General features: G+C 72.4%; 44 protein-coding genes. 22 read left to right on the top strand and 22 right to left on the bottom strand.

Translation table 11 applies throughout. From position 1 onward, the window contains the following. Positions 1-1,555 (top strand): dipeptide ABC transporter ATP-binding protein (locus D458_RS0127940; RefSeq protein ID WP_017590023.1); only part of this gene is annotated, 1,555 nt, incomplete at its 5' end. 286 nt (positions 1,556-1,841) lie between these two features. On the opposite strand, the gene D458_RS0127945 is transcribed toward D458_RS0127940, so the two are convergent. After that, the gene (locus D458_RS0127945) at positions 1,842-2,573 is read right to left on the bottom strand and encodes a class I SAM-dependent methyltransferase (protein WP_017590024.1); all 732 of its coding nucleotides are present in this window, start codon (positions 2,571-2,573) and stop codon (positions 1,842-1,844) included. Between the two features lie 158 nt (positions 2,574-2,731). Between D458_RS0127945 and D458_RS0127950 the strand changes: the two genes are divergently transcribed. Beyond that, entirely contained in the window at positions 2,732-3,316 is a 585-nt protein-coding gene (locus D458_RS0127950) for a histidine phosphatase family protein (protein ID WP_017590025.1), read from the top strand. A gap of 300 nt (positions 3,317-3,616) precedes the next feature. Here the strand turns inward: D458_RS0127950 and D458_RS0127955 are convergent, their stop codons facing one another. Then, the gene (locus tag D458_RS0127955) at positions 3,617-4,138 is read right to left on the bottom strand and encodes an NUDIX hydrolase (protein ID WP_017590026.1); all 522 of its coding nucleotides are present in this window, start codon (positions 4,136-4,138) and stop codon (positions 3,617-3,619) included. 347 nt (positions 4,139-4,485) lie between these two features. On the opposite strand from D458_RS0127955, the gene D458_RS0127965 reads away from it, so the two are divergent. Next, complete coding sequence (locus D458_RS0127965; RefSeq protein ID WP_017590028.1) at positions 4,486-4,902, top strand: YchJ family protein; 417 nt, start codon at positions 4,486-4,488, stop codon at positions 4,900-4,902. A gap of 38 nt (positions 4,903-4,940) precedes the next feature. On the opposite strand, the gene D458_RS0127970 is transcribed toward D458_RS0127965, so the two are convergent. The 3 genes from D458_RS0127970 to D458_RS0127980 form a co-directional block, all read right to left on the bottom strand. Next, positions 4,941-6,035: an XRE family transcriptional regulator gene (locus D458_RS0127970; RefSeq protein ID WP_017590029.1), complete on the bottom strand. Its 1,095-nt coding sequence runs from the start codon at positions 6,033-6,035 to the stop codon at positions 4,941-4,943. A 42-nt stretch (positions 6,036-6,077) separates the two neighbouring features. Continuing rightward, complete coding sequence (locus D458_RS0127975; protein ID WP_017590030.1) at positions 6,078-6,752, bottom strand: hypothetical protein; 675 nt, start codon at positions 6,750-6,752, stop codon at positions 6,078-6,080. 396 nt (positions 6,753-7,148) lie between these two features. After that, the gene (locus D458_RS0127980; protein WP_017590031.1) at positions 7,149-8,483 is read right to left on the bottom strand and encodes a hypothetical protein; all 1,335 of its coding nucleotides are present in this window, start codon (positions 8,481-8,483) and stop codon (positions 7,149-7,151) included. A gap of 333 nt (positions 8,484-8,816) precedes the next feature. Here D458_RS0127980 and D458_RS0127985 point away from each other — a divergent pair, with 333 nt between their 5' ends. After that, a complete protein-coding gene (locus D458_RS0127985; RefSeq protein WP_239648085.1) occupies positions 8,817-10,637 on the top strand; it encodes a hypothetical protein in 1,821 nt (606 codons plus the stop codon). 431 nt (positions 10,638-11,068) lie between these two features. Further along, positions 11,069-12,547, top strand: coding sequence for a sodium/glutamate symporter (locus tag D458_RS0127995; RefSeq protein ID WP_017590033.1), 1,479 nt, complete (start codon positions 11,069-11,071; stop codon positions 12,545-12,547). A gap of 74 nt (positions 12,548-12,621) precedes the next feature. Here D458_RS0127995 and D458_RS0128000 read toward each other — a convergent pair whose 3' ends face one another. Further along, positions 12,622-14,007 (bottom strand): hypothetical protein, encoded by a 1,386-nt coding sequence (locus D458_RS0128000; protein ID WP_040702897.1) that lies wholly within the window; start codon positions 14,005-14,007, stop codon positions 12,622-12,624. Between the two features lie 280 nt (positions 14,008-14,287). Next, positions 14,288-15,025 (bottom strand): SDR family NAD(P)-dependent oxidoreductase, encoded by a 738-nt coding sequence (locus D458_RS0128005; RefSeq protein ID WP_026119749.1) that lies wholly within the window; start codon positions 15,023-15,025, stop codon positions 14,288-14,290. Positions 15,026-15,275: 250 nt separating this feature from the next. Here D458_RS0128005 and D458_RS34450 point away from each other — a divergent pair, with 250 nt between their 5' ends. Beyond that, a complete protein-coding gene (locus D458_RS34450) occupies positions 15,276-16,502 on the top strand; it encodes a hypothetical protein (protein WP_017590036.1) in 1,227 nt (408 codons plus the stop codon). Here the strand turns inward: D458_RS34450 and D458_RS0128015 are convergent. Further along, positions 16,477-18,165: a hypothetical protein gene (locus D458_RS0128015; RefSeq protein ID WP_017590037.1), complete on the bottom strand. Its 1,689-nt coding sequence runs from the start codon at positions 18,163-18,165 to the stop codon at positions 16,477-16,479. The two genes, D458_RS34450 and D458_RS0128015, sit on opposite strands and share 26 nt — an antisense overlap. Before the next feature lie 374 nt (positions 18,166-18,539). Between D458_RS0128015 and D458_RS0128020 the strand changes: the two genes are divergently transcribed. Together D458_RS0128020 and D458_RS0128025 are read left to right on the top strand one after the other, a co-directional pair. Then, on the top strand, positions 18,540-19,088 hold the full coding sequence (locus D458_RS0128020) for a GNAT family N-acetyltransferase (RefSeq protein ID WP_017590038.1): 549 nt from the start codon (positions 18,540-18,542) through the stop codon (positions 19,086-19,088). Then, entirely contained in the window at positions 19,085-20,497 is a 1,413-nt protein-coding gene (locus tag D458_RS0128025; protein WP_017590039.1) for an amidase, read from the top strand. Before D458_RS0128020 ends, D458_RS0128025 begins: the two co-directional genes overlap by 4 nt. Positions 20,498-20,555: 58 nt before the next feature. Here D458_RS0128025 and D458_RS0128030 read toward each other — a convergent pair whose 3' ends face one another. The 3 genes from D458_RS0128030 to fxsT all read right to left on the bottom strand — a co-directional run bounded on the left by D458_RS0128030 (position 20,556) and on the right by fxsT (position 26,346). Then, positions 20,556-21,854, bottom strand: coding sequence for a hypothetical protein (locus tag D458_RS0128030; RefSeq protein ID WP_017590040.1), 1,299 nt, complete (start codon positions 21,852-21,854; stop codon positions 20,556-20,558). 197 nt (positions 21,855-22,051) lie between these two features. Continuing rightward, positions 22,052-23,170, bottom strand: a complete 1,119-nt coding sequence (locus D458_RS34455) for a CapA family protein (RefSeq protein ID WP_017590041.1) — start codon at positions 23,168-23,170, stop codon at positions 22,052-22,054. Between the two features lie 614 nt (positions 23,171-23,784). Further along, positions 23,785-26,346: an FxSxx-COOH system tetratricopeptide repeat protein gene (gene fxsT, locus D458_RS0128040; RefSeq protein WP_026119750.1), complete on the bottom strand. Its 2,562-nt coding sequence runs from the start codon at positions 26,344-26,346 to the stop codon at positions 23,785-23,787. Between the two features lie 303 nt (positions 26,347-26,649). Here fxsT and D458_RS0128045 point away from each other — a divergent pair, with 303 nt between their 5' ends. The 3 genes from D458_RS0128045 to D458_RS0128055 all read left to right on the top strand — a co-directional run bounded on the left by D458_RS0128045 (position 26,650) and on the right by D458_RS0128055 (position 29,477). Continuing rightward, the gene (locus D458_RS0128045) at positions 26,650-28,386 is read left to right on the top strand and encodes an nSTAND1 domain-containing NTPase (RefSeq protein ID WP_017590043.1); all 1,737 of its coding nucleotides are present in this window, start codon (positions 26,650-26,652) and stop codon (positions 28,384-28,386) included. 2 nt (positions 28,387-28,388) lie between these two features. Continuing rightward, a complete protein-coding gene (locus D458_RS37185; protein ID WP_017590044.1) occupies positions 28,389-28,934 on the top strand; it encodes a hypothetical protein in 546 nt (181 codons plus the stop codon). A gap of 78 nt (positions 28,935-29,012) precedes the next feature. Next, positions 29,013-29,477: a pyridoxamine 5'-phosphate oxidase family protein gene (locus D458_RS0128055; RefSeq protein WP_017590045.1), complete on the top strand. Its 465-nt coding sequence runs from the start codon at positions 29,013-29,015 to the stop codon at positions 29,475-29,477. A 49-nt stretch (positions 29,478-29,526) separates the two neighbouring features. On the opposite strand, the gene D458_RS0128060 is transcribed toward D458_RS0128055, so the two are convergent. The 4 genes from D458_RS0128060 to D458_RS0128075 all read right to left on the bottom strand — a co-directional run bounded on the left by D458_RS0128060 (position 29,527) and on the right by D458_RS0128075 (position 33,792). Then, positions 29,527-30,651, bottom strand: a complete 1,125-nt coding sequence (locus D458_RS0128060; RefSeq protein ID WP_017590046.1) for an AAA family ATPase — start codon at positions 30,649-30,651, stop codon at positions 29,527-29,529. Next, positions 30,635-31,423, bottom strand: a complete 789-nt coding sequence (locus D458_RS0128065; RefSeq protein ID WP_017590047.1) for an RNA ligase family protein — start codon at positions 31,421-31,423, stop codon at positions 30,635-30,637. Before D458_RS0128065 ends, D458_RS0128060 begins: the two co-directional genes overlap by 17 nt. 115 nt (positions 31,424-31,538) lie before the next feature. Next, a complete protein-coding gene (locus D458_RS0128070) occupies positions 31,539-32,816 on the bottom strand; it encodes a DUF2786 domain-containing protein (RefSeq protein WP_026119751.1) in 1,278 nt (425 codons plus the stop codon). Between the two features lie 178 nt (positions 32,817-32,994). After that, positions 32,995-33,792, bottom strand: a complete 798-nt coding sequence (locus D458_RS0128075) for an SAM-dependent methyltransferase (protein WP_017590049.1) — start codon at positions 33,790-33,792, stop codon at positions 32,995-32,997. A gap of 333 nt (positions 33,793-34,125) precedes the next feature. On the opposite strand from D458_RS0128075, the gene D458_RS0128080 reads away from it, so the two are divergent. Further along, complete coding sequence (locus tag D458_RS0128080) at positions 34,126-35,712, top strand: cytochrome P450 family protein (protein WP_026119752.1); 1,587 nt, start codon at positions 34,126-34,128, stop codon at positions 35,710-35,712. 109 nt (positions 35,713-35,821) lie between these two features. Here D458_RS0128080 and D458_RS34460 read toward each other — a convergent pair whose 3' ends face one another. The 4 genes from D458_RS34460 to D458_RS0128100 form a co-directional block, all read right to left on the bottom strand. Further along, on the bottom strand, positions 35,822-37,057 hold the full coding sequence (locus D458_RS34460) for an alpha/beta hydrolase family protein (RefSeq protein WP_017590050.1): 1,236 nt from the start codon (positions 37,055-37,057) through the stop codon (positions 35,822-35,824). Positions 37,058-37,233: 176 nt separating this feature from the next. After that, the gene (locus D458_RS0128090) at positions 37,234-37,890 is read right to left on the bottom strand and encodes a LutC/YkgG family protein (protein WP_017590051.1); all 657 of its coding nucleotides are present in this window, start codon (positions 37,888-37,890) and stop codon (positions 37,234-37,236) included. A gap of 41 nt (positions 37,891-37,931) precedes the next feature. After that, positions 37,932-39,362, bottom strand: a complete 1,431-nt coding sequence (locus D458_RS0128095) for a lactate utilization protein B (RefSeq protein WP_017590052.1) — start codon at positions 39,360-39,362, stop codon at positions 37,932-37,934. After that, a complete protein-coding gene (locus tag D458_RS0128100; RefSeq protein WP_017590053.1) occupies positions 39,359-40,099 on the bottom strand; it encodes a (Fe-S)-binding protein in 741 nt (246 codons plus the stop codon). The genes D458_RS0128095 and D458_RS0128100 overlap by 4 nt, the downstream gene beginning before the upstream one ends. A gap of 200 nt (positions 40,100-40,299) precedes the next feature. On the opposite strand from D458_RS0128100, the gene D458_RS0128105 reads away from it, so the two are divergent. Next, positions 40,300-41,007, top strand: a complete 708-nt coding sequence (locus D458_RS0128105; RefSeq protein WP_017590054.1) for a FadR/GntR family transcriptional regulator — start codon at positions 40,300-40,302, stop codon at positions 41,005-41,007. A 60-nt stretch (positions 41,008-41,067) separates the two neighbouring features. Here the strand turns inward: D458_RS0128105 and D458_RS0128110 are convergent, their stop codons facing one another. Further along, the gene (locus D458_RS0128110) at positions 41,068-41,379 is read right to left on the bottom strand and encodes a hypothetical protein (protein ID WP_017590055.1); all 312 of its coding nucleotides are present in this window, start codon (positions 41,377-41,379) and stop codon (positions 41,068-41,070) included. A 164-nt stretch (positions 41,380-41,543) separates the two neighbouring features. On the opposite strand from D458_RS0128110, the gene D458_RS0128115 reads away from it, so the two are divergent. Both D458_RS0128115 and pgi read left to right on the top strand, forming a co-directional pair. After that, on the top strand, positions 41,544-42,392 hold the full coding sequence (locus D458_RS0128115) for an ion transporter (RefSeq protein WP_017590056.1): 849 nt from the start codon (positions 41,544-41,546) through the stop codon (positions 42,390-42,392). A 158-nt stretch (positions 42,393-42,550) separates the two neighbouring features. Continuing rightward, positions 42,551-44,251: a glucose-6-phosphate isomerase gene (gene pgi, locus D458_RS0128120; RefSeq protein WP_017590057.1), complete on the top strand. Its 1,701-nt coding sequence runs from the start codon at positions 42,551-42,553 to the stop codon at positions 44,249-44,251. A 96-nt stretch (positions 44,252-44,347) separates the two neighbouring features. Here the strand turns inward: pgi and D458_RS0128125 are convergent, their stop codons facing one another. Both D458_RS0128125 and D458_RS0128130 read right to left on the bottom strand, forming a co-directional pair. Then, entirely contained in the window at positions 44,348-45,049 is a 702-nt protein-coding gene (locus tag D458_RS0128125) for a GntR family transcriptional regulator (protein WP_017590058.1), read from the bottom strand. Positions 45,050-45,078: 29 nt separating this feature from the next. Beyond that, the gene (locus D458_RS0128130; protein WP_026119753.1) at positions 45,079-46,569 is read right to left on the bottom strand and encodes a chlorohydrolase family protein; all 1,491 of its coding nucleotides are present in this window, start codon (positions 46,567-46,569) and stop codon (positions 45,079-45,081) included. Positions 46,570-46,789: 220 nt separating this feature from the next. Between D458_RS0128130 and D458_RS0128135 the strand changes: the two genes are divergently transcribed. The 7 genes from D458_RS0128135 to D458_RS0128165 form a co-directional block, all read left to right on the top strand. Beyond that, positions 46,790-48,127 carry a DUF3100 domain-containing protein gene (locus tag D458_RS0128135; RefSeq protein WP_017590060.1) on the top strand — a complete coding sequence of 446 codons (1,338 nt, stop codon included), beginning with the start codon at positions 46,790-46,792 and terminating at the stop codon, positions 48,125-48,127. 46 nt (positions 48,128-48,173) lie between these two features. Then, positions 48,174-49,388 carry an amidohydrolase gene (locus D458_RS0128140; RefSeq protein ID WP_017590061.1) on the top strand — a complete coding sequence of 405 codons (1,215 nt, stop codon included), beginning with the start codon at positions 48,174-48,176 and terminating at the stop codon, positions 49,386-49,388. A 142-nt stretch (positions 49,389-49,530) separates the two neighbouring features. Further along, a complete protein-coding gene (locus D458_RS0128145; protein WP_017590062.1) occupies positions 49,531-51,186 on the top strand; it encodes an ABC-F family ATP-binding cassette domain-containing protein in 1,656 nt (551 codons plus the stop codon). A gap of 108 nt (positions 51,187-51,294) precedes the next feature. Continuing rightward, positions 51,295-52,320 (top strand): ABC transporter permease, encoded by a 1,026-nt coding sequence (locus tag D458_RS0128150; RefSeq protein ID WP_017590063.1) that lies wholly within the window; start codon positions 51,295-51,297, stop codon positions 52,318-52,320. 62 nt (positions 52,321-52,382) lie between these two features. Then, positions 52,383-54,194, top strand: a complete 1,812-nt coding sequence (locus tag D458_RS0128155) for an ABC transporter substrate-binding protein (protein ID WP_017590064.1) — start codon at positions 52,383-52,385, stop codon at positions 54,192-54,194. Between the two features lie 243 nt (positions 54,195-54,437). Further along, entirely contained in the window at positions 54,438-55,451 is a 1,014-nt protein-coding gene (locus D458_RS0128160) for an ABC transporter permease (RefSeq protein ID WP_017590065.1), read from the top strand. 14 nt (positions 55,452-55,465) lie between these two features. Next, positions 55,466-57,018, top strand: a 1,553-nt coding sequence (locus tag D458_RS0128165; RefSeq protein WP_017590066.1) for a dipeptide ABC transporter ATP-binding protein, incomplete at its 3' end; no start/stop codon positions are given.

Consider the following 57,018-nt stretch of genomic DNA (forward strand, 5'->3'; position numbering starts at 1 on the left):
CTCCATCGAGGTGGCCGGGCAGGACGTGGTGACCGCCAGCGACAAGAAGCTGCGCTCGATGCGCGGCAACGACATCGCGATGGTCTTCCAGGACCCGATGCAGTCGCTGCACCCGCAGTACACGATCGGCAACCAGCTGGTCGAGGCCTACCTGGTGCACCACCCCAAGGCCAAGAAGGCGGACGCGTACAAGCGCGCCGTCGAGGCACTGGACCGGGTCGGCATCCCCGAGCCCGCCAAGCGGATCAACTCCTACCCGCACGAGTTCTCCGGCGGCATGCGCCAGCGCGTGGTCATCGCCATGGGCCTCATGTGCGACCCCAAGGTGCTGCTCGCCGACGAGCCGACCACCGCCCTGGACGTCACCGTGCAGGCGCGCATCCTCGACCTGTTGGACGAGCTGCGCCGCGACCTGAACATGGCGCTGATCCTGGTCTCCCACGACCTGGCCGTGGTGGCCGGCTCCGTGGACGAGGTCGTGGTCATGCGCAAGGGCCAGGCCGTGGAGCGCGGTGACGTGCGCAAGGTGCTGTCCGAGCCGGAGCACCCCTACACGCAGGCTCTGCTGGCCGCGGTGCCGCGGGTGGAGGTCTCGCGGGCCGAGCGCCGCGCCCAGGACCGCGCCGACCGGGTGGAGAAGGAGAAGCGCGAGGGCACCGTCACCGAGCCGGGCGACTTCGAGGCCTTCTCTCCCGCCACCACCGAGGGCGAGCCGCTGCTGCGCGTCCGGGACGTGGCCCAGCGGTTCAAGGTCCGCGGTGGCACGTGGGGCAAGGCGACCGACTTCTGGGCGGTCAAGGGCATCAGCTTCGACCTGCACAAGGGCGAGACCCTCGGCGTCGTGGGCGAGTCCGGCTCCGGCAAGAGCACCCTGTCCCGCATGGTCATGCGGCTGCTGGAGCCCACCGAGGGCACGGTGGAGTTCGAGGGCCAGGACATCACGCACATGTCCGAGCGGAATCTGCGTCCGCTGCGCCGCGACGTGCAGATGGTGTTCCAGAACCCGTACTCGTCGCTGAACCCGCGCCTGACCATCGGTGAGAGCATCGGCACCGCGCTCAGGGTCCAGGGCGAGAAGGACGGCAAGAAGATCCGCGGCCAGGTCCAGGAGCTCCTGGAGCGCGTGGGTCTGGAGCCCAACCACTACAACCGGTTCCCGCACGCCTTCTCCGGCGGCCAGCGCCAGCGCATCGCCATCGCCCGCGCGCTGATCCTCAAGCCCAAGCTCATCATCTGCGACGAGCCGGTCTCGGCGCTGGACGTGTCCACGCAGGACCAGGTGCTGCGCCTGCTCTCCGAGCTCCAGGACGACTTCGGGCTCACCTACATCTTCGTCGCCCACGACCTGGCCGTGGTGCGCCAGGTCAGCGACCGCGTCATCGTCATGCGCAAGGGCGAGATCGTGGAGACGGGTGACAGCGACTCGGTCTACGAGAACCCGCAGAGCGACTACACCAAGCAGCTGCTCACCGCGGCCCCCGTCCTGGACCCGGACGAGGCCCGTGAGCTGCGCGCCGCACGCGTCGCCAAGCGCGCCGCCGAGGCCGCTGCCTAGCGCTCCGCAGAAGCAGGCCCGAGGCCCCGCCCCCGTTCATCGGGAGGCGGGGCCTCGTGCTTTTCCGTGTTTCGGCAGGCCCGGGTTCCGGTGCGCGCGGCTAGGTCGTGTTCCTTGGATCATTTCGGGTTCGCGGCCACCAGGCTGCCTCTCGCTGCGCCGATATCACTCGGACAGCCAACCCCAGGCTGACCTCGCTCATCGTCTGGCGAGAGATTGCCTGGACGGCCGCTCACAGTCATCGGCGCAAGCGCCGAGCCCACCGAAAGCATCCGCGGAACACTCCCTAGGCGGGTTTGCGGAGCTCGGTGACACAGTCGCGGTACTTGTCGACCGTGTACTGGTCCTCGGGCCCCCACGAGGTGCGCTGCCCGGTCACCTCCAGCCCCGCCTCCCGGGCCCAGCGGGCGAAGGCCTCGGGGGAGACGTCGGAGCGGTTGCCGTCGTCGCGCCAGCGGCGCTGGCTGATCCAGCGCTGGGCGATCTTGCCGGGGCGGCCCGCTCGGCGGTTCAGCGGGGCCAGGCGCAGGGACCAGTCCGGTTTGCCGGCGTGGTGGACGACGCCGGTCGCCCCGGGGGCCATGACCCGGGCGGCCTCGGCGAGGTAGCCGACGACCACGTCCGGGTCCAGGTGGACGAAGACGTCGAAGGACCAGAGGAAGTCGACCGACGCGTCCGGTACCGGGTCCATCGAGCAGCCGGGGGTGTGGTGGACCTTGAGTCCGCGGTGGTCGGCGAACCGCTCGCGACAGCGCTCCAGGCAGCTCTCGTTGACGTCCACGATCCAGACCTCGGGGGAGTGCGCCAGCAGGTGCTCGGTCCAACGCCCGTGCCCGGGACCGATCTCCAGGGAGGTCCCGCGGGCGGCTCCCGGCACGAGCAGGGTGTCGACGAGGCTGCCCTTCCACTCCTCGTAGGGCTGCCGGCAGTACGCGGCCATGAAGGCCCACTCGTCGCCGCTCCGTTCCCAGGAGTGCGTCCTGCCCCAGGTCCTGCGATTCCATTCAACGGTGGGCATTTCTCTTCTTCCTCCTGGAACGGGTTCTCACACGTTCTTCCAGATGCGTTCGCGGATCGCCTCGGATTTTATATCGGCGCTGGTGGGGTGTCCTTTTTGATGGAAGTCGGAGGCTTTTCCGAGGTATGCGGGGAACGTGCGCCGGGAATGACACCCGGATGGGTGAACTGGTACTCGTCAGGCACGGACAGACCGAGTGGAGCAGGGCGCGGCGGCACACCGGCCGCACCGACCTGCCCCTGACCGAGGAGGGCGAACGGCAGGCCCGGGCGCTACGCCCGCTGCTGGCGGAACGAGGGTTCGAGCTGGTGCTCGCCAGCCCGCTGCGCAGGGCCCGGCACACCGCCGAACTCGCCGGACTCCCCGGGATCGTGGAGCACCCGGACCTCGTGGAGTGGGACTACGGCGCCTACGAGGGGATCACCACCGCCGAGATCCACCGGGGGCGGCCGGGCTGGAACCTGTGGATCGACGGGGTTCCGCCGGGGCCGCCGGAGCACCCGGGGGAGAGCCCCGACCAGGTGGGGGTGCGGGCCGACCGGGTCCTCGCCGACCTGGCCTCCGCACGCGAACACGGCGACGTGGTGCTGGTCGCCCACAGTCATCTCCTGCGCGTGCTCACCGCCCGATGGCTGGGACTGCCCGCGTCGGGCGGGGCGATGTTCCGCCTCGACACCGGATCCCTCAGTACCCTCGGGATCGAACACGACCGCCCCGTCATCACCTCGTGGAACCGTTCCTGACGACCATTGGGACAAAAGGGGCACCGGGTTTTCCAGTGGCGCAGTAAGGACATGCGGGAGAAAAACGGTGGATCCGTGTTTCGGATCCGTCGGTGTACTGGGTACTCCTCCTATGGATGGACATCGAAGCACGAAACGGAAACATCCTCCCGATTCCTCGTCCACGCCCCGCTCCCGATGACGGGCCACCGCCCCGATGGCTCCCACCACCCGAACCACGACGCCCGATCCGCTGACAGACAGCAGTGGGGCGGCCGCGCCGGATCCCCTCGTCCGGCGGGGCCGCCCGTGCGGTCGGCGCTATTCCGTGACGCTCTCGCAAAGGTGACGGGCCTCTTCCAGCAACCGCTCGCGATCCTCGGGGAAGACGCTCTCCCAGGGGCGGTCCAGCCCGAACCAGGCAGCGGGCTGTCCGGGTTCCCCGCTCAGCGGAAGACGGTGGTCCAGGACGGCCGTGTAGGCCAGCCCGAGGACGGGCGACCAGCCCGTGCGGTAGGAGCGCACCCAGGAGGCGGCCGGCAGGCCGGACACCTCAGCGCGCAGGCCGGTCTCCTCGTGCAACTCCCGGACGGCGGCCGTGCGCGGGCTCTCCCCGTGCTCGACGGTTCCGCCCGGGCACACCCAGCCGCGCCAAGGGTGCCGGACCAGCAGCACGTGTTCGAGGTCGGGGGAGAACGCCCAGACCTCAGCGCACACCGGCGGCACGGGACCCTCGAGGGTTCTGACCAGCCACGCGTGCGCGTCGTCGAACTCCTTGCGGATCCGGAGGGTCTCGGCCAGCGCCGCGTCCAGCGACAGCTGTTCCAGAGGATCACGTCTCATCCACGGGACCCTACCGGAGCCGAGCGGCGGTCCACGGAGAGCTCAGGGGACGGCCGATCCCGGACACCCGAAAGATTGCGGATCGCCGGTCCGGGCATGGTCTCCAGAGGAGAGGACCCGGAAAAGGGCTCCGATGGGCTTTCAAGGCAGACCTGACCAGCCGTATTATCCGCCGCCGAGCTCCGGCGGGTCCAACGCCTTCGGGGCCGGGTTCTCCGGATGCCTCGGGGTCGGCTGCGCGATCGCCGTGGTGATCGCGCTCATGCTCATCCTCCTGGTGGCGTGTGTGGCCGCCTTGGGCTGACGACGGGTGACCACCGGGGGCGGACAGCTGCCAGACTGGACGGATGTCGAAGCGCAACCCTCGCCACCAGCCGTCCCTCTCAGCCGAGCGGCCCTGCCCCTGCGGCAGACCGAAGGCGTACGGGCAGTGCTGCGGACGCCTGCACGACGGGTCGGCGAAGGCGGCCACCGCCGAGGACCTGATGCGTTCGCGCTACAGCGCCTTCGTGGTCGGCGACGAGGCCTACCTGCTCCGCTCCTGGCACCCGGACCGGCGCCCGGCCGAGGTGGAACTCGACCCGGGCACCGAGTGGCTCGGGTTGGAGATCCTCGGCACCGGTGAGGGCACCCCCTTCCACAGCGAGGGCACGGTCGAGTTCCGCGCCCGCTTCAGGGAGGACGGTCGCGCCGGCGAAGTCCACGAGAACAGCCGCTTCCTCCGCCACGAGGGCGCCTGGACCTACCTCGACGCCCTCGGCTAGGACGAGCCCCGCGGAGATCGGCGGGGCGCGCCCGGCGGTTACTCCGCGGGGCTCGGCAGGACGCGCAGGACGGGACGGCCTGCGGCACTGCCCCGGCCCCCGCCGGGGCGGGGGGTCAGGGCCAGCCCGAACACCAGGGTGTTGAGCTCGGTCAGCGGGATGTGCAGCGCCGCGGCCACGCGCGCCGGCGGCAGACCCCGGGCACGCAGCGCCGACAGCACCTTGGGCAGGACCTGGGAGGTCTCGCGGGGGATGCCGCCCGGCTCGGCCGAGCGGTAGCCGAGTTCGGCCAACCGCCGGCAGGCGGAGCGGTACTGGTCGTCGGTGAGCAGGCCCAGGTCGTGCAGGCGGTGGGCGAGGGCCATCGCGGAGACCCGCCAGACCGGCCGGGCGGACAGGATCTGGTCGACGTGGGCCCCGGAGGGCATCCGGGCGAGGACGTCGGCCCGGGGCATCAGGAGCGCGCTGGCGAACCGGTTGGCCTCGCGTTCGGCCTCCGGGGTGTTCAGGGCCCGGTCGCGCCCGTGCATGACCAGGTGACCGAGCTCGTGCGCCGCGTCGAAGCGCCCGCGCTCCCCGCTCTTGGCGGTGTTGAGGAAGACGTAGGGCACCCCGTCCCGCCACAGGCTGAAGGCGTCGACCTCCCGGTGCTCGCTGTCCAGGGAGAACACCCGCACTCCGCGCGACTCCAGGAGGTGCACGGTGTTCGGGGCAGGCGCCCGGCCCAGGCCCCACCGCCCCCGGACCAGCTCCGCTGCGGCCTCCGCGTCCGGATACCCGTGGGTGGGGACGTCGGGGGAGGGCAGGGTCAGCCGCTCGTCCAGCCAGGAGTTCAGCTCCACGGCGAGCGCGGCCTGGGAGCGCACAGCCCTCTGTTTGCGCAGCGAGGTGCTGCTCAGCGCACGGAAGGCCACCGCCTCGGCCGGGATCTCCTCGACCTCGTCCCCGGTGAGGAAGGGCACGGGGAAGTCCAGGGCCGCGGCGAGCGCGCGCACGACGCTCCCGTCCGGGACGGCTCGGGCGTTCTCGTACGAGGTCAGCCGGTGCACGGGGACGCCGCTCATCCCTGCCAGACCCGTGAGGGTGAGGCCCCTCCGCTCCCGTGCGAGCCGGAGGCGTGACGGCGTGACCATGGTGTGTGCTGCCCTGTCGTGCTCCTCGGCCCGGCGCGTCGGTCAACGCGGGCCGATCTGGATGTCGAGTTCGTGCTGTCCCTCGCCCGCGGGGTGGTCCACCGCGCCGATCTCCAGGACGGGGAGCGGGATCCGCTCCTGCCACCTGGTGAGGTAACCCGCCTCGTTGGGCGGGTGCGGTCGGGAGAGTTCGCTGTGCCAGAGTACGCGCCCGGTCCCGGGTTCGCTCACCCGATGGACCAGGAGCACCCAGACCTCCAGGTTCTCGTAGTCGGTGAGCTCGACCTCCTCCCGGGCAGGAAGGGGCAGGACGTCGTCGGGGAAGAGCTTGAGCTGTTCGGCGTCGCCGTCACCGCCCAGTAACCGCTGGCCGTTGGGGCCGCGCGGATGCAGGTTGCGAGGTGGGCGTTCGGGGTCGACGAGCCCGGTGCAGCGGTCCCCGATCAGGGTCTGGAAGGCGACGGTGTGCTCGGGGTTGACGGTGAGCTCGATCTTGAGCAGCCGCGCCTTGTCCCAGCCGTGGTGGAGCTTCTGCTCCTCGCGCAGGGCGGCGAGCCGTTCCTGGTAGGCGTACTGGGAGCGGGCGGTGACGCCGTGGTTGTCGGTGACGCTGCGCCAGCCCTCCTCGCCCCGCTGCAGGACCCTCCGCAGGAGCGGCCAGGAGGTTCCGAGACGGGCGAGTCGGCGGTCACGTGTGGTCGGTTCGGGGAGCAGCAACCTCGTCCTCCAGGGGTGTCGGCACGGGAGGTGGTTCGGGGTCTTGGTGATCCTGGTGCACATCATGCGCGGAGGTGGTGACATTCCGTGGCCCGCTGTGCCGGAAGGGGCCGCGGAACCAACACTGGCACGGATCCCGGAACCGTGCCGGAGGCCTGTGGACAACCCTGCCGCGGGGCGCCCCGACCCGGTGCGACAGGCGCAGACGGCTCCGGTCGGCGGAACCGCGCAGGGGGGAGGCCGCCTCCTCCAGGAGGCGGCGGGGAGACGGAGCCCAGGACGGGGCACGGTGCCCGTCCTCGGCCAGGGCCGACATGAAGGCCGCGGTCTCCCGGCCCCGGGGGGCGGCCCCGGGAAGCGTCCCCGGGCCGGGACGGGCCGCCGGGACCGGGGGCGTCAGGGGGTGTCGCGGAGCCGGCCGGCGAGGTCATGGGCCCTGGTGGCGGTGGCCGGGTCGGGGTGGTGGCGGGCCAGGGCGTCCAGGACGGGAAGGGTGTCCGGGTGGGCGCGCAGGAGGACCGGGTCGGGGTCGTCGAGGACGGTCCGCTCGATGTCGGGCGTGCCCTCGGCGGACAGGAAACCGGGCAGGTCCGCGTTGTCGGGGGTCATCGCCGCCGCGACCATGTCGATGACCACCCACGGTCCGTGACCGTCCAGCACGCGGTCGATGCCGCGCTGGTTGAGCATCCCGGAGGAGAGCAGGACGACCGCCGCCATACTGGCCACGGCGGGGCGCGGTGAGTACAGCAGGGAGCGCAGCTCGGGTTCGAGTTCGGAACTGGTGGTGTTGAGGACCTGGGTGCCCACCCAGCGGCGCAGGGCCACGCCGGGCCCGGAGACGACCTCGGTGATCTGGCGCAGCGCCTCGGCGGGACCGCGCCGGTCCAGCCAGGGGCCCGCCTCGGCGAGCCGCTCCTCGAAGGGCAGTACGGACAGCGCGTCCAGGAAGCGGGCGGCGCCGGCCTCGGCGAGGGTGTCCACCAGCGGAGCGTGGATGCCCACCTCCAGCAGGAGTCTGCGGACCCCGTAGCGGCCCAGCGCGGTGAGTTCGACGGTGCAGTGGCCGTGGCCCTTGCGTCCACGAGGGCCGGAGGGGTGGTGGTCCAGGGCGACCGCCCCGGTGTCGGAGAGCTGCCACAGCACGTGCAGGAGCAGGTCGGTGGCTCTGCAGAGGGGAGGCGCGGGGGAGAGCAGCGCCTCCCGGGCCAGGGTGTCCAGGTCGGGGCGGGACCCGTCGGGGGCCTCGTACAGGTGCCGGAGCACCCCCGGGAGCAGATCCGGTCCGGAGGTGCCGGGCGCGGCCGGGCCGGGGCCGGCGAGCTCGCCCCGGGCGTTCGCGATGGTGTGCTCGAACTCCCGGAACCACCAGGCCAGGACCTGTTCGGGGTCGCGTGCCCGGAGTTCCAGCCCCGGGGCGGGACGGGCGTGGTCCTCGTCGATCTCGACCAGCCCCAGGCGCAGGGCCGCGGACCAGGGGACGACGAAGTGGGCGACCTCGGCCGCGGAGTGCAGGCCGCCGAGCCAGGTGGTGCGTTCCGCGGTCCGTCCGGGCAGGTCGGGCGGCCAGAGGGCGAACCGGGTGATCGCGGTGCGGGCGTCGTCGATACCGGGGACGCCGTGGCGGGTCACCGGTGTGGTCGGGGCGCTCCACCGCGCGAGGCTCAGGGCATCGCACAGCAGGGGCGAGTCCAGGGCCATACGGGCGAGGGCGTCGGCGGGGAGCAGTGACACGGGCCTTGCGGAGAGGGCTGGGTGCTCCGGGTTCGACGGGTCATGAGAGGGCACGTCCGCTCCCGGTTTCTCATCTGGTGTTCGTCTGGGGGTGTTCGTCCTGGAGGTGTTCGTGAACACCTCTTCTACCGCTCCGGCGTGGGGCGGCGGGGCGGTTTTGCGCAGATCGGTACGAACCCGGAGTACGAGTGCCGCAAGTCGGACACACGCACCTCCCGGGGCGGGGCCACAGGTGTGCGGTCACCGGTGCGCCGACGGGTCCGGCGCCTGCCGTTGTCCACAGACCGCGGGGCAGGCCGTGTGCCCGGGGCCCGGGATGTCTAGTCTGAACGGATGGACCGTCGTGCAGCGTTGGAGTCCCATGTTCGCTCGATGCCCCCGGAGCGGGTCGCCGACCTTCTCGCCACCTTCTCGGAAGGGGTGGTCAGGTATCCCCGGGCCACGCCGGAGACCGTCCTGTACCTGCTGCCGCTCCTGGTCTACCGCCGCAGAGCCTTCGAGCGGCTCACCCTCGCCCACCACCAGATGATCTACGCGGCGGTCGGTCTGGCCGAGGACCGGAACGACCTGCTCGCGGTCCACGGTGAGTACGAGGTCGTCCGGGTGCCGGGCGGTCGGGTGGTGCTCAACCGAGGGGAACTGGGCCCGGTGGACCACGAGGAACTGCTGGCCAAGGTGGACGCCGAACGCCCGGGGCTGGCCCGGGTCCGGGCGGAGGAGACCATCGCCGAGCTGGTCGACCTGGTCCTGCTGTGGCCGGACGGGCAGGGCGGCTACCACCTGCTCGACGACGCCCGCTACCAGTTCGGCCTCCCCCAGGACCCGCCCTCGGTCGAAGCGGGGCTGGGTGAGCTCGACCTCCCGGGGATCCGCAGGATGGCCCTGGCCCTGGGGATGGACCCCACCAGGGAGCGGCGGACCCTGACCGACGACATCGAGAGGGTCCTCACCAGCCCCGAACGGGTGCGGAGCCTGGTCCGCGGGGCCCAGCCCGACATCGTGCACCTGATCCTCGGACACGCGTTCCTGGGCACGGAGGTCGACTTCTTCGACCAGGACGGCGACGGGGGCGCCTACCGGGGCAGGCTCTTCGACTTCCCGGTCGACGGGACCGGTGACCCGGACCTGGACTGGATGATCGAGCGCGGCCTGCTGATGCCCGTGGACGCGCTCAGCCGCAGGCTCGTGGTGCCGAGGGAGGTGGCGCTGGCGATCCGGCGCTCCCACCCCTGGCCGTTCAGCCCGGCCCCTCAGCCGGTGGTGGGCGTGCCGGTGGACCGGATGATGTCCGGCGGCGGAGCCGACGTGGCCGAAGGTGCGCGGCGGGCCCTGACCGGCCTGGCCGGGGCCGACACCCGGCTGCTGGCCGCGGTCGCCGAGCGCCCCCCGCGTCTGCGCAAGGACGGGCAGCTCATGAAGCGCGAGCGCCGGCGGCTCACCAAGGCGGCCGGCGGGGAGGAGGACCTGGCCCGGATCTGGGTGGAGGCCGGTGCGGTCCTCGGCTTCCTGACCGCCGAGGACAGCCGGGTCGTGCTCTCGGAGCAGGCCGTGGCCTGGCAGGACACCGACACCGAGGTCAGGCTGGCCTCGCTGGCCGAGGCCTGGGCGGGGACGGAGGACACGGCGCTGTGGTGGCCCGCCCCCGAGAGTCCCCCCGCCTCCCGGGACAGGGAACAGGCCGGGCAGGCCCGGGTGCGCTGGGGGCTGGCCTGCGCGCTGAACGACCTGCCCTGGGGGACCAGCACCGGGGTGGCGGGCGAGCGTCTGCTGGCGGAGCGGTCCGAGGGGCGGGACCTGCGGACCGGGGCGCGCTGGCTGGTCGCGGCCGCCACCTGGTACCAGCCTTCGACGGAGACCGAACCGGACACGGAGGGCCGGGTCCTGCGGGCGCTGCGCGAGGCGGAGCTGCTGGGGCTGGTCTTCGGCGGGGTGACCACCGAGTTCGGCCGCGCGCTGTCGGCGCGCTGCAGACAGGCCTGGGACGTCTGGGCGCGCGGCGCCTCGGGAACGGTGCCGGCGGTGCGGAGCACCCTGGGACTGGCGCCGTCGGGCGACGAGCGGGAGGAGGGGGTCGGTGTCGTGGGCCCCGAGGAGGCCCGGCACCGGGAGCTGTGCGAGGTGGCCCGCAGGCTCTTCGGGGAGGAGTGGGCCTAGAGAGGGTTCCGCGGACGGCGGGCATGATCATCCTCACCGTGATTCCCGGGTGTCCCGGGGTGTGGATCCGGGTGGAGCGGGTAATCTTCGGCGGCGCGGAGTGTGGCTGACGGAACGTGAACGCGCCAACGGCAGTGCTTCCCGGCCCTTCCGGGGATTCCCTACCGGGGACGGGGGTGTTTCGCGGCCTCCGGAAGCCGCTCCGGAGGTGTCGCCGCGCACCGTCCCGAGGCCGTCTCGGCGGCTTCGTGACCGTGTGTAGGATTCCCGAGGCGTTCGCGTGAGCTGAGTCGCTTTCGCACGTCATCCACCTCCCAGCAACAACCCCTGTGTATCCGTGTGCCCTGTTCGGGACCGCGCGCCCGCCAGGGGAGCACAAGCATGCCCCTGCACGCCCCTGAGCGCCCGCGGGACCGTATTGAGAGGTAGATATGTCCCCTGACACCGTAGGCCTCGCACTCCTCCTCCTGGGGGTGTTGCTGCTGATCTCCAAGCTCGTCCGGGTCAAGTGGAAGCTGACCCAGAGGCTCTACCTGCCGAGCTCGATCATCGGCGGCGGTATCGCGCTGCTGCTCGGCCCCGACCTCTTCGGCCGGGCCATGGAGCTGCTCGCCGACCGGGGCATCGCGGTGGAGTTCGCCGAGCGCGCGGCCGAGGGCGGGCTCTTCGGGGTGAACGTCATGTCGGTCTGGTCCGCCCTGCCCGGTCTGCTCATCTCGGTGGTCTTCGCCAGCCTCTTCCTGGGCAAACGCATGCCCAAGCTGCGTGAGGCGGTCGACCTGGCCGGACCCAACCTGTCCTTCGGCATCACCGTGGCCAGCGGCCAGTACGTCATCGGTCTGCTGTTGGCCCTGCTGGTCCTGGCGCCCTTCTTCGACATCCCGGTGATCTCGGGCGCGCTGATCGAGATCGGTTTCCTCGGAGGACACGGCACCGCAGCCGGTCTGGGCACCACCTTCGAACAGGTGGGCTGGGCCGAGGGCCAGGACCTGGCCCTGGGCATGGCCACCGTCGGGCTGCTCTCCGGGGTGATCATCGGCATCACCCTCATCAACTGGGGCGCGCGCCGGGGCAAGACCAGCGTGATCAGTGCCGACGGCAAGCGCACCGACCGTGAGCAGGCCGGCCTGATCGAGCGCGAGAACCGCACCGCGGGGTCGACCATGACGGTCCACCCCTCGTCCATGGACCCGCTGACCCTGCACTTCGGCCTCGTGGCCCTCGCCGTGATCATCGGCCAGCTCCTGCTGTCGGCCCTGCAGTGGGTCGAGCAGGCCGTGTGGGCCGACGCCATCGAGGTCATGGCCTACGTGCCGCTCTTCCCGCTGGCGATGATCGGCGGCATCGTCGTGCAGATGTTCATCGACCGGTTCGACAAGAACCACATCGTCGACGAGCAGTCGGTGGAGCGCATCCAGGGGATGTCCCTGGACGTGCTCATCATCGCCGCCATGGCGACCCTGTCCCTCCAGGCCATCGCCGACAACATCGCCGCGTTCGCGATCCTGTCCGTGGCGGGCGTCCTGTGGTGCCTGTTCGCCTTCCTCTTCCTGGCGCCGCGGATCATGCCGGACTTCTGGTTCGAGCGCGGCATCGGCGAGTTCGGCCAGTCGCTGGGCGTCACCGCCACCGGCATGGTGCTCATGCGTGTGGTGGACCCGGAGGTCAAGACGCCCGCCTACCCGGCGTTCGGGTACAAGCAGCTGGTCTTCGAGCCGTTCTTCGGCGGCGGCCTGGTCACCGCCGCGGCGATCCCGCTGATCGTCAGCCCGCTGATCGGTCCGTGGGCCTTCCTGGCCATCATGGCCGCGACGATGGGCGCCTCACTGTTCTTCGGCCTGGTCGTGCTCCGGCGCAGGCGGCGCAGGACGGAGCAGCGGGCCGGACGGGAAAGCACTCCGCTGAACTGACGGGGCCCACCGGCCCGACAGGCCCCGGCGGTCCGACGGGTGGACGGCACCCGCGGGAGCGGAGGAGGGCGCGGTCAGGGCGGGGGCGGCGCGTGGGACTCGGCCGCGCGGGCCCTGGCCGCGATCGACGGGTCCGGGTGGTGCCGCCCCAGGACCCGCAGGACCTCACGGGTGTCGGGGTGCTCGGGGTCCCAGAGCCGGGCGACGTCAGCGAGCAGGAACCGGTCGATGCCCTCGGCCGCCTCGGAGACCAGGAACGACTTCAGCCCGGTCTCACCCAGGCAGGTGGCGGCCGCGAACATGTCGATGGCGGTCCAGTGGCCGAACGCGGCGGTCAGTCGCGCGCGTTCGGGCTCGGAGAGCATCCGTGAGGCCAACAGGACCACCGAGGCCAGACTGGCCACGGTCGGGTCCTCGCTACGGAGCAGGGCGTACAGTTCGGGCTCGATCCGCGAACTGATGCTGCCCAGTGCCATGGTGGCGTTCCACCGGCGCAGGGCCAGCCCGGGCCCGGACGAGACCGCGACGATCTCCCGCAGGGCGCGGTCCGGGGCGCGCGCGTCCAACCAGGCGGTGAGCGCGACGAGCTGGCCGTCGGGGGAGAAGTCGGCCAGGGCGTCGAGGAACTCGTCCGCCGCGAGCCGGACGAACTCCTCGGTCAGGGGCGCGGGCTGCTCCTCGGCCAGGAGGATCTGGCGGATACCGAAACGGCCCAGGTCGGTGAGTTGCACCCAGGCCGGTCCGGGGCGGTGGCTGTGCGCTCCGGCGTGGTCGGGCCAGGGGCCGTGCCAGCCCATCGAGATCGCCCCGGCGTCCCTGAGCTGCCACAGCGCCCGGGTCAGCAGAACGGTGCTCCAGGCCGCGCAGCGGGACGGCAGGTAGTGGGTCTCGCGGGCGGGCAGGACCTCCTGGGTGACCAGCCGCAGGGGGACGCGGGCTCCGTTGGGGGACTCGTAGAGGCGGCCGAGCACCGTGTGGGGTTCGAGCCCGGCGGTGTCGCGCAGCGCGCGTTCGACACTCACGTGGAAGGCGAGGGTCCACCAGCGCAGGACCCGGCCGGCGGAGCCGAGCCACCGCTCCAGTTCCGGGGCGGGGCGGGCCTGACCGGTCTCGCACTCGATCATGCCCACGTGCCGGGCGGTGCGCCAGACGGTGAGGAACTCCTCGGCCTGGGAGACCGAGGTGATCTCCTCGGCCCAGGCCTCACGCCGTTCCCGGTCCCGGCACAGGGAGCGCGGCCACAGCCCGAACCTCCTGATCGCCGAGCGGACGTCGTTCAGGTCCGGTACGCCTTCCACGTCCACCGGGGTGACCGGGCCGCACCAGCGGGCGAGGTCCACGGCGGTGCGCATCAGGTGGCAGGACAGGGCTCTGCGGGCGAGTTCCTCGGTGGGCAGCAGGGACACCGGTCGGGCCGCGAACCGGCGGTGGGACGGCGCCTCCGAATGGTGGGATGACATCTGTGCCCCCGGGTTTCTCCTCGCGTCGAGTCTCCCTCCCTTGTACAGCGAGTGCGCGGGGCTGTGGTGCGGTTTCGGGGACATCGTGGGAAGAACGCCGCCGAAAGGGGTTTTCGGGCGCCGGACGAAGCTGTGCCAGCGGCGGAAAAACCTGGATTCGGGTGCTGTTACTGATATGTCCGTGACCCCGCTTCCTGGATTCCCGGAAAGCTTGGGGGCGGATTCGGAGAATCCCGGAGAGTCAGCGGCTGGGAGACCGGGTGGAGGGCCTGTCGAGGGTCTAGCGCAGGTGGGAGGCGCCGTTCAGGTCCAGGACCGCTCCCGAGGACCACGCGGCCTCGGGCGAGGCGAGGTAGCGGACGGCCGAGGCGATCTCCTCGGGTGCGGCCACCCGGCCGAACGGGCTCTGCGCGCGGACCTCGTCGGTGAGCCGCTCGGACACGCGCTCGGTCTCCACGAACCCGGGGGCCACGGAGGCCACCGTGATGCCGTGCGGGGCCAGGGCCACCGCCAGCGACTGGCCGAGCGAGTGCAGGGCGGCCTTGCTGGCCCCGTAGGCGGGGTGGTCCGGTTCGCCCTTGAAGGCGCCGCGGGAGCCGACGTTGACGATGTGCCCCCTGGTGCCCCGGTCGATCATGTGCCGGGCCGCGAGGTAGGAGACGTCGGCCGCCCCGAACACGTTGACGTCCACGGTCTCGCGCCAGGCCGCCTGCCAGTCCTCGTAGGAGGTGTCGGCGATCGGGTGGGGGAGGTTGACCGCCGCGTTGTTCACCAGCACGTCCACACCGCCCAGGCCCTCGACCGCCTGCCCGACCAGTGCGGCCGCGGCGTCGGGGTCGCGCAGGTCGGCCCCGACCAGCAGGTGCCCCTCACCGGGCAGTCCTGCCAGGGTGGCCTCCGCCTCGGCCCGGCGGCTGCCGTAGTGCACGGCGACCCGGTCACCCGCCTCGGCGAAGGCGGTCGCGACCGCCCGCCCGATCCCCCGGGCGGCACCGGTGACCAGCACGTTGCGACTCATGAAGTGACCTCTCGACGGTGTGACGGCGGTTCGAGGCTACCGGTCCGGGCCCCGGCTCCGGACGCCCCGGGCGGCTCCAGGGACGGCTTAACCGGGGCCCGGCGCGCCCCTGGGACGGCCCCGCGGCGGCTTCGGCCCGCTCCCGGTACGGTCATGTTCCGTATCGTCCGCAGAACCAACCGGCGGCCGGTGGCTTCTCAACACCGACGGGCGCCGGGAGGACGTATGTGGGAAGGAAGGGCGTTCCGAGGTGGAGGATCGGTGGGACCCGGTGGCGGGGTCCGGTGGCGGTGAGGCCGCGCGCGTCCGGCTCGACGACGGCCAGGAGGCCGAGGTCTCGTCCGGGACGATGGCCGCCGTGGCGCGGGCGCGCCCGGGGGAGGACCGGCCGGACCTGTTCGCCCTGGACCCCGGACTGCCGGACAGGACGGTGTCGGATCTGGTCGCGGGTGGACTCGCCGGATACGACGAGGAGGCCGACGGCTGGTGCCTCACCCCGGCGGGTGTGCGGCTGCGCTCGGCGCTGGTCCTCGACGCGGGCAGGCACCACGCCGAACCACGGGGCATCAGTGCGCACCCCGAACTCGGCGAGGACGACCGCGAGCGCCTGAAGGAGTCCCTGGCCAGGGAGAGCCGGGATCCCGGGGGCGTGCAGCCCGGTGAACTGGCTCCGGAGCACGACCCGGCACCGCGCTCGGTCCTGGAGTCCTCCGGAGCCCTGATGGTCCTCCTGATGAGTCTGGCGGGCGTGCTGGCCCTGCTGTTCTTCAACGCCCCGGACGCCTTCGGACTCCTGTTGGTGCCCGGCGTGCTCATGGGCGGGGCCGCCCTGTACAGCCTGCAGCGCCTGCGCCGGGTCCGGGCCGCGGAGGCGGAAGGGATCGGCGAACCCGACGCCGTCGAGGAGCTCCAGGGACTCTTCGTCACCGGTGACATGCTCGACGCCCCGGCCCGCCGGATGCTCGGCCGGGCGCAGCGGGCGGTGGACTTCGTGCTGGACTCCGCGCTGCACCAGCGCGGCCTGCTGCTCGACGAGGTGCGCAACCGCGTCGTGCTCGCCGACATCGAGTGGGCGGTGGCCCAGGGCCTGCTCCGGCAGTCCCGGACCCGGCAGCGGATCGAGACCATGCCCCTGACCGGCGAGCGCAGCCGCCAGGCGGCCGAACGAGCCCGCGCCGCCCTCCACGAGGACGTCGCCGAGGTCGAACGGCGGATCCGGTCCCTGGAGGACTACGCGCACCGGGTGCGCGCCGCCGAACTGGAGGACCAGGACCGCCGCAGCGCGGCCGAACTCGACGCGATCGCCGACCGCACCGCGGAGGCGGGGGCGGCCCACCCGCACCAGCAGGAGGCTCTCTCCCACCTCGTGCAGGCCCAGGAACTGGCTCTTCGCATGGCGGCCCTCACCGACGGAGACGACGACCCGGACAGCACCGGTGAGCGCGGTCCGCTCAGGGCGCCGCCCCCGCCGGGCTGAACCGCGCGCGTCGGGCGGCCCGCGCCGCCTCCGGGCCCAGAGCGCCGAGGGCGATCGCGTTCAGCACACTGTCGGTGGCGGGGTGGCCCGAACGCCACATCAGCCCCGTGACCGTCTCCGGGTCCTGCCAGAGCGGGGCGTCGGCCGGCAGGGGCGCGCCCAGCTCCACCCGCAGGGCGTAGGTGTCGAGCAGGACCACCACCAGCTGTTCCAGTCGGATCCGGCCGGGGTCGTTGCGGGCGTGCGCGATCCACCCGCCCAGCACCGGGTGGTCGCGGTAGGCCTCGAACACCTCCCGCAGCTCGTGCTCCAGCCCGTGGAACAGCCGGAAGACGTCCACCCGCTGGCGCCAGGAGCCGAGTTCGGCGCAGACCGCCAGGAGCTCCCGGGCGGCGGTCCGGGTTCCGCGTCCGGCCATCCACCGCCGTCCCAGCGCCTCGGCGTCGACCGGCCGCCCCTCCCAGATCTGGAAGAGCAGCTCCCGCGCGCCCATGCCGCCGACCGGCGGGTAGCCGGGCAGGGAGATCCCCCAGCGCCGCCACCGGTGGGCCATGGCCTGGTCGCCCAGGGCGGTGATCCGCAGTCCCGTGTCGGGCAGCGACTCGACCGCGCCCAAGACGACGAGGGTCTCCACCGCCGCCGCGACCTCCTCTTCCGGTGAGCCCTCTCCAAGCACCGAGCCCTTCGCGGCAGGGGGACGCGCACCCGGGGGGTCCGCGCCCGGCGCCTTCGCGTCCGGGACCCGTGTCCCCAGGCCCTCCTCCGGTCGGGGCCCCTCCGGCGAGATCGGCTCCGCCGGTGCCGCCGGCCTCGGGGACGGGACCGCCGCCGGCCACGGGGCGAGCGCCTCCACCAGGTCGGGGACGGTCCACACCCCGCCGGAGGTGAACAGCTCACCGAGCACCCTCAGACCCAGCGTGCCGTGCCCGGCCACCATCGTGGGCAGCGCCTCCGCCCAGGACCGCACGACGCGGGCGTCGTCGTCCCAGGCCCGCGCGGCGGGGCCGGGACGGACCTCGGTGTAGGTGGTGCGCAGGAACCCGGCGCGCAGCGCGGTCTCGAACAGGTGCGGGACCTCCTCCCGGGACAGGCCCAGATGCGCGGCGGCCTCGTCCCGGTCGTGGTCGGTGAGCGCCTCGTGTTCGACCTCCCCCGCCAGGGGCAGACCGGGACTCGTCCACGCGGCCAGGCGCAGCGCCCGCTCCAGGGTCGGACAGGCGCGGGCCGCGGCGGCGGAGTGCTCGGCCGGGGCGAGGTGGACGCGCGGCAGGTCCTCGGACTCCCAGAGCTGTCCCCACGGGTTGTGGTCGCCCGCCGGTGACCACGGCACGTGCTCCCGGGGGAGGACCTCGGCCGCCTCCACCGCGGCCCGCAGGGTTCGGGGACTCTCCGCGGGGCCGAGCAGGCCCCGCTCCACGAGGTGGTCGCACCAGGCCAGCCAGGTGCTCCGGAACCCCTCGGGGACCGAACCCTCGGCGGACAGGGCGAGGGCGACCCGGGTGACGTCGTCGCGGTCCCAGTCCCCGGGATCGGAGCGGACGGCTCCGTGGACGGTGAGCACCCGGGTGAGGAAACGCGGATCGACCGCACGGGGCGGTCGGGCGCTGCGGGCCCAGTCGAGGCAGGAACGGACGGCGTCGGCGACGGAAACGGAAACGGTCATGGCGTCCTCGCTTGTCTCCCGGGGCGGAACGGCCGCGCCCCCTCGCACCACCGACGGTGACGCGGCCGCACAACCATCATCGGAGAATTCCCGATTTCCTGCAGCGGCCCTGTGGACAACTCATGTTCTTCCAGCTCATGGGAGGTCTGTGGTTTTTGTCAGGCGCCCCTGGAACGCCGGATGCCGAGGGGTGGGATCCCGGATCCGGTTCTCCGGGGCCGGTTTCCCGGGGAAGGCGGTAACCGGAAAAGCGGGGTGCCCGGAAAGTCGGGTGCCCGGGAAAGCCGGGTGTTCGGAGTACGGTTCCCCCGTGCGGTCGTATACCCGGGGAAACCCGTTGGAAAGCCCGTGCCCCGGGTTGATTGAATACCCGCATGATGATTCGAACCGCGCTGCCCTCCGAACGGGAGGCCGTCGGCGAGCTCCGTGTGCTGGCCTACAACGCCCAGGGGTTGCTGGACACGAGCCCTTCGTACGCCGACACCCTGCGCGGACTCGGCTGGGACGGCCGCGACGAGGTGCTGGTGGCCGAGGCGGACGGGCGTGTGGTCGGCACGGTCGTGTTCGTGCCCTGGAGCCCGCACAGTGAGATCGCCCGAGGACCGGACGAAGCGGAGATCCGCGCCTTCGCCGTCGACCCCTCTGCGCAGCGGCGCGGGGTCGGTGCCGCCCTGGTGCGGGCCGTCGTGGAACGCGCCGAGGAGGAGGGCGCGACCCGCCTGGTGCTGTGCACACAGACCGTGATGACCGGGGCGCAGCGCCTGTACGAGGCCCACGGGTTCGTGCGCCTGCCCGAACGCGACTGGACCCCCGTGCCCGGCGTCGACCTGCTCGCCTACGAGCTGGTCCTCGGGGACCGACGCCCCGAGGGCGCCCTGGAATCCCGGGAGCACCGGAGCTCTCCGGTGCGGGGGACCCGGTGAAGCCCCACGAATACACGGAGCTGGACGCGACCGCGCTGGCGGCGCTCCTGCGCTCGGGCGAGGTCGGCCGGGACGAGGTCGAGGCGGTGGCCAGGAAGTGCCTGGACCGGGCCGACGCCGACCTCAACGCCCTCACCCGGCCGCTCTTCGAACCCGGCCTGTCCCACGACCCCGACGGCCCGCTGGCCGGAGTGCCCTTCGTGGTCAAGGACAGCGGTCCCGTGGCTGCGGGGGTGCCGTTCACTCTGGGCAGCCGCGCCCTGTACGGGGCGGTGTCCGACACCGACCAGGACGTGATGGCCCGGTTCCGGGCAGCCGGGCTGGTCGCTCTGGGGCAGAGCACCGCGCCGGAGCTGGGGCTGAGCTTCGCCACGGAGTCGGCGGCCCACGGCCTCACCCGCAACCCGTGGGACCCCGAACGCGGGGTGGGCGGGTCCAGCGGGGGCTCGGCGGCGCTGGTGGCGGCGGGAGCGGTGCCGTTCGCGCACGGCAACGACGGAGGGGGCTCGATCCGCGTTCCCGCCGCGGCCTGCGGGGTGGTCGGGCTCAAACCCAGCCGCGGCCGGGTCCCCTGCGGACCGCTGGTGGGGGAGGCGGCCTTCGGGCTGGTGTGCGAGTTCGGCCTGACCCGGACCGTCCGCGACGCCGCGCTGCTGCTCGACCTGGTGGGCGCCCCTCCGGTCGGCGAGAAGCACGTGGCACCGCCACCGCCCCTCGGCACCCACCGAGACGCCCTGCGCGCGGACCCCGGGCGGCTGCGGATCGCGGTGAGCACCCGCCCATGGGCACCCGTCGAAGCGGATCCGCAGGTCGCCGAGGCCGCCCGCGACGCGGGGCGGGTCCTGGAGTGGATCGGGCACACGGTGGCCGAGGACGCTCCGGACTTCGACGGCGAGGACGTGGTGGAGGCGTCGGTGCTCGCCGCGATCAGTACCGCGGCGGCGCTGTCCGCCGGACCGCGCCCCGCCGACCCCGCCCTGATGGAGGCCGTCCCGGGCCGGATCCTCTCCGAGGCCCGGGGCTACGGCGCCCTGGAGGTGATGGCCTGCGTCCAGGCCCAGCACCGGGTGACCCGGCCGGTGGGGCGGTTCTTCCAGGGGTACGACCTGCTGGTCACCCCCACCCTGGCCGCACTGCCCGCCCCGCACGGCACCCTCGACCACGGGGCCGAGCACACGGTCCGGTCCTGGCTGCGGACGATCTACGCCCACGGCCCCTTCACCGCTCCGTTCAACGTCGCCGGGAACCCGGCGGTCAGCCTGCCCCTGGCACAGAGCCGGGAGGGCCTGCCGATCGGGGTGCAGCTGGTGGCCGCGCACGGGCGGGAGGACCTGCTGCTCGCGGTCGCCGCCCAGCTGGAGGAGGCCGTCCCCTGGCGGGACCGCCGCCCGCACCTGGCCGTCGACTGAGCCCCGTCCCACTGCCACCGGTTCCCGGAGCCGTCGCCGGAGAACGGGCCGGAGGACCCTATCGGGCGAGGTCGGCGGTGCCCTTCAGGGGGCACTCGGCGAGGCGGGCGAGCACGACGTCGGCCCAGGGGCGTTCGGACACCGTGCGGACGAAGGCCCCGGCGTCCCCGTCGGCCGGGGGCAGACCGGCGTCCAGCAGGGCCTGGGCGGCCGCTCCGGGCGGCTGCCCCGCGAGCCAGCGGTCCAGCAGGACCTCCACGTCCACCGGGCGGACCCCCTCCAGCAGTTCCAGGAACTCCCCGGCGCCCAGGCCCGAGACCGGCGGGGCCACCGGCACCCCGACACCCGACTCGCGCAGGTGGCGGGCGGCGCAGTGGTCACCGAGGTCGGAGGCCCGGTACCGCTCCTGGCCGACCTCCTCCACCGCGTCGAGGTCCGCCAGGACCTTCAGCACGCGGCGCACGTGCTGTTCGGGCGCCTCCGAGGCGGGGACCGCGCCGGGGCCGCAGGCGGGCACCAGCTCGACGGGGGTGAGCGCACGCCCCGACAGGAACAGCTCGGTGATCAGCAGGAACGGAGCCGGTCCGGGGAGCGCGGCCATGGTGGTCAGGGCGTCCGCCCAGGCGTCGGCGGCGGCCCCGGGGCGTTCCCTCGCCCAGGCGTGGGCCGCCGGTCCGGGCAGCACGTGCAGGTAGGTCGTGCGGACCAGGCCGGCCGAACGGGCCACGGTGAACAGGAACCGCACCTCCTCGGGGGTGGTCCCCAACGCCTCGGCGGCTCGGACGGTGTCGTCCTCGCACAGGTCGTCGTGGTCGGTCCCGGGGCGCAGCAGCCGGCCCGGGTCCACCCAGGCGGCCAAGCGGGCGGCCCGGTGCAGGGTCGGACAGGCCCCGGCCCGGGTGTCGAGTTCGCTCAGGGGCGCGGGCACGAACGGCAGCAGCGGGGTGGGTTCCTCGACCTCCCCGAAGCCCAGCCGGTCCAGGAGCGACGCGGCTGCCTCGGCCAGGGGCTCGGGTCCGGCGGCCCCGGGAACCCCCGGGGTCAGGTCGACGTGCTCGACGGCAGCGCGCAGCCGTCGGGGGCTCTCCGCGGACATCAGCCTGCCGGAGGCGACCAGGTGGTCGCACCAGGACAGCCAGGTGTCCCGGAGGCCCTCCGGGAGTCCGTCCCGCTCACGCAGGAGTGCGGCGACGTCGTGGACGTCGTCGACGGTCCAGTCACCGGGTTCGTGGGCTCCGGAGTCCAGGTGGGTGCTGAGGAGGAGGACCAGGGCCTCCACCTCCAGCACGGGGCGGGGCTCGGCTTCGTTCGCCCAGTCGAGGAAGGCGGAGATGGCGGGCAGGAGTCGCTCAGTCATGGGAATGTTACCGAACGTTGAATGTGTGGCCGAAACGGCATCAGACTAACCCCGGCGAGTACTCCCGCATGGGAAAACGTCGAAACCCGCCATCTCCGGACCTCGCCCGGGGCGCTGGGACGACACACTCACCCGCTCGTGGCGAAGCCCGGGTCCGCGTCCGCGCCGAGAGCGCTGACGTGCTCCACGATGCGGTCTTAGGCGGCCTGGTAGACCTCGCGGTCGCTTTCCGGCAGGGCTTCGTCGGCCAGCGCCGCGGCCAGGTCGACCAGGCGCAGGCCCGGGTCCAGGGAGACCCAGGTGGGGATGGCCTCCAGCGTGCCGCTCTCCCATTCGCCCGGCGCCACCTCGGTGAACTCCACACGGGCCATGACTCCCTCACGGCGGGAGTCGATGGGCGGGGTCGATTGACCGGCGATCTGGTTGCCCATGCCGTAGACGACCCACCCGTCCCCGACCCGCTCCACGGGCTGGACCACGTGCGCGTGGGTGCCCAGGATCAGGTCGACGTCGTCGGAGGTGACCAGCTCCGACAGCGTCCGCTGGTCCTCGTCGGCCTCATGCGAGTACTCGGTGCCCCAGTGCATGGACAGCACCACGATCTCGGCTCCGGCACCGCGGGCGCGCGCGGCCTCGTCCAGGATCGCCTCCTCGTCGGTGAGGTTGCCCATCCACTCCTTGCCCTCGGGCGGGAGGAAGCCGTTGAAACCGTAGGTGTAGGAGAGGTGGGCGACCGGTACCGGATCCCCGCCTCCGACCGGTTCCACCTCGTAGATCTGCGGGGCGCCGGCCTCCTCCTCCGTGCGGGCGCTGCCCGCGGCGCCGAGCCCGGCCGCCTCCAAACCGTCCAGGGTGCGCACGACGCCGTCCTCGCCCATGTCCAGCGTGTGGTTGGAAGCGGTGGAGCAGCCGTCGTACCCGGCCGCGGCGAGACCCTCCGCCACCTGGGGCGGGGAGCTGAACACCGGGTAGCCGCTGAAGGGCCCCTCCGGAGGGGAGAGGGGGACCTCCAGGTGGCACAGGGCCAAGTCGGTTTCCTGCAGGGCCGGGGTGATCCCGTCGAACATCGGAGCGAAGTCGAACTCCCCTCCCCCGTCACGTTCGGCCTGTTCCCAGACGGAGCTGTGCACGAGGACGTCGCCCCCGCCGAGGACACTCAGGGTTCGGGGGACGTGCTCCTCCTCGTCGGGTGAGGCCGCGGAGCCCGCCGCTGCGGGCTCGGTCTCGGGCAGGGCGCAGGAGGTGGCCACCAGGGTCAGTGCGGTGATCGCGGCCAGGGTGTGTCCGGGGGGAGGGCGAAGAGGGGGCGCGGCCATGCGGTCAGGGTAGGAACCGGAGCGTTTTTCTCCGGGATTCCTGGGATCTCTGTGGATCGCGGTGGAGATGCGGAGAAGAAGTGACGGAATCGTGAGCGGTGCTTTTCGCGACAAGGTTCGGCCGCCTCTCCCGGGTCATGTCGAATCGCTGTTCCGGCGACAGGAATGGGATTTCGCCTCGCGGGCCGTGGCGTTCGGGGCCCGTGGGGCGGGAACAAACGCGAGTTCACCTGGCACGGATCGATTCCCGGCGGAACGGGTTCTCAGGCCAGGACGCCCGCACTGCTGCGCGGAGGTGGGCTACCCACGAACGACGTTTCCGGACACCCATGGGAAGTGCATGGATCGGCAAACGCGATAACCCGGCTGTATTGTGCGAATTCCGCCTCGCGAGGTCGCCTGCGCGGCACGGGGGAGCCGAGCCTGAGAAGAGGCCCGGGCGGTCCGGCGGCGTGAACGCGGACGGCCGCGCCCCGTCCGGGTGGTGCGTACGGGGCCGGGAGGCCCCGGGAGAGTCCTCGGGCCGGGCACGGGGCGGGTCGGGCGGAGACCGGTTCCCGCCCGCTCCCGCGCGGCAATTCGCTCCCGTGCAGCGTTCCGCTCCCGTGCGGTGTTCAGAGCAGGGGAGGGTCGAAGTCGGCGACGAGTCTGCGGCCCTCGGCCATCGCGCCGGTGAAGTCGTGTTCGCGGCCCAGCGTCCGCAGGTATCCGTCGAGGGTCCGCTCGGCCAGCGCCTCGGCCTCCTCCGTCTCCTGTTCCCCGCGCAGGTCCAGTACCAGGTTGGAAGCGCAGGCCAGGGTGCTCGGGTGGTTCTCGCCCAGCAGGGCACGGTAGCGGCGCAGGGTGCCGCGGCCCAGCCGGGCGGCGTCCTTGGTCTCACCGAGGGCGGACAGGTCGTTCGCCAGGTTGGTGGCGGCCGCCAGCGTGTAGTGGTGGTTGCGGCCGAGCCTGGCCTCCAGAGCGGTCAGCGCCGCCTCGTTCATCGAGCGGGACCGTTCCGGATCGCCCGTCAGCCGGTGCATCAGGGCCACGCTGCTCGTGCACCCGTGCTTGTAGGGGTGGTCGGCGCCGTAGGCCTGCGCGTAGCGCATGTCGGTGTCCTCGGCCAGTTCCAGGGCCTCGGCCAGCTCGCCGGTCATCCGCCACAGGCTGGCCAGGCACATCGCCGCGGCCAGGGTGCTCGGGTGGTTGACGCCGTGCAGGCGCAGGTAGCGCTCGTGGGCGTCCCGGCCGAGTTCGAGGGCCTCGTCGAGCTCGCCCGAGAGCCGCCGGGCGATCGTCAGGTCCACCTGGGTGCGCAGGGTCCGCGGGTCGTCCACGCCGAGCTGGTCCCGGCCGTAGGCGAGCGCGTCCTCGCCCAGGTCGCAGGCCTCGGTGTAGTCCCCGGCCAGCCGCACCGCCTGGGCCAGCCCGGCCCAGAACACCAGCAGGGTGGGTGAGCCGTCCGTGCGGCCACTGTGCTTGAGGAGCATGTAGGCGCGTTCGTGCCTGCTCCGCGCACCGGCGAAGTCGCTGGTGAGGGCGTACCCCAGGGCCAGGTTGTTCAGGGCGGTCAGAGTCGCGGGGTCGCGCGGGCCGAAGGCCTCCTGGTACAGGCGCAGCACCTCCTCGTCGTGCTCGCGCGCCTGCCAGAAGTCGCCGCGGGCCCGGTAGTCCGCGCCCAGCCCGGAGAGCACCGACAGGGTCTCCGGGTGGGAGTGGCCCAGGGTGCGGCGCATCTTCGGCAGGATGGTCCGGTTGAGGTCGTGCGACTCGGCGTAGCGTCCCAGGTCCCGGAGCCGGTTCGCGTACCTGGCCTGGGCCTCCAGCACGAACGAGTCCTCCTCGCCGGAGTCGGCCGTCCACGTCTCGATGAAGTTCCGGGCGTAGCGGCTGGCGGTCTCGTAGTCACCGGACACGTACAGGAAGTTCAGCACGTTCAGCGCGAAGCGCCGCACCTCGGGCAGGTCGGACTCGGCGACCCGGGCCGGGCGCATGTGGGAGAGGAGCTCTAGGTAGCGGGCCTGCGCGGCGGGGTCCGTGAGGGTCTTCGGCGCCGCCGCGCTGAGCAGCGACCACACCTCGACCCGGATCGACTCCCGGGTCGGCTCGTCCAGCTCCTCGCGCAGGAGCGCCTGGATCAGCCGGTGCACCTGGATGGTGCGGTTGGCCTGGTCCAGGCGGACCAGGGCGTACCGTCCCAGCTGCCCGATGGCCTTGCTCAGCCGGATGGGGTCGGCCAGCAGCTCCGCCATCGCCGGTCGGATCGGGCCGTTCTCCACCGGGAAGAACAGGTCGCGGGGGATGGGTTCGGGGCCGAAGAAGGCGCAGCAGCGCAGCAGCTCCATCGCCTCGGGCAGGTTCTCGCTGAGCCTGGCCACGGACAGCTGCCAGGCCGCGGTCATCGGCTTGGGGTACTCCGGCGGCTTGCCCTCGCGCAGCAGCGGGCCGGTGCGCTCGGACAGCAGGCGCAGGTACTCCCGGGTGGACATGCCCGTCTCGGCCTGGAGGGCCCCGGCCTGCTCCAGTGCCAGGGGAAGGTGGCCCAGCGCCTCGGACAGCTCGGCGGCCTCCTCGGTGGTGATGCCGCGGGGGATGCGCTTCCTGAGGAACTCCACGCTCTCGTGCTCGGTGAACACGTTGACCGGGACCGTCTCGGCCACACCCGCCCAACGGTGGTTGCGGGTGGTGATCAGGACGTGTCCCGGACCCTGCGGGATGAGGTCGGTGAGCTCCTCCGGCTCGTCGGCGTTGTCGAAGACGAGGAGCCAGCGCGCGTACGGCTCACCCTTGCGCAGGGCCTCCAGCACCCCGTTGGCGGCCTCCTCCACCCCGGTCACCGCGGGCCCGGGAAGGTTCAGGTACGGCGCCAGGTGGGCCAGCGAGGAGTCCACGAGGCCCGGCTGGTCGGCCATGACCCACCAGACCAGGTCGTACTCGTTCCGGTACCGGTGGGCGTACTCCACGGCCGTCAGGGTCTTGCCGACACCGCCGTAGCCCTGGAGCGTGCGGGGGACGGGCGGGCCCTCGGGAGAGCGGGGGAAGGCGGCCGCGCCCCGGCCGAGCAGGCCGGCGCGGAGTTCGCTGATCAGTTCGGCGCGTCCGGTGAAGTTCTTGTGGCGTGGCGGAACCCTTCCCCACACTTCCGGGAATCGGTTCTCGACCTGGCCGGGAGGGCTCCCTTGGGAAACGGTCACGCGTTTTCCTCCGGTTTCACATTGGCCCCATGGGTATTTCCTTTTCCCGAAAACGGAAATGCCCAGGTGTTGTTCGGTGTCGGTGGATGTCGTCCTGGAGGTGCGTATGTGCAATCAGCGTAGGCGATGGGTTCGGGGAACGACAGGTGTGCGGAGGACACTTCGTGCGGTGCGCCGGAAACACTTCCGGTAAAAGGGAACGGGAATACCGCCAGGACTCGAAAGGGGCTCTGGTTCATGGCACCATGGACAGCGCTGTTTCGAGCCGGACCACCCCCTTTCTCGCTGGCCGGGAGCCGCTTCATGACACGAGCCGCCATCGGGCGCGCGCACGGCCCGTTCGTCGGGACGCGGCCCTTCCGCGCCCGGGACCGCCGGCTCTTCCACGGCCGCCGAGCGGAGACCGAGGAACTGGTGCGTTCCTGGAGCCGCCACCGGCTCACCGTGCTCCACGGCGACAACGGGGTCGGCAAGACCTCCCTGGTGGGCGCCGGGGCCGCACCCCTCCTCGCCGACCGCGGCAGCACCGTCCTGCCCACGGGGGAGCTGTGCTTCGACCCGGGCTTTCCCGCCGCGGTCCTCCCCGGCCAGAACCCCTACACCCGGGCCCTGCTGGCGCTCTGGAGCCCGTCGGAGTTCCCCGCCCGCGGACCCGGCACCTCGATCACCGACTTCCTGCGCACCCACGAGAGCACCGACCGCCAGGGCCTGCCCCGCCCCGTTTTCGCCGTCCTGGACCGGACCGAACTCCTCCTGCGCCGCTCGGCCGCGCCCGAACCGTGGCGCAGGGACTTCCTGGACGAGCTGTTCACCGCCGTGGAGAACCGCCCTGAACTGCGTCTTCTGCTGACCGTGCGCACGGGGCACCTGGAAGAGCTCAGGCGCCTGGTGGACAAACGCGACGTCGACCACGCCGAGGTCGGACTGGCCCCGTTCGCCCCCGGCGCCGCCATCGAGGCGGTCGCGCGCTCCCTGGCCCTGGCCGGTTCGCCCGCCTCCTCCGGTGAGCCGGGGCGCCTGGTCGAGGAGGCCCGCACGGTCCGCGACCCGCGCGGGCGCCCCCGCGCGCACTCCGGCACCGTCGACCCCGCCCTCCTCCAGCTCCTGGGCCTGACCCTGTGGGAGCGGGCGGCCGGGGCCGGCACCGCCCTGGTCCCGGACTCCGACACCGAGGTCGACCGCGCCCTCACCGAACGCCTGGCCGGGGTCCTGGAGGAGGTGGCCGACGAGCACCTGGTGCCGCCCGACGTCCCCCACGCCTGGTTGCGCCGGGTGGTGGCCGCCGGGGAACAGGGGGTGGGACGCCCTGTCGGCGAGGACCCGGACGACGCGCTCACCCCCGGAATCGTGCACGCCCTGGAGGACCGCCACCTGGTCACCACCGACCGGGACGGATCCGCCTACCTGTTACGCCACCCGAGGCTGGCCCGCCCCCTGACGGCGCTGGCCCTGTCGCCCTACGCACGGGGGACGACGCCCTGGACCGGCCGGGACCGCCTGCGCATCGCCCGAGCCGCCCACACCCGCGGCGAGCCGGCGCTGGCCGCCGAACACGCACAGCTGGCACTGCGCGCCGAACCCGCTCCCGGGCCGAGGGTGCGGGCGCTGCTCACGGCGCTCCTGGGCGACCTCGCCTTCGAACGCGGCGACCACGGGGCCGCCGCCGCGCACTACGCGCAGGCGGCGAGGGAACGGGAGGCGGACGGCGACGGTGCCGCGGTCCCCAGGCTGCTGGTGGCGGAGGCCCGCAACCGGCTGCTGGCGGGGGAGCGCTCGGCGGCGCTGACGGGGCTGGCGGCGGCCGAGGGGCGGGTGCACGCCGACCCCAGCCTGCGGACCGGGATCGGACAGGTACTCCGGCTCGCGGGGCAGGCGCAGTCGGCCCTGGACGTGCTGGAGGGCGCGATCGCGGGCGAGGGCGGGATCACCGAGGCGCGGCGGACCCGGGGGCAGATCCGTGCGGAACTCGGGCAGACCCGTGCGGAACCCGGGGAGAGCCGTCCGGAAGAGGGCGGACCGGCCGACGGAAGGAGGGCCTGAACGTGGACACCACCGTCCTGGTGGCGCTGGTCACCGGGATCATCACCGCGATCAGCACGCTGGGAGCCACGGCTCTGACCGCGTACCGGTCCGAGAAGGTCGAGCGATGGCGGGCCGAGCACAACCTGGAGAGGGAGCGGGAACGGCGCGAGTACGAGCAGGACCAGGCGCGGGCACGGGAGGTGCGCGCCCGGCTCGAGGAGGTGCGGAGCAGTGTGCTGAGACTGGGCATCAGCATGCGTCACATCGCCCAGATACGCGTGCAGGGCCCGCCCAGGGCCGGCGGCAACGACCTGGCCGAACAGGTGCACCAGGCCAGGACCCACATCTACGAGGCGGTGATCGCCGTCGAACGCATGCGCGACGTCCTGCCACCGGACCGCCAGGACCGGGTCGACACGTTGCGCGACGCCGTGGACCAGGTGTTCCACCACCTCCAGGCGCGGTCGGGGCGCGGCGCCGACCAGGTGCACCGGAACCTGAGATCGGGGCTCCGTGCCCTGACGGAGGCGGTTCCGGACCGGGACCGGCCCTCGGACCGGGGGTGAGGGGCCTGCTCCCCGTTGACCTCAACTCTGGTTGAGGGTGCACACTCCCCGGTAACCGACTCCGGAACGAGGGACACCGTGTCCGACCCCGCCACCTTCCTGCCCGCGCCCGAGCACCTGCGCGAACGCCTGGCGCGGGACCGCAACGTCTGGCTGTGCACGCTGCGCGCCGACGGATCGCCCCACGTGGTCCCGGTGTGGTTCGTCCACCTACGCGAACGCTGGTGGATCGGGGTCTCCACCGCTTCGGTGAAGGTCCGCAACGCCCTCCGCGACCCCAGGGTGTCGCTGGCCCTGGAGGACGGTGACGCACCCGTCGTCGCCCAGGGGCTGGCGTCCGTCCACGACCGCTTCCCGGCCGACGTGCTCGCCGCCTTCCAGGACCGTTACGCCTGGGATCCGCGCACCCCCTACGGCAGGGACCCCCGCCGTTCCCTGCTGGAGATCGGCGTCACCCGCTGGCTGATGGCCGGGGCCGCCCCCGAGACCACACCGATCTCCGAGACCGCACCGCTCTCCGAGGACAGGCCGCACCCGACATGAGCCCGCCACCCCGCGGCCGCGGGGCGGAGGACAGGGCCCGGCCGTTCGACTAGCCGGTGACCTCGCGGGTCAGGCGGTGGGCCTCGGTGGGGTCGGGGCACTCCCAGCGCCGAACCAGCCGTTCCACCGCGGCAGGCGGGACCGGCGCGGACCTGCGGCCCATCCGTTCACGCAGGACCCGGGGCGGGGCCTCCAGGGCCACGATCTCCACCCGGGCCCGGTAGTCGGCGGCCAGGGCCACGGACCGGGAGCGCAGGTCACGCGAGATGTTGGTGGCGTTCCACACGAACGACCGCCCCGCGCGCAGGTGCTCGCGGGCCCGTTCGGTGGCGGCGACGGCCACCGGGCGCTGGTCGGCGGTGGGCCTGACCCCCAGTTCCGTGCGCAGCGCGTCCAGGCTCACCACCGGCAGCTCCGGCCGGTGCGCCCGGATCCAGTGGTCCTTGCCCGCGCCGGGCAGGCCCGACATCACCGTCACGGTCAGCCGGGTGTCGTCGTGCGCGGCGTAGTCGGGGTCGCGGTCGGGCCTGCGGAAGAACCAGAACCGGGCGTGGTCGGAGGGGAAGTCGCGCGGGCGGTCCAGGCAGCGCTGTTCGGCGCAGTACTCGGCGTAGAGCCCGATGTTGTCCAGGACCTCGGAGGTGTCCCCGCACTCACGGCCGAGGATGTCGGCGGTGGCCAGCAGGACGAGGTCGTCGTTGCGGGCCAGCAGGCTCGCCCGGAAGGCGATCTGTCGCAGGTCGGGGCGTTCCAGCGCCCAGAAGGGGATCTGGTGGTGGCGGACCAGCGCCGCCACGTGCTCGCGCCACCCGACCGGGGCCCCGGCCTCCCAGAGGATCCGGCGGGCCAGCAGGTCGCCCCGGCGGGAGTGCCCGTGCGCGGTCACCCGGCCGTCCTCGTCCCTGCGGGTGCACAGCGGTTTGGCCACGTCGTGCAGGAGCACCGCGGCGAACAGCCGGACCCGTTCCCCGGCGGGCCGGGCCCGCCACCGCGGCAGCCCGGCCAGGGCCTCGCACGCCATCCGGGTGTGGGTCTCCACGTCGCCCTCGGCGTGGTGCACCGGGTCCTGCTCCACCCCGGCCAGGCTCCGGACCCAGGCGAAGGCCTCCCGTACCCGGTCCCAGTCCAGGTCCCAATGGGGAGGTGCCGGGCACAGTTCATCGAACACCCGCATACAGCACCTCCGGGTCGGCCAGCGCGTTGGCGATCAGGGGCCGGTCCAGCCAGTGGGTGCCCGCGTCCAGGATCGCGGTGGTGAACTCCGAACGCACCCACTTGTACCGGTCGACCGTGTGGTCGCCCTCCTCGACCTTGACGTAGAGCCCCTCCATGAGGTCGGAGCCGTCCGTCTCGGCCAGGGCTCGTTCGGGATCGGCCCCGCCGGCCCGCGCCGCGTCGGCCAGCGCCCGCCGCCACCCGGGGGTCCGGCAGGTGGAGGTCCCCACCAGGGCGGTCAGCTCCTTGATCGAGGCCAGCGGGCCCTCGTGCAGCACGGGAACCGACACCACGGGCGCCCCGGCCAACAGCTCCCGCCTGCGCGGGGTGGACAGGAACACCCCGTCCCTGGTGTCGAGGACGTCGAACTCGCAGAAGTAGTGCGGCAGCGCGTCGTAGAAGACGGTGTGCCTGGCGTACAGCCATTCGCCGTAGAGCACGTACCGGTCGCCCAACCGCGGCCGCAGGGTCGGCGCGACCGCCGCCGCCCAGGCCTTGAACGGGGCGAACTGCCGCTCCCTCGGCCCGCCGGTCAGGTAGTGGCCCCGGCTCTGGAGCCGCAGTTCACCGTCGGGCCCGAAACTGATCCCGGCGTTGGCGCCGTCGAGCTTCTCCTCCACGACCAGGTGCCGTCCGGCCAGGTGGTCGAACGGTGCGGCCGACAGGTCGTGGTCACCGGGCTGGAGCCGCGACCCGCGGATGTGCCGGGTGCGCGGGTACTTGCGAAGCATGTGTCGGTTCTACACAGCCGGGGCCCTCCGCGGCCACCGGTTTTCTCAGCGGCCACACGCCACAAGGGCCGTGCGGCGGGTCACCGGCCCAGAGCTGACCCGCCCCGTCCACTCCCTAGGTCAGCCGGGTGCGGGCGCCCAGGGAGGCGGCGTCGGCGGCGGCGCGCCCCTCGTACCAGCCCTCGGCGCTGGAGGGACCCCGGACCCGGGACGTGGTCAGGGCGCCGAACGCCTCGTCCACGGCGGCCTCCACCGCCTTCTCCCGGGCGGCGAACACCGGTACCAGGTCGGTGCCGGTCTCGGCGGTGACCGCCTCCTCGGCGGCGCGCGCCGACTCGGTCAACCGCTCACCGACCCGTACCCCGAACGCGGACATGAACGAGGCCCGAAAGTCCTTGCGGGCGCTGCGCCCGGACCGGTCCCGCGCCGAACCGCTCACCCGCATCGCCGCCTCGGCCTGGACCAGCAGCGACGTGTACAGCAGGTCCACCGCCTCCACGTCGCCGGGGAAACCCATCACGGTGCTCAGCCCCAGCTCCCGGTGCCACACGGCCCGGCAGTGGTTGGCCTCGGCGACCTCGTTCAGCAGCACGGCCCGGTGTTCGTCGTAGGGCGAGTCCACCGGGAGCCTGCGGGCCGCCGCGGCCTCGGGCTCCTCGGGGTCCTCCGCCACCAGGGCGAGGTCGATGCTGTGCCGCGCCATCATCTCCTGGGCGCGCGCGGTCAGCGCCTCGGCCTCCTGCGGGAACTCGGTCGACTCCGCCTTGGCCAGCAGCGCGCGCACGCGCTGCAGGCGCCCCCGGTCCACGGGCGCCGAGCTCCTGCGGCCCGGACGGAAGGTGCCGGGCGGCGGGCCCAGACGGCGCATCGGCGGCAGGACGCGCAGCAGCGCCAGCAGCCGCAGCACCACCTCGACCACCTCGAACCTCAGCAGCCCGTGCTCGCTTCCCAGACGGGTCAGGTGCTGATCACCCGAGGCCGGTGCGGCCGCGCCCAGGGCCCGGACCTGCTCGGCCCAACGGGGGTCCACCGTGGCGGCGGAGTGGCGCTCCAGGTCGGCGGTGACGGCGTCCGCGCACACGGCCGCGGCCAGCGGTCCGGACTCGCGGGTGACGTGCCGGACCGTCTCCGCGGGCTGCCAGCCGCGCGCCCAGGCGTCGGCCACCGCGAAGAGCAGGGTGTCGGAGAGCGCACGGCCCGCCGCCCCGGCCCAGGCGGGGTCCTCCACGTCGGCCAGCCGGGCCGCGGCCAGATCCACCCCGCCGCCCTCCTGCCCGCGGACCAGAGCGTCGACGGCGCCGGTGACCACCTCCACGGGCGTGTCCGAAGGACCGGGCCCGGCCCACTCGGCCGTCACCCGCGCGTCGCCGCGTCTGCGGCTTTTCCTGCCCACGGTGCTTCTCCCCGGTCGGATGCTGTGAGGCTCCGCGATCGCCGCGCCCCGGCCGGGCCGGGTGCGCACCTCCGTGGAGCCGACTGGCCATCCTACCGGCCCTGACGGTCAGGGCTCCGGCCAGGGGCGGGACGCGGGGGAGGGGTGTGGGGGAGGGGTGCGGGGACCGTCGGCGGGCTCAGGGTTTGCGGGCCACACCGCCGTACTGGGCGACCGCCTGGGCGGTGCCCACCCGGGCCGGTTCGGGCCGCCAGAACGGGACGGAGACCACGCCGGGCTCCAACAGGTCCAGACCGTCGAAGAAGGCGCTGATCTCCTCCGGGGTGCGCAGGTGGATGGGCTGGGCGGCGTTCTCGTTCCAGGCCGCGGACGCGTCGACGATCTGCCGGCTGGTGTCGGTGCTGTCACACAAGGCGAGGAAGCTGCCCGATGGTAGGGCGTCCACGTAGGTGCGAACCAGGGCATAGGTCTTCTCGTCCGCGGGGAAGTGCCCGAGCGTGCCCATGATGACCAGACCGATCGGCCGGGTGAAGTCCAGGTGCTCCCGGGCCCGGGCCAGCAGCGGCTCGGGGTCGAGCAGGTCGGCGTCGATGTAGTGGGTGCTGCCCTCGGGCGTGCTGGTCAGCAGGGCGCGGGCGTGGACGAGCACCATCGGGTCGTTGTCGACGTAGACGATCTTGGAGTCAGGGGCGACGGCTTGGGCGACCTCGTGGGTGTTGTCGGCGGTGGGCAGGCCGGTGCCGATGTCCAGGAACTGCCTGATGCCCTCCTCCCTGGCCAGATGTGTGACCGAGCGGATGATGAACCGGCGGTCGGCGCGGGCGAGCTCGACGATCTCGGGGAAGGCCTGCTCGATCTGCTCGCCCAGCTCACGGTCGGCCGGATAGTGGTCCTTGCCGCCCAACCAGTAGTTGCACACCCGTGCGGAGTGGGGGACGGTCGTGTCCAGAGGGGCGGTGGGGGCGGTGTCCGACATGGGGGCCTTCCGGCTCGGCGGGGATTCCGGGAATCAGCGGAAGTATCCTCCGCCGCGGCGCCGCGGGGCAAGCCGGACCCCCTTGCCCGCAAGGCTTTCCGGCCTGCCGACGCCCCCTTCCGCCCAGACCTGCCGACGCCCCTTCCGCCCCTTCCTCCCCGCCGGCTGCACCGGGGGTTCTTCCCGCGCTGAGCGCTATGCCGTCTTGGACCGCCTTGGCCTCGACTGGGGTCCGGTGACCGACACCGAAAGGTGCGCCTTTCCTCGCGGAAGCACCCCGGAAACATCGGAGACATAGCCTCGCCCCCCAACCGCAGCCACTGAGGAGTCTCCATGCGCCAGGGAACCGGGTCCACGGGCGGCGACGACGCCGCCCGTGGCGGGTCGGAGGACGCCGTCCACGGAGGGGCGACGGGCGCCGCCCGCTGTCCCCACACCGGCGAAGGTCCCCTGCCCCTGCACCGGGAACGGGGCCCGGGGGAGGACCGCGGGGAGGGACTGCCCTGGGAGCGGTTGCGCTCCCAGTACGGCGGTCTGGCCCCGGTGGAGATCACGCCCGGTGTGTCCGGCTGGCTCCTGCTCGGCTACAAGGAGAACCTCCAGGTCCTGCGCGACCAGACCTACTTCTCCGCCGATCCGCGCCCCTGGAGCCCCAGCGGGGCACCGCCCGCCCGCAGCGGGGCGCTGGCCCGCGACGGCGACGAGCACCAGCGGCTGCGCCTGCCCATCGTGGAGGCACTCGCCTCGGTGGGCACCCCGCAGCTGGTCCCGGTGGTGGAGCGCGCCGCGGTGCGGCTGATCGGCGCGGTCGAGGCCGAGGGCGCCGCCGACCTCATCGCCGACTACGCCGCCCCGCTGCCCGCGCTCATCCTCAACGAGCTCTTCGGCCTGCCCGACTCCTACGGGCGCCTGCTCGCCGACCTCACCGCGCGCCTGTGGAGCGGTGACCCGGACCGGGCCGAACCCGCCGCCCTGGCCGTGCGCTCCTACTTCCAGGGGCTGGTCGTCCGCAGACGCGCGGAACCGGGCAAGGACCTCGCCAGCCTGGTCCTGGCGCACCCGCACGGCCTCAGCGACGAGGAGGCGGTCGAGGCGCTGTCCCTGCTGTGGGAGACCGGGCACGAGCCCACCACCCACCTCATCGGCAACGCCCTGCTCAAACTGCTCGAGGACCCGAACGTGTGGACCGCCTACCTCGGCGGCACGCTCACCCCGGAGGACTTCGTCGACTACGTCATGTGGACGGACTCACCGATCCGCATGCTCGCCGGGCGCTACTCGACCATGGACATCAGGTTCGCGGGGGCCCGGATCCGCCAGGGCGAACCGCTGCTGTTCGGGTTCGCCTCCGCGCACACCGACCCCTCCGTGGCCCGCGGCGCCGACGACGCGATCGCCCTGGCGGGGAACCGCTCCCACCTGTCCTGGGGTGCCGGCGCTCACCGGTGCCCGGCCACCGCCTTCGCCCGGGAGCTGGTGCGCACCGCCATCGACACCGCGGTGGACCGCATGCGGGGCATGGTGATGGCGGTCGAACCCCCCGAACTGAAGTGGCGCTCCTCGCTGAGCGTGCACGGTCTGCTGGAGCTGCCCGTGTGGTTCACCCCGACCGGGGAACGGGGCCGGAGCCGGGAACGGCCCGAGGAGTCGCGCCCCGAGCCCGTCGTCACGCGCTGGGTCCGCCGCAGGAAGCGCAAACCGCCCGCGCAGGGCGCCCGCTACCAGGCTCCGCTGACCAAGGGCGGTGGGACCGAGGACACGGATCCCGCCCCGGCCGTTCCCCGGCAGGCGCCCCGGTCCAGGCCCCGCAGGGCCGCGCCCCAGGGGTCGGGCGCCCGCTACCAGGCGCCGTTCGCGGAGGAGACGCACACCCCCGACCCCCTGGAGCGGCTCCTGGAGACCTGGCGGCCCCGGGACTGATCCCGGTACCCGAAGCCCGACCCCGGAGACGCGGCCCGGGACCGACCCCGGCACCGGAGACGCGGCCCGGGACCGACCCCGGCACCGGAGACCGGCCCGCCCCGAGACCTCAGCCGGTCTCGGGACCCACCACGACCAGCTCGGGGTGGACGCTCTGCGGGTCGTCCAGGATCGGCTGCTCACCGCCGCGCAGGTGGTGGTCGAAGAGGCCGACGGAGTAGTCGCGCACCAGCTGGAGCCCGTGTTCGGGATCCAGGTCCCCGAACTGGGCCCGCCACTGGTCGGGGGTCAACAGGTCCCGCAGGCCGAACTGGTCCATGAGCACCCCCCGGTCCAGGGCGTTGGAGTGCCCGGAGTCGGTGACCCGGATCCACTGGCGCCAGCCGGTCAGACCCGCCCAGCGCTCGTCCCAGCCCTCCCAGGGCCGCCCCTGGTCGTTGGCGAGCAGGGCCAGGGGCTTGTCGATCCCACCTTCCAGCTGGGCCCCGTAGTAGGGCCCATCCAGGTTCAGCCCGGCGGACACGCGTTCCTCGTCGAGCAGGGTCTGGGCGACGGCGGCCCCGCCCCAGGAGTGTCCGATCATCCCCACCCCGGTGGTGTCCAGGGACGAGGAAGCCTCCCAGGCACGGCCGGCCTCCAGTTCGTCGAGGAGGAAGGTGACGTCGGCCGCGCGGGTGATCCCGCCCAGCTCCCAGTCCTCGGCCTGGCAGCCCTCGCACCTGTCCACCAGCCCGTCCGGGAACTCCACGGGCGCGGCCTCGTGGCGGTGGTCGATCCCGGCCACCGCGAAACCGTGGCTGGCCAGCTCCTCGGCGAGCGCACCGGCCCAGGTCCGGGAGAGTCCGGCCCCGGGGGAGAAGAGCACCAGGGGCAGCCCGGACCCGGACGGGGGCGCCTCCGGGGACGAGTGCGTGCCCACCCCGGTCAGCGCCTCCGCGGGCAGGTCCTCGATCCCCAGCTCGGTGAGGGTCGCCTCGGCCTCCGCCTCGGTCAGGTACGGAGCCCGCTCGCCGTCGTCGGATGCAGTCGGGTACCACAGGGTGACCATCAGCTCCCGGTCGCCGCCGACCCACGGATCCTCGCGTTCGGTGTCCGCCAGATGGAAGGTGGTGGTGCCGACGGGGGAGGGGCCGGTGGGGTCGGGCAGGGACGCGGTCGGAGGCTCGTTCCCGGCGTTCCCGGTGTCCTCGGCGCTGCCGGTGTTCTCAGCGGTCCGGGCGTCCGCGCAACCGGCCAGGGCGGTGGTCAGGGCCAGGGCCGGGGCGAGGACCAGGGTGGTGGCGCGCCGCCGCCCCGGGGAGGGCGCGGACGGTGCAGGGGGAGCTGGATGAGAGGGGTGGGACATCGGGGGCCTTCCCGTCGTGGTCGGTACGCGTTCCCCTCAAACGCTAGGAACCGGGAGCGGTCGGCCACGAGGGTGCACACCGTAGATCCCGCTGTGCGCAGACCCGAACCCCGACGGTGGGGCAGGCTCTACCCGCACCGCCCCACCTGCGCTCACACCCTCCGCTCCGCCGGAGTTCAGTCCGCGGACTCCACGATCAGCACCTCCAGGGTGCGGGGACCGTGCACGCCCTCCACCCGGTTGAGTTCGATGTCGCTGGTGGCGGAGGGGCCGCTGATCCACGTGAGCGGACGCGCCGGGTCCAGGAGCCGCACGGCCTGGGGGACCCCGTCCACCACCTGGTCGGCGCGCACCACGCACAGGTGGTAGTCGGGGACCAGCGTGATCGCCCGGCGGCCCTGGTCGGGACCGGCGTCCAGGACGATGGTGCCGGTCTCGGCGACCGCCACCGCGCACCCGGTCACCACCCCGTCGCAGGCGTCCAGTTCGGCCACGGACAGCGGGGACCCGGGGGAGTCGGCGAGCCGACGCGCGGTCACGGAGGCGAACCACTCCCCGGGCGCCCCCTCGGGAACCGCCACCCGGGTGGCGCCGCGCCGTTCCAGCGCCGCCGCGATCCGGTCGGGCAGTTCGGCGGACGACACCCGTTCCACGAGCGCCTTGTAGTCCAGCAACCGGTCCACCAGCACGTCCAGGGTGTCCCCCTCGGCGTGGCTGTCGGCGTAGTCGCGCTCCCACGAACGCGCCACCGGCTCGTCCGCGGGCACGTCGGCCAGCGCCGCCCGGACCCGGGCCAGTACGCGTTCACGCGATCCGCTCGCCCCGCCGCGCACCCGGCCGCCCGTGCCTGCGCTCGTCCCGCCGCTCGCTCCGCTCAACGCCCCTCCTCCTGCTCGCGCTTGTTCCACCACTGCCGGAAGGACTCCTTGGGAACATCCGGGACGTCCCTGGTGTCCGTCCACTTCCCGGCGGTCCCGGGCAGGTTGCGGGGGATGGCGCCGCCCACCGCGCCGGCCGCGCGCTGCACCGCGTCCAGCGCGCCCGCCGAACCGAACACCGCTCCGGCTCCGGCCATCATGGCCTTCTCGCCCACGTGCCCCGGCCCTTCCGCGACCTGTTCGCGCAGGTGCACCAGGACCTCGGGGATGTCGATGGCGACCGGACAGACGTCGTAGCAGGCCCCGCACAGCGACGACGCGTACGGCAGCGCCTTGTCCGCCTCCGAGGCCATCCCCTGGAGCTGCGGGGTGAGGATCGCGCCGATCGGCCCCGGATAGACCGACCCGTAGGCGTGGCCGCCGGTGCGCTCGTAGACCGGGCAGATGTTCAGGCAGGCCGAGCAGCGGATGCAGCGCAGCGCCTGGCGCCCCACGGTGTCGGCGAGCACGTCGGTGCGGCCGTTGTCGAGCAGTACCAGGTGGAATTCCTGAGGTCCGTCGCCCGGGGCCACCCCGGTCCAGGTCGAGGTGTACGGGTTCATCCGCTCTCCGGTGGAGGAACGGGGCAGCAGCTGCAGGAACACCTCGAGGTCGGACCACGTGGGCACGATCTTCTCGATCCCCACCACCGAGATCAGTGTCTCGGGCAGGGTCAGGCACATCCGTCCGTTGCCCTCGGACTCCAGCACCACGAGCGTTCCGGAGTCGGCCACGGCGAAGTTGGCCCCCGAGACCGCCACCTTGGCGCGCAGGAAGAGTTCGCGCAGGTGGACACGGGCGGCCTCGGCCAGCGCCTTGGGGTCGTCGGTGAGCCCCTCGGGGGCGGGGACACCCCACTCCGACATCTGGTCCAGGAAGATCTCCCGGATCTGGGAGCGGCCCAGGTGGATGGCGGGCACCAGGATGTGCGAGGGCAGGTCGTCGCCCAGCTGCACGATGAGCTCGGCCAGGTCCGTCTCGTAGGCGGTGATCCCGGCCGCTTCCAGGGCGTTGTTGAGTTCGATCTCCTGGGTGGCCATCGACTTGACCTTGACCACCTCGGTCTCGCCGGTCTCGCGCACCAGGCGGGTGACGATCGCGTTGGCCTCGGCGGCGTCCGCGGCCCAGTGCACGGTGCCGCCCGCCCGCCGGACCGACTCCTCCAGCTGCTCGAGGTAGTGGTCCAGGTGGCGCAGCGTGTGCGTCTTGACCCGCTCGCCCTCCGAACGCAGCCGCTGCCAGTCGTCGCCCAGCTCACCGACGACCGCGTCGCGTTTGCCGCGGATGGTGCGGGTGGCCTTGTGCAGGTTCTGCCGGGTCCGCGAGTCGCCGACCGCGGTGCGGGCGGCCTCGGGGAAGGGCGGAAGGCCCAGGAATGTGGCACTCAAGTTCGCGCGTACTCCTTCTCGGTGCTGGCCAGGATCTCGGCGATGTGCGCGATCCGCATACCGGAGCGCTGGCGGGACAGGGTGCCGCCGATGTGCATCAGGCAGGAGTTGTCCACCGCGCACAGGACCTCGGCGCCGGTGCCGACCACGTGGCGGGCCTTGTCGAAGGCCATCGCCGCGGAGACGTCGCCGTTCTTGACCGAGAACGTGCCCCCGAACCCGCAGCACTCGGTCGCGCCGGGCAGTTCGAGCAGTTCCAGGCCGCGCACCGCGCGCAGCAGCTGGTAGGGACGGTCCCCCAGGCCGAGCATGCGCAGCCCGTGGCAGGTGGGGTGGTAGACGACCCGGTGCGGGAAGTAGGCGCCCACGTCGGTCACCTCCAGCACGTCCACGAGGAACTCGGTGAGGTCGTACACGCGCGGTCCGAGGTCGGCCATCTTGCGGGAGAGCCTGCTCCCCGCCGCGCCCAGCTTGGGGTAGTTGTCGCGCACCATCGCGGCGCACGAGGCCGAGGGCACCACGACGGCGTCGGCGTTGTCGAAGGTCTTGGCGAAGCGCACCGCGAGCTTGGCCGCGGGGCGCCGGTAGCCGGTGTTGTAGTGCATCTGCCCGCAGCAGGTCTGCTCCGCGGGGAAGACCACCTCGTGGCCCAGCCGCTCCAGGAGCCGCACCACCGCGCGGCCGGTGCCGGGGAAGAGCGTGTCGTTGACACAGGTGACGAAAAGCGCGATTCGCATGGGCCTCCTTCGTGCCCCGGCCGCGCCCGGTCGGACCGGTCCCAGCCCGGGGACACGGTCCACGGGGCCCAACCGGGGGCAAGTGGTCGGACCACTTTGACATGTCGGTTGATGTGGAGGCAAGCGGGGCAGTGGTGACCGGAACGGGTAGAATCTCGCTGTGATCACACCGATTCCCAGAGCAAAAGGTGGTTGACGGCGTGCGAACCCCGGTCGCCCAGCGGACTGTCGCACAGATCAAGGCGATGATTTCCGACGGAGAGGTAGGACCAGGGCAGCAGCTCCCCACCGAACGCGACCTGTCCGTGCGGCTGGGGGTCTCCCGGGGCTCCGTGCGCGAGGCGATCCGTTCCCTCACCACCCTCGGTGTGCTGGAGGTCCGCCACGGCGCGGGCGTCTACGTCACAGCGCTGCGCCCGGCCGACCTGCTGGAGGCCTTCTCGGTCCTGGCCGAGGTCTCGAGGGACGAGACCCTGCTGGAGGTCCTCCAGGTCCGCCGGATGATCGAACCCGCCGCCACCGCCGTCGCGGCCGCCCGTGCCACCCCCGAGGACCTGGAGCGGATCGGCGCCCTGCTCGACGACATGGAGGACGGCTCCGGGCCCCGGGAGCCCGCCGAGCACGGGGCGGCCGACCTCGGCTTCCACCAGGCCATCGTGGCCTGCGCGGGCAACGCCACCCTCTCCGCCGTCCACGCCGGTCTGTCCTCGCGCACCTTCAACGAACGGGTCTGGGCCGGGCACGGCGAGGCCGGCCTCACCGAGACCCTGCACGAGGACCACCGCCGCATCCACGAGGCCCTCCTGGCCCGCGACCCCGAAGCGGCCCGGGCGGCCGCGGCCGCGCACGTCCTGCGCGTGGAGCGCTGGCTCGGCGCCCGGACCAGCCCCGGGCAGGAAGAGGCCTGACCCGAGGGCCCGGCCCGCGGTCCGCCCGGGACTCTCGGCCCGGGCTCTCGGCGCCGTCCCTCAGCCCCTGCGCCGGCGCTCGGCCCGTTCCGCGTACTCCTCGGCCCTGAGCAGCCGTGCCAGCTCCTCGCGCCCGGGCACGGGGGCGGACTCCTCCTCGGAATCGGGCGCCTGTTCCGGAACCTCCTTGCGGAGTTCGGCGTCTATACCGAGTACCTCGTGGTCCTCGATCTCCTCGATCCGGTAGTCGTCAGGGTGCTCCTCCAGGTAGTCCGCCACGGCGGTGTCCTGATCCGGGGCGCCCACGTCCATCTCGGCGTACACGTCGTCGATGTCCGCGGCGTCTTTGTCGAAGTCTGCGGATTCCGTCACCGGCGGCCCCCTCGCCTCGGTTTCCCTCACTCGATCATGCCTGGTCGGGGCAGGAGACGCCAGTAGGGCACGTACCGAGGGCGATGAGAGCGAAACGGGGCGCAGCCCCCCAGCGGTAGGCTTTTGCGCCGTTGCCCGACACAACGAACGGAGTTCCGCCCACCGTGACCGTGCGCGAACGGGTCAGCGACATCGTCGACTCCCACTGGTTCCAAGGAAGCGTCGTCACCCTCATTCTCGTCAACGCCGTGATCCTGGGGGTCGAGACCTCGCCTCGGATCATGGCCGACCACGGGGACCTGCTGCACAGGGTCGACGTGGTGATCCTCGCGCTCTTCGTGGTCGAGCTGTCCCTGCGGGCCTACGCCCACCGGACCGCCTTCCTGCGCGACCCATGGAGCTGGTTCGACATGGTGATCGTCGGTCTGGCGCTGATGCCCTCCTCCGGGCCCTTCGCGGTGCTCCGTGTCCTGCGCGTCCTCAGGGTGCTGCGGCTGCTGTCGGTGATACCGACCCTGCGCCACGTGGTGGCGGGCCTGTTCCGGGCGCTGCCCGGAATGGCGGCCATCCTCTTCCTGGTCATCCTGCTGCTCTACGTCTCGGGCGTGATGGCCACCAAGCTCTTCCAGGACGTCTCGCCCGAGTACTTCGGGGACCTGCCCACCTCCCTGTTCACCCTCTTCCAGATCTCCACCGCCGACAGCTGGTCCGCGATCGCGAAGGACGTGATGGCGCACCAGCCCCTCGCCTGGATCTTCTTCGTCCTCTTCGTGCTGGTCTCCACGTTCGTGGCCCTGAACCTGTTCGTGGCGGTCGCGGTGGAGGCCCTGGAGAAGGACTCGGGGGTGGGCGGGTCCGCCCCGAGCACGGAGCCGGAGCCGGAACCCGTGCCCCCGCCCGGGTCCGGCAGCGGCCAGGAGCAGATCCTCGCCGAACTGCGCGCTCTCCGGGCGGAGGTGGCGGCCCTGCGCGGCGACCACGAGCGCCAGGGCAGCGCCAACTCCACCCACTGACGCTCTGACGTGCACGGAAACTCCCGTGGTTGGCGGCTTTCATGGGAAGGTGGGGGCAGAGCCCCGTAGGGTGGACGCGGTGTCCGGGAGCTGGTGCCGGACACCGCGTGCCCTGATCATGGACGACGAGGAGCGACCGGATGTCGAGGAGCGACCGGATGTCTGCGAGTACACCCCTCCCTCGGACCGAGGACGTCGGAAACCGGTCCGGTGCGGCCGTCCCCCTGGACCGCACGAAGGAGTGGTCCGCGCTGGCCGGACACCGGGACCGGTTCGGTGACACACACCTGCGGGACCTGTTCGCCGACGACCCCGCACGGGCCGACCGGTACGCGCTCGACGTCGGCGGACTGCACGTCGACTACGCGAAGAACCTCGTCACCGACGAGACCCTGCGCCTGCTCGGCGAGCTGGCCGCCGCCACCGGGGTGGCCGCCCTGCGCGACGCCATGCTGCGCGGCGACCGCATCAACCTCACCGAGGACCGCGCCGTCCTGCACACCGCCCTGCGCGCCCCGCGCCACGCGGTGATCAGGGAGGGCGGGCACGACGTGGTTCCCGAGGTGCACCGGGTCCTGGAGCAGATGGCCGCCTTCGCGGAGCGCGTCCGCTCCCGCACCTGGCTGGGCCACACCGGCAAGCCCGTGACCCGCGTGGTCAACATCGGCATCGGCGGCTCCGACCTGGGCCCCGCCATGGCCTACGAGGCGCTGCGCCCCTACACCGACCGGGGGCTGGAGTTCCGCTTCGTCTCCAACGTCGACGGCACCGACCTGCACGAGGCCCTGGTCGACGCGGACCCCGAGCACACCCTGTTCGTGGTCGCCTCCAAGACCTTCACCACCGTCGAGACCATCACCAACGCCACCGCGGCCCGGGACTGGCTCCTGTCCGGGCTGGGAGCGGGCCCCGGCTCCGACGCGATCGCCAAGCACTTCGTCGCGGTCTCCACCAACGCCGACGAGGTCACGAAGTTCGGCATCGACACCGCCAACATGTTCGAGTTCTGGGACTGGGTGGGCGGCCGCTACTCCTACGACTCGGCGATCGGGCTGTCCCTCATGGTGGCCCTGGGCCCGGAACAGTTCCGCGAGATGCTCGCGGGCTTCCACCTCATGGACACCCACTTCGCCACCGCGCCCCCCGAACGCAACCTGCCGTTCCTGCTCGGCCTGCTCGGTGTCTGGTACGGCGGCTTCTTCGACGCCCAGTCCCACGCGGTGCTGCCCTACAGCCACTACATGTCGAAGTTCACCGCCTACCTCCAGCAGCTCGACATGGAGTCCAACGGCAAGTCGGTCCAGCGCGACGGCCGCCCCGTCACCTGGCAGACCGGCCCGCTGGTGTGGGGCACCCCCGGCACCAACGGCCAGCACGCCTACTTCCAGCTGCTGCACCAGGGCACCCGGTTCGTGCCGGCCGACCTCATCGGCTTCGCCCGGCCCGCCCCGGACCTGCCGGAGGGGCTGGTGCCCCAGCACGACCTGCTGATGGCCAACCTCTTCGCCCAGGGGCAGGCGCTGGCGTTCGGGCGCACCGCCGCCGAGGTCGCCGCCGAGGGGGTGCCCGCGGACCTGGTTCCGCACCGCACCTTCCCCGGTAACCGGCCCACCACCACGATCCTGGCCGAGCGGCTCGACCCGTCGGTGCTCGGTCAGCTGGTCGCCCTCTACGAGCACAAGGTGTTCGTGCAGGGCGCGGTGTGGAACATCAACTCCTTCGACCAGTGGGGCGTGCAGCTCGGCAAGGTCCTGGCCAAGAAGGTGCAGCCCGCCCTGACCGAGGGCGCCGAGGTGCCCGGCCTGGACGCCTCCACCGCTGCCCTGGTCCGGCACTACCGGGACCTGCGCGGCCGCTGACGTCCGGGCCCGGGGCGCGGGGAGACCGCGCTCCGGGCCGCCCGGGTCCTGCCGGGTCCGGGACGACGGTGCCCGCTGTTGCCGGGCCCGGTGCCTCTACGGCGGGGGCGCTTCCCCGCCGCCGGCCTCCGTCGCCTCCGCGGTGTCGGGGGCGACCGCCCGGAGCGACGGCCGGCGTCCGGCCTCGATGTGCGCCGCCATGGTCATCCCCGCCAGCCGGGCGTCCCCGTCACGGATCGCGTGGTAGATCCCGTTGTGCGCCTGGAACTCCTGGCGGGGGTCGCGGAAGGTCGTCATGGCGAACAGCCAGCGGGAACGGGAGAGCACGGGCGCCATGAGCTCGGCGAGGAGTTCGTGGCGGGCCGCTTCCACCACCTGGGCGTGGAAGTCCGCGTTGGCGAGCAGGATGCGCTCCACCGACCCCCGCTCCGTGGCCTCGGCGGTCGCGTGCGCCGCCGCGGCGAGGCCGTCGTGCACCCTGCCCTGGGCGTGCTGACGAGCGGCCTCCTCCGCGGCGAAGGGTTCGAGCCTGATCCGCAGGTCGAAGAGCTCGGCGACGCCTTCGGCCGACATCGTGCGCACGGTCGCGCCCCGGTGCGCGCTGGTCGTGACGAACCCGTCGTGCCTGAGGTTGCGCAGCGCCTCCCGCACCGGAAGCCGGGACACCCCGAGCTCCTCGGACAGCTCCCGTTCGCGCAGCCGCGCACCCGGCGCGTAGCGGCCGGCGATGATCCCCTCGCGGATGGCCGCCTCGGTCGCCTGGGTGAGCGGGGCCGACTCCCCTGATGTCCGTGTCATCTGACCTGCTCCCGCTACGAGCTCATGGTTCACCCTCGGTCGACGCGCGCGGCCGGGGGCTCGGCCCTCCGGACCGGGAAGGTCGGGGGGAAGAGCGCCTCGGCCGGTCGGTTGAGGCTGTCCCGGTCACTGTAACCGCGCCGCAGAAGCCCGAAGACCTCCTGCGCCCGGGCCCTGAGAGCGGTCAGGTCCACCCCCGGGATCCGCCCGTCCCGCACGACCGGCCGCCCGGCCACGAAGGTGTGGGTGACGTTCCTGGCGGTCCCGTTGAGCACGAGGGTCCGCAGGGGGTCCTCGACGACGCCGTCGCGGAAGTCGCCCAGGGAGAACGCGGTCAGGTCAGCGCTCGCGCCGACCTCCAGGCGCCCCAGGTCCGGGCGCTTGAGGGCGGCCGCTCCGCCGAGGGTCGCCGCCTCCATGTAACCGGTGAGGCTGACGGAACCGTGCCCGTGGAGGATGCGGGAGGCGTGGAACCCCGCGTCCATCCCGCGCACCAGGTCGGGCGGGAAGGAGTCGGTGCCGAGCGCCATCGTGATGCCGGCATCCCTGAGGTCGTTGAAGGTCTCGAGCACGTCCCCGTACCGGAAGGTGGTCAGGGGGCAGTGGACCACGCTCACACCCGCGCGGGCCAGTCGCTGCAGGTCGACCCCGTCCGTGCCGGCCAGTTCCGAGCGCCGGTCCGTCCACAGGGCGTGGGGGATGAGCAGGCGGTCGTTGAGCAGGCCGGTCCGCTCGATCAGGTCCAGCGGGGTGATCCCGTGGCGTTCGAGGATCACCTTGCGCTCCCACGGCTGCTGCAGGGAGTGGAGGCGCACCAGGAGGCCGCGCCGCGCGGCCTCGGCCGCGGTGCGCTCCATCAGCTGGGGCGTCAGCGTCTCGATGCGGCACGGGAGGAGGACCGGTTTCACCAGGTCCGACTCGCGCGCGGCGAGTTCGTCCGCGAACTCCAGTGCCTGGTCGAGGCCGGTCTCACCGAGCTCGGGGCGCTCGACGAAGGTCCGTTCGCCGTCGGCGACCGCACCGACCGCCGACCGGTACGAGGGGCCCAGGTACCCGCGGAGCCCCCACTCCTCCGTCAGCTCCGCCAGGGTCCGCAGCTCGTCCGCGGACTCGTTCCAGGCGAGGTGGATCTCCGAGGCGATCGGCATGTAGGTGGTGACCCCGTGCAGCGCGAGCTGCGCAAGCCCGAACCGGCGCAGGGTGTCGCGCTGCTCGGGGGTCAGGACGTCGCGGGGCCGCTCGCGCCAGTGGTCGGCGGAGCCCACGAGTTCGCGGGCGTGCGCGGGCTCGTGGTGCGAGTCGAGGATCAGGTGGTCGATGTCCACCAGCGCGTCCAGGTCGATCAGACCGGGGGTCAGGACCGTCTCGCCCAGGTCCAGGACGGGGGCCTCGGAACGCGGCGTGCCGGTTCCCACTTCGGTGATGACGCCGTCGGCGTAGGCCACATAGCCGTCCTCGAGCCAGACGTGGGCTCCGTCGGAATGCGCCAGGACGTACCTTGCTCTGATTACCTGATCCATGAAACTTGTATACCAGAGCAGCCCGAAGATCTCCGTCGGCGAGTATCACAAATACGACATAAAGCTAGAGAGCAGCCTTGACAGTGGTTTTGTGCCAACCATAGGCTCCTCGAAAAATGCGGCTGCTCACGGATTGGTATCCCAGATGAGGGCAAGTAGAGAAAATGCGGGGGAACGCGAAGACGCGTCGTCCCCCGGTTCGGTCCGTCCCGGGAACTGGGTGACCACCATCGGCGTGAGCGTGCTGGTGAGCGTCGCGGCCGTCATGTTCGGAGAACACTCGTTCCGGGTCGGCCCGGCGGCGATCGTGCTCTTCCCCGTGGTCTGGGTCGTGCTGATGGGGGCCGCCGTCGGCCTCCAGCGGTGGGCACCGCTTCGCGGCAGCACACGGGCCGCGGGCGAGGCACTGATCCCGGTCGGCATGGTCATCTTCCTGGCGCTGCTCGGAACCGGGATCGGGCCGTCGATCGCGATGATCGAGGACGTGGGGCCCGCCCTGCTCATGCAGGAGGTGGGCCAGCTCCTCGGGACGATCATCCTCGCGCTGCCCATCGCGGTGCTGCTCGGCATGGGGCGCTCGGCGATCGGCGCCACGTGGGCGATCGACCGGGAGTCCTACCTGGCCTACGCCATCGACCGGTTCGGGACCTCGTCGCCGGAGTACCGCGGGGTCTTCGGCGTGTGGATCATCGGCTCGATGTTCGGCGCCGTCTTCATGTCGCTCATCACGAGCGTCCTGGGCGGTACGGGCCTGTACAACCCGCTGTCGCTGGCCCTCGCGCTCGGCGTCGGGTCCACGTCGATGATGCTCGGCGGCGTCGGCGCGCTGGTCATCATGCACCCGGAGATGGCAGCCGAGATCACCGCCCTGGCCGCGCTCTCCAACCTGGTGACGAACATCGTCGGCTTCTACTCGGGCGTGTTCATCGGCCTGCCCATCGCGCGGCGCCTCTACGCCTTCTGGTGCCGGGTCTTCCGCCGCCCCGCCGCGGAGATCGAGGAGGCCGGGCTCGTCGCCCGGGGGCAGGTCCCCGAGGGTGACGCCTCGGTGCGGACAGGGGGCGCCGGGAGCGACACGGCGAACGCCACCGTGGAAGCAGAACGCGAGCAGGATCCGCCGACCCCCAGGGGATGGGGGCCGGCCGCCGCCGCTTACGCCTTCGCCGGTACCACGGGTCTGCTGCTCAACTGGCTCGGGACCGGCAGCATCCACCTGCGTGACGTCGGCGGGATGGCCGTGCTCCTGGCGATGACGGGGCTCGCCATCCTGCTGGCCGCCAAGGTGAGGGCGGTCCCCGCCACGGTGTGGGTGCTCACGATCGCGACGCTGCTGACCACGCCCGTCTCACCGGTCGCCGGGATGATCGCACACCTGGTGCAGGACCTGGAGGTGCTCCTGGTCGGCCTGCCGGCGCTCGCGCTCGTCGGGATGAACATGGGGCGGGACCGGAAGGCGTTCGCCCAGCTCAGCTGGAAGATCGTCGTCGCGGCCGTACTGACGTTCACCACCACCATCGTCGCCGCTGCGACGCTGGCGGAGCTGTTCATCCACCTGTGAGCGTCCGGGAGGCCCATGTGAGCCGCCAGGAGAGAGGGAACCACGCATGCTGCGCATCACCAACGCCGTCCTGCCCGGAGAGGCGGGGACGGCCACCGTCACCGTCGAGGACGGGCGGATCACCGCGATCGACCCGTCGGCCGGCGTCGCCCGGCCGCCCGCCGGCGAGGACGCGGGCGGGCACGAGACCGTCGACGCGGGCGGCGGGCTCCTCCTGCCCGGGCTGATCAACGCCCACGCCCACATCGACAAGACCCTCTACGGAGGGCCGTGGGTCTCGGCGCCCCAGGTGGAGACCGTCGCCGAACGGGTCGCCCACGAGCGGCGCCACCGGGACACCTACGGCCTGCCCTCGCAGGACTACATCTCCGCGCTGGTGGAGGCGATGGTCGCTGTGGGCACCACGCGCGTGCGGACGCACACGGACGTCGACCCCGGGGTCGGGCTGCGGGGGATCACCGCGGTCGCCGAGGTCGCCCAGCGCTACCGCGGCGTGATCGACATCGAGCAGGTGGCCTTCCCCCAGGGAGGGCTCATCACCAACCCCGGCACGCTCGACCTCCTCCGCGACGCGGTGGCGGCCGGAGCCACGGTGATCGGCGGGCTCGACCCCGCCGGGTTCGACGACGCTCCCAACGCGCACCTCGAAGCGGTCTTCGACCTCGCCGCGACCACGGGAACGGGCATCGACATCCACCTGCACGACGGCGGATCGCTCGGCGCGTGGGAGATGGGCCTGATCGCGCGCATGACACAGGAGTACGGCCTGGGCGGCCGGGTGGCCGTCTCGCACGCCTTCGGCATCGCGCACCCGCCCACCCAGGCACGGCTCCTCGAGCGATTCGCGGAGGCCGGTGTGGCCCTCGTGAACGCCGCGGTCTACGACGCCCCGGTCCCGCCCCTGAGGGCGTGCGCGGACCTCGGCGTCCTGCTGGCCGGCGGCACGGACGGCATCAACGACCTGTGGGGCCCGTTCGGCGACGGGGACATGCTGCGCAGGGCCATGCTCATCGCCTACCGCAACTCCGGCCGCAGCGACGACGAACTCGAGCTCGCGTTCGACACGGTGACGACGAACGCCGCCCGGGTCCTGGGCATCGACGACCACGGCCTGGCCGTGGGCGGGCCCGCCGACCTGGTCGTCGTCGACGCGCGATCGGTCGCCGAGGCCGTCGCCAAGGTCCCCGAACGCCGCCTCGTGCTCAAGGCCGGAGCCGTCGTCGCCCGTGACGGCGCCTTCGCCGGCCGGGGACACGGCTGAGGCAGGGGGCAGGGAGACGGTTCCGGGCACACGGCCGGGGACACCGGGAACGACCGGGGGGCTGATCTCCCGCGGGGCGCGTACGCTGACATCCGCGTACGCGCCCCGCCGTGTTCGCGTTCCCCGACGACGAAAGCCCCGAGTGAACCCCGACTCCGTCTCCCTGACCGACGCCCCCTCCGGCCCTCCTCTGCTGCGCGCCCGCGACCTCGCCAAGGCCTACGGGGACCACGTGGTCCTGGACGGGATCTCCCTGGACGCGGCCCCGGGACAGCGCCTCGGGCTGGTGGGCGAGAACGGTTCGGGCAAGTCCACCCTGCTCCGGCTGCTCGGCGGCCTGGAGGACCCCGACGCCGGCCGGGTGGAGCGCCCGACCGACACCGGCTTCCTCTTCCAGGAACTTCCCTACGGCCCCGGGGCCACCCTGGGCGGGGTGATCGCCGACGCCCTCGAACCCGCCCGCGAGGTGGAGCGGCGCCTGGCGGAGACCGCCGCGCTGCTCGACGGCGCACCGGACGACCCCGAGACGTCGGCCGCCTACTCGGCCGCGCTGGCCGAGGCCGAGCACCTCGACGTGTGGGATGCCGACCGCCGGGCGGAGATGGTCGTCGACGGGCTGGGCCTCGGAGGAATCTCCTCCGACCGCCCGGTGGGGGAGATGTCGGGCGGACAGCGCGGCAGGCTCGGCCTGGCCGCCCTGCTCGTCCGCCGCCCCAGGGCCCTGCTGCTGGACGAGCCCACCAACCACCTGGACGACGAGGCCCTGGAGTTCGTGGAGGGCTTCCTGAGCACCCTGCCCGGCCTGGTGGTGCTGGCCAGCCACGACCGGGTGTTCCTCGACGCCGTGTGCACCGGGCTGGTGGACCTGGACCCGGCGGTGGACGGACCCACGTTCTACGGCGGCGCCTACTCCTTCTACCTGCGGGAGAAGGCCAAGGAGCGTGAGCGGTGGGAGCAGCGCCACGAGCGCGAACAGGACACCATGGCGAACCTGCGCGCGTCCCTGGGCACCACCACCCACCGGGTCGGCCACGCGGCGGCGCCCAAGGACAACGAGAAGATGGGCTACGACCGCACCGGCGGCCGGGTGGAGAAGCAGGTCTCGCGCCGGATCCGCGACACCCGCCACCGCCTGGAGGCACTGGAGCGCGACCAGGTCGCCGCACCGCCGCGGCCGCTGGAGTTCTCCGGGGCGCTGACCCGGGACCCCGCCGACGGCGACGGTGACGCCGTCACCGTCCGGGACCTGGTGGTGCCCGGGCGGCTGCGCCTGGACCGCCTGGACGTTCCCTTCGGCGGCAGACTGCTGGTCACCGGGCCCAACGGTTCGGGCAAGTCCACACTGCTGCACGCCCTGGGGCGCCGGCTGCGCCCGGCCTCGGGACAGGTCCGCTGGCGCGGCGGTGTGACGGTGGCGCTGCTGGAGCAGGACGTGGTCTTCCCGGACCCGGAGCGGACGCCGCGCAGCCTGTACGCGGGGCTCAACGGCTCCCTGGAGCACGCCCCGGCCCTGGCCGACCTGGGCCTGGTGGCCGCGCGCGACCTGGACCGGCCGGTGGGGGAACTGAGCGTGGGCCAGCGGCGCAGGCTGGCACTGGCCATGCTCGTGGGGTACGGGCCGCAGGTCCTGCTGCTGGACGAGCCCACCAACCACCTGTCCCTGGCGCTGGCCGAGGAGCTGGAACAGGCCCTGGGCACGGCCCCGGGCGCCGTGGTGGTGGCCTCCCACGACCGCTGGCTGCGCCGGAACTGGTCCTGGGACGAACTCCGCCTGGTCGACGGAGCCCCGGCGGGCTGAGCGCCCCGGCGGCCCGTGGTCGGCGCGGAAGCTGGAAACCCCCATGCCGCTCGTGCAAACTCTGCGTAGCGATGTAGATGCACACAGAGACAGCGGGAGGCAGTCCAGATGACCGCGCCGATGGACGTGCCTGAGTCGTCCCAGCACGCCGAGCCAGAAGCGGTCGTCGCGGGGGCCAAGGACGCCGCCAGCCGCTCCCTGCGCCAGATCGCCTGGCAGCGCTTCCGCAAGGACAAGGTCGGCATGACCGGCGGGATCGTGGTCATCCTGCTCATCCTGGTCGCGATCTTCGCGCCCCTGCTCACGGCCTGGTTCGGCTACCCGCCCAACCAGTTCAACCAGAGCCTGGTCGACCCGCTCACCGGCGGTGTCCTGCGCGACCCGAACGACCCCGCCCAGGGGCTGGATCCCTGGGGCGGCATCAGCGCCCAGCACCTCCTGGGCGTGGAACCGGTCAACGGCCGCGACCTCTTCAGCCGTATCGTCTACGGCGCCCGGACCTCACTGCTCGTCGCCACCGTCGCCACCGTGGTGTGCGTGGTCATCGGCACCGTCCTGGGCATCCTCGCGGGCTACTTCGGCGGCTGGGCGGACGTGGTCATCAGCCGGACCATGGACATCTTCCTGGCCTTCCCGCTGCTGCTCTTCGCGATCGCCCTGGTCGGCGTCATCCCCGACGGCGCCTTCGGCCTGTCCGGGAACAACCTGCGCATCGGTGTCCTGGTGTTCATCATCGGCTTCTTCAACTGGCCCTACATCGGACGCATCGTGCGCGGGCAGACCCTCACCCTCAAGGAACGCGAGTTCGTCGAGGCCTCGCGCAGCCTCGGCGCAGGCAGCACCCACATCGTCTTCCGCGAGATCCTGCCCAACCTCGTCACCCCCATCCTCGTCTACTCCACCCTGCTCATCCCCACGAACATCCTCTTCGAGGCGGCCCTGAGCTTCCTGGGCGTGGGCATCAACCCGCCCATGGCCACCTGGGGCGGCATGTTGGAGAACGCTCTGCGCTTCTACACCACCTCGCCGCACTTCGTGATCGTCCCGGGCCTGGCCATCTTCATCACCGTCCTCGCCTTCAACCTCTTCGGCGACGGACTGCGCGACGCCTTCGACCCCCGCTCCTCCGACTGACGAACCCACCACGGGGCCGTGCACCGCACGGACCCACCAGCGAACCCGACCAGGAGGCTCAGGTGACCACCCACCACTTCACGCGCCAGGAGCCGCACCGACGGCGCGGCGTGCTCCGCCGCGCCACCGCCCCGGTGGCCGCGGGTACGGCGATCGCCCTGCTGCTGGCCGCCTGCGGTGGCGGGGGAGGAGGCGGAGGCGGCGGGGAGTCCGACGCCGAGTTCAACGAGGGCGAGAGCGCGGTCGTCAACCCCTCCGACGAGACCGGCGGTACCCTCCGCTACGCCATCTCGGCCGACTTCGACTCACCCGACCCGGGCAACACCTACTACGCGTTCAGCTGGAACTTCTCCCGCTACTACGCGCGCACCCTGCTCACCTACACCGAGGCACCCGGTGAACAGGGCATCGAGATCCAGCCCGACCTGGCCGAGGAGCTGCCCGAGGGCAACGAGGACTCCACCGAGTGGACCGTGCGCCTCAAGCAGGGCCTGCGCTACGAGGACGGCTCGGAGATCACCGCGGAAGACGTCAAGTACGCCATCGCGCGCAGCAACTTCGGCGACCAGGCACTGCCGAACGGCCCCAAGTACTTCCAGGACCTGCTGGCCGACAGCGACGACTACGAGGGCCCTTACGCCGACGAGGGCGACCCGCTGGCCGGGTTCGACGGCATCGAGACACCCGACGACCACACCCTGGTCTTCCACCTGAAGAAGAGCTTCTCCGAGTTCCCCTACGTGCTCATCCAGCCGCAGACCGCGCCGGTGCCCGCCGACGCCGACCGCGGCGAGCAGTACCAGAGCCAGGTGGTCTCCTCCGGGCCGTACAAGTTCGACGGGGAGTACCGTCCGGGCGTCTCCCTGAACCTGGTGCGCAACGAGGAGTGGGACGCCACGACCGACCCCACCCGCAGGGCGCTGCCCGACCGCATCGAGGTGGAGCTGGGAGTCGACCAGAACGAGATCGACCAGCGGCTCGTCAACGGAGAACTCGACGTCGACCTCAGCGGCACCGGCGTCGGCCCGGCGATGAAGGGCACCGTCATCACCGACGAGGCCCAGCGCCACAACGTCGACAACCCGCAGACCAGCACCCTGCGCTACATCAACATCAACACCGTCATGGAGCCGCTCGACGACCTGGCCTGCCGCGAGGCCATCATGTTCGCGGCCGACCGGGACGCGCTCCAGCGCGCCTGGGGCGGCGACACCGGTGGTGACATCGCCACCCAGATCATGCCCGGCTCGCTGCCCGGCGCCGACCCGAGCCTCGACCTGTACCCGTCCGAGGACAACAAGGGCGACCTCGCGAAGGCGCAGGAGAAGCTGGAGGAGTGCGGCCAGCCGGACGGTTTCTCCACCGCGATCGGCGCCCGCGCCGACCGCCCCGCCGACGTCAGCACCGCCGAGGCGCTCCAGCAGGCCCTGGCCCGGGTGAACATCGAGGCGGAGATCAAGCAGTTCCCGTCCGACACCTACACCAACACCCAGGCCGGATCGCCGTCCTTCGTCGCCGACAACGACCTCGGGCTGACCGTGTACGGCTGGGCTCCGGACTGGGCCAGCGGCTACGGGTTCATGAGCAAGATCCTGGACGGCGACGCCATCCAGGAGGCCGGCAACGCCAACATCTCCGAGATCGACGACGACCAGATCAACGAGTGGTTCGACGAGGTCGTCAGCGTCGAGGACGCCGACGAGCGCGCCTCGATCTACGGGCAGATCGACGAGCGCGCGATGGAGCAGGCCGTGATCCTGCCGGCCGTGTTCGAACGCACGGTGCTCTACCGGCCGGCCAACCTGACCAACGTCTACTACCACGCCGGCTACTCGATGTTCGACTACATGTCGCTCGGCACCACCGGTGACTGACCGGGAAACGGCATGACGGCATGACGGCGGCGGCCCCGGGCGGGGCCGCCGCCTCCGCGAGGGCCCACCCGTGCGGGCCCTCGGCTCCGTGTCCGGGGGCGGAAAGCCCCTTGTACACGCCGAACACAAGGCGTGATCGACTTATTGCCATGGGTTACGGTTTGGTTTTCGGGCGGAACCGTCTCCGACCCGGACCCGGGCCCCGGGCCGAGGCCATGGCTTCGACGAGAGAAAGCACGTGCCTTGCTGACCTACATCCTGCGCCGCCTCGGTGCCGGTCTGCTGCTGTTGGCCGTGGTCACCATGGTCACCTTCGCCATCTTCTACGTGGTGCCCCGATGGGCGGGCCGGACCACCGAGCAGCTCGCCACGATGTACGTGGGCCGGGCCCCCACCCCGGAGGCGATCCAGGCCACCATCGAACGCCTCGGCCTGGACCAGCCCATCGCGGTCCAGTTCTGGGAGTTCGTCCGGGGCATCTTCTTCGGAGCGCAGTACCAGTTCGGCCGGGACACGATCGAATGCTCCGCGCCCTGCTTCGGCTACTCGTTCCAGACCTACCAGGAGGTCTTCCCCGAGATCGTCTCCCGACTGCCGGTGACCGCGTCCCTCGCCGTGGGCGCGGGCGTCATCTGGCTGGTCGGCGGTGTCGCCGTGGGTGTGGTCTCCGCCGTATGGAAGGGCAGCCTCTTCGACCGCCTGGCCATGGGCGTGGCCCTGGCCGGGGTCTCCCTGCCGATCTTCTTCACCGGCCTGCTGGCCCTGGCCTTCCTGGTCCACACCTGGGGCCTCTTCAGCACCCCGCGCTACGTGCCCTTCACCGAGGACCCGATCGCCTGGGCCCAGGGCATGATCCTGCCGTGGCTCACACTGGCCTTCCTGCACGCGGCCATGTACGCGCGGCAGACCCGCGCGGGCATGTTGGAGACGCTCAACGAGGACTACATCCGCACCGCCCGGGCCAAGGGCCTGAGTGAGGGCAAGGTCGTGCTCAAACACGCGCTGCGCCCCACCCTGACCCCGATCGTCACCATCTTCGGCCTCGACCTGGGCCTGGTCCTGGGCGGCGCCGTCCTGACCGAACAGGTCTTCTCCCTCAACGGGATCGGCCGGTACGCGGTCCAGGCCATCACCCAGAGCGACCTTCCGGTGATCCTGGGCGTCACGCTCTTCGGTGCGTTCTTCATCGTGATCTGCAACCTGATCGTCGACCTGGTGTACCCGCTCATCGACCCGCGCGTGCGCATCCACAACTGAGAGAGGCGTTCTCGATGACCGAATCCCCTACCGGGTCCTCGGCAGGTTCCCCCGCCGGCCCCCGGGCCGACACGGTGGTGCGCGTGGACGACCTGCGGGTCACGTTCCCGACGTTGGACGGCGAGGTCCGCGCGGTCGACGGCCTGTCCTTCGAGTTGTCCGCGGGCGGAGCTCTGGGCATCGTGGGTGAGTCGGGTTCGGGCAAGAGCGTGACCTCGCTGGCCCTGATGGGCCTGCACCGGGGCAGCCGCGCCCGGATCACCGGGGGGATCGAGGTCGTGGGCACGGACGTGGTGACCGCCGGCGACAGGAAGCTGCGCTCGATGCGCGGCAACGACATCGCGATGGTCTTCCAGGACCCGATGCAGTCGCTGCACCCGCAGTACACGATCGGCAACCAGCTGGTGGAGGCGCTGCGCGTGCACCGCCCGCAGGTGTCCCGGTCCCAGGCCCGCAGCAGGGCGGTCGAGTCGCTGGAGCGGGTCGGCATCCCCGAGGCCGCCAAGCGGATCAACTCCTACCCGCACGAGTTCTCCGGCGGCATGCGCCAGCGCGTGCTGATCGCGATGGGGCTGATGTGCGACCCCAAGGTGCTGCTCGCCGACGAGCCGACCACGGCCCTGGACGTCACCGTGCAGGCCCAGATCCTGGACCTGTTGGACGAGCTGCGCCGTGAACTCGACATGGCGCTGATCCTGGTCTCCCACGACCTGGCCGTGGTGGCCGGCTCCGTGGACGAGGTCGTGGTCATGCGCAAGGGGAAGGCGGTGGAGCACGGCGGAGTGCGCGGGGTCCTCTCCTCTCCCGAGCACCCCTACACGCAGGCTCTGCTGGCCGCGGTGCCGCGGGTGGAGGTCTCGCGGGCCGAGCGCCGCGCCCAGGACCGCGCCGACCGGGCCGAGAGGTCCCGTCAGGAGGAGCGCAGGGCCTCAGGCAGGGCCGGGGAGCCCCAGGGGCACACCGGGGCGACCGAGGCCTCCGAGGCGGCCGGGCTCGCCCGCGACCACGGGGAGGACCGCGAGGCCTTCGCCGCCTTCACCCCCTCCGCGCCCGCAGGACCGGCGTACGAGGGCGAGCCGCTGCTGCGTGTCCAGGACGTCTCGCAGAGCTTCAGGGTCCGGGGCGGCCTGTGGGGCAAGGCGACGGACTTCTGGGCGGTCAAGGACGTCAGCTTCGACCTGTACAAGGGCGAGACCCTCGGGGTGGTCGGCGAGTCGGGCTCCGGCAAGAGCACGCTCTCGCGCATGGTCATGCGGCTGTTGGAGCCCACCGAGGGCACGGTGGAGTTCGAGGGCCAGGACATCACCCATCTGTCGGAGCGGCGGATGCGTCCGCTGCGCCGCGACGTGCAGATGGTGTTCCAGAACCCGTACTCGTCGCTGAACCCGCGCCTGACCATCGGTGAGAGCATCGGCACCGCGCTCAGGGTCCAGGGTGAGAAGGACGGCAAGAAGATCCGCGGCCAGGTCCAGGAACTGCTGGAGCGCGTGGGTCTGGAGCCCAACCACTACAACCGGTTCCCGCACGCCTTCTCCGGCGGCCAGCGCCAGCGCATCGCCATCGCCCG

The sequence above is a fragment of the Nocardiopsis ganjiahuensis DSM 45031 genome, assembly GCF_000341085.1.
Lineage (GTDB): Bacteria > Actinomycetota > Actinomycetes > Streptosporangiales > Streptosporangiaceae > Nocardiopsis > Nocardiopsis ganjiahuensis.

Coding starts and splice junctions, on each gene's coding strand:
- D458_RS0127945 (WP_017590024.1), bottom strand. CDS start 2,573: ATGCCCACCGTTGAATGGAATCGCAGGACCTGGGGCAGGACGCACTCC.
- D458_RS0127950 (WP_017590025.1), top strand. CDS start 2,732: ATGGGTGAACTGGTACTCGTCAGGCACGGACAGACCGAGTGGAGCAGG.
- D458_RS0127955 (WP_017590026.1), bottom strand. CDS start 4,138: ATGAGACGTGATCCTCTGGAACAGCTGTCGCTGGACGCGGCGCTGGCC.
- D458_RS0127965 (WP_017590028.1), top strand. CDS start 4,486: ATGTCGAAGCGCAACCCTCGCCACCAGCCGTCCCTCTCAGCCGAGCGG.
- D458_RS0127970 (WP_017590029.1), bottom strand. CDS start 6,035: ATGGTCACGCCGTCACGCCTCCGGCTCGCACGGGAGCGGAGGGGCCTC.
- D458_RS0127985 (WP_239648085.1), top strand. CDS start 8,817: ATGGACCGTCGTGCAGCGTTGGAGTCCCATGTTCGCTCGATGCCCCCG.
- D458_RS0127995 (WP_017590033.1), top strand. CDS start 11,069: ATGTCCCCTGACACCGTAGGCCTCGCACTCCTCCTCCTGGGGGTGTTG.
- D458_RS0128000 (WP_040702897.1), bottom strand. CDS start 14,007: ATGTCATCCCACCATTCGGAGGCGCCGTCCCACCGCCGGTTCGCGGCC.
- D458_RS0128005 (WP_026119749.1), bottom strand. CDS start 15,025: ATGAGTCGCAACGTGCTGGTCACCGGTGCCGCCCGGGGGATCGGGCGG.
- D458_RS0128015 (WP_017590037.1), bottom strand. CDS start 18,165: ATGACCGTTTCCGTTTCCGTCGCCGACGCCGTCCGTTCCTGCCTCGAC.
- D458_RS0128020 (WP_017590038.1), top strand. CDS start 18,540: ATGATGATTCGAACCGCGCTGCCCTCCGAACGGGAGGCCGTCGGCGAG.
- D458_RS0128030 (WP_017590040.1), bottom strand. CDS start 21,854: ATGACTGAGCGACTCCTGCCCGCCATCTCCGCCTTCCTCGACTGGGCG.
- D458_RS34455 (WP_017590041.1), bottom strand. CDS start 23,170: ATGGCCGCGCCCCCTCTTCGCCCTCCCCCCGGACACACCCTGGCCGCG.
- D458_RS0128045 (WP_017590043.1), top strand. CDS start 26,650: ATGACACGAGCCGCCATCGGGCGCGCGCACGGCCCGTTCGTCGGGACG.
- D458_RS0128060 (WP_017590046.1), bottom strand. CDS start 30,651: ATGCGGGTGTTCGATGAACTGTGCCCGGCACCTCCCCATTGGGACCTG.
- D458_RS0128065 (WP_017590047.1), bottom strand. CDS start 31,423: ATGCTTCGCAAGTACCCGCGCACCCGGCACATCCGCGGGTCGCGGCTC.
- D458_RS0128075 (WP_017590049.1), bottom strand. CDS start 33,792: ATGTCGGACACCGCCCCCACCGCCCCTCTGGACACGACCGTCCCCCAC.
- D458_RS0128080 (WP_026119752.1), top strand. CDS start 34,126: ATGCGCCAGGGAACCGGGTCCACGGGCGGCGACGACGCCGCCCGTGGC.
- D458_RS34460 (WP_017590050.1), bottom strand. CDS start 37,057: ATGTCCCACCCCTCTCATCCAGCTCCCCCTGCACCGTCCGCGCCCTCC.
- D458_RS0128100 (WP_017590053.1), bottom strand. CDS start 40,099: ATGCGAATCGCGCTTTTCGTCACCTGTGTCAACGACACGCTCTTCCCC.
- pgi (WP_017590057.1), top strand. CDS start 42,551: ATGTCTGCGAGTACACCCCTCCCTCGGACCGAGGACGTCGGAAACCGG.
- D458_RS0128125 (WP_017590058.1), bottom strand. CDS start 45,049: ATGACACGGACATCAGGGGAGTCGGCCCCGCTCACCCAGGCGACCGAG.
- D458_RS0128130 (WP_026119753.1), bottom strand. CDS start 46,569: ATGGATCAGGTAATCAGAGCAAGGTACGTCCTGGCGCATTCCGACGGA.
- D458_RS0128140 (WP_017590061.1), top strand. CDS start 48,174: ATGCTGCGCATCACCAACGCCGTCCTGCCCGGAGAGGCGGGGACGGCC.
- D458_RS0128150 (WP_017590063.1), top strand. CDS start 51,295: ATGACCGCGCCGATGGACGTGCCTGAGTCGTCCCAGCACGCCGAGCCA.